Raw genomic sequence first — 50,196 nt, 5'->3', positions numbered from 1 at the left:
GGCGTCGCGTACAATGCAATCACCAACGGCGATAACATCACAACAATTGCAACGCGGACTAATTCGTACGCTTTTCCAAATGAATCCATTTGTGCTCTACCCACACCATAACGCACGGCATCCGAAGTTGTGGCTAAAGACGTTAATCGGAATTGGGCGTCTGTTGATTGACCAACTTCGGTGGATGAATACGCACACTGGCACGTTATAGTTCGTCAAGCTCTAACGCTTCCAGTTCTTCTAGCGAAACATCATTATTCTCAAGGAATTCTTGTAGCTTTTCAAGTGACCCTGATTCTACAGGTCGAGGTTCCTGTGGGACGTATCCAGGCACATCAGACCAGTCACTGCCACCGACAAGAACAGCTTTGTACATGACCCACGCCTTGACCTTGGGAACTCCTGATTCAATCATTCCTTCCAAAAACAACCGATGAACATAATCGGACGTCGATATGCGCTCGCAAGCGAGGTAGTCATGGATGACGGTAGCGTTTCGAAATTTGCCCGACCAAGGTCCACCGATGATACTCCAGGCCGCTTGCGGGATAGATCCACCATTGACCACGTATCCGGCAGGGACAGTCCAGACCTTACCATCTTTGCCCTTGTACCAGTAAGGAGCCAGTAACTTAAAATCGGTGTGACCGGGATCTGCGCAACCGTGATTTACATGTGTTGATGCAACATCCTCAAGCAGTAGGCGCTGTGCATATTCTGCTTGAGAAGGGCTAGCAAGTGATAGTAGAAATATAATGTAGGAAAACCGCATTATTTTTGAGTTCCTCATGAAGTTCATTGAATTAGTCCAGCGAACGACGCTTGTAATATCCATCTATGCTACCTTGCTAGCCAACTTCGCACAAGCTGAGCCAACAGGATTTGAAACACTCTCTGTGGACGTTGGAGCTGACGGCACACCTAAAGCCTGCGGCTTCGTAAAAGTAGTTGATCAAGTTTATATTTCCGAAAAAGCCACACCTGAAATTCAAGCTATTGTAGATCGTGTGAAGGGACCCTTCCCGCCAAATTTGGTCGCAACAAGAACAGTTCATGTGTTCCAAGGGGACGTACAGGTCGCCGCAGCGTTTATTCACAACAACGACGCATTCTTGGTATACAATCCGGTGCAGATACAGGACCTGATTAACAAGCGAGGAGAAGCCGCAGTTTGGGCGGTTTTCGCTCATGAATTGTCGCATATATATTTCGATGATTGGGAAAATACTTCCCCCCGAAAGGATCGTGAACGTATTGCAGACCGAAATGCTGGGCGCTTCATCCAATTTCTCGGAGTTGGTCGCACATCCGCAACATCAGCGATAGAAGAGTTTGCAGATGAGAAAGAGACTCCAGAGTATGAAAGTAAAGACAAACGTAAACTGGATGTTCTGCTCGGGTGGGACGAGTATTGCCGAATACGGCAGTGTGACAATCAATCAGAACTGACAGAAGAACAACGACGGCAAGCGCGGAACAATATTGTTATCAACCCGTATGATGTTTACCCCTCCACAAAGAATGGAGAATTTGCGAGACCGATGCAAAAAATGGGGCAAGCCTTGCGATTACTGACCCAACAATATACGTCACAGGCCAATCTGCCCAGTATCGATAATGATTTAAGAAATGTGGGATTTGTCACCGCCCCACTGGGTTCTTCTGTCGACCGTGCCAATCCACAAACCGTATTCGACAAGGGAGCTGAATTGGAAGCCCTTGGGATTGTTTTGGGGTCAGCGCATTTTGAGGATGGCAAAGATACGGTATCTTTGCAGTCATCGTTCTTTGTCCAGGGTAACGCAGATCACCTATCGCACGAACAAGTTGTTTCTTCCGAGTTTCCCAAGAGGGACATCCCACCTTTCGTGATTGCGAACAAGCATCTTGAGCAGAGCTGGCCGAAGCTTGTGGTGATTTCTCGCATCGCTCAGTTGCTGGCAGAAAATGAAACCAATCCGGACGTCATAAAAAAAGATGTTGCGCTACGCCTAGCGACGCAACTTAAGACAAATTTGACCGTTGACGATCCATTCATACCGCTCGTCCAACGCTACATCGAAGAAGCGCGGAGGTGAATGGAATTTAGAATGACGTACAAGGCTCTTCTATCCTCTCTCCTCTTCGCGTTGAGTTCGCCTGTGGCATCGCAGAACCTTACGGAGGTCGCAATGCGTTGCCTGCAAGAATTTGGTGTGGATGCCTGTGTTCAGCCGGTTCGGCCGGATCGCGGGTTTAAGACTTTGGTATTGGAATACATTGATACAGAGGCTACCACTATCGGCCACACTCTTGGCAGATTTACGTATCGTGAAATTCGTGAATTCACGACAGATGTAAAAGACTCGGTAGTAATCATTGCGCACAATCAAACCAACAATGAGGTATCAAAAAGCGGGAATCCAATCCTCACGCCGGATTTTCAACAGTTTTTCGCTGAAGCTTTGACTTCTGAGATGTTGAGGCAGGAGGGCCACCATGCAGCTGCTGAAATAGGCAGAGCCATGACGGCAGAGGTCGTTTCCTGGGGAACAGCGATTGATCTAAATGAAACAGTCTACGTTCAGCCATCTTTGACTCTCGTAGACACAAACAGCGCATGGAAGATAATCAAATATTCCGGCCAATCGGCTCGATTTGAGTATTTCCTACGTCCGATGCGCATCAACTTCGGTGCGACCGAGGTACCCAAGTCCTCACTTTTTGAGCGAGAGTTTCTTATTCGTTGCAACCGGAGCAATCAATGCCCGGATGGGATACCAGCCTACGACAAGCCTTCGCGTAGAGCCGAGCCATCTTTTTTCCTTCAGCGAGGAGATAGTGTTGTAGCAAACGGAGCAGTTAACCAGTTCATTCGCTTCTCTCGTGATGGTCAGGAAGCGTACCTGAACATTTACCATCTAGAGCTAAACCCTCCCACCGTGTTCGTAGATGAAAATCGCTTCGTTTTGCGTGAACGGCCTAGCGACAATGCTCCGACAGTCTACACAGGAGAACTTTCGGGTGAATATTCGGTCATTTCTGTTGCAAAGGATCAGAAGCATATCGATGATGAACATATTCGCCACAATTGGTACCAAATAGATACTTCTTCCACGAGCGGTTGGTTTCAAAGTGGGCGTAATTTCTACGGCGCGGCTCAGCCTAAGAATCTAGTTAATGCAAGCCTGTATCGTCTTTTCTCAAAGGAAGCGCGAATGGCCGAGGATCTATTGGAGCGATATTTGGCTTTAGTGGATGCAACCGCGCCAGCATCGACCTTGTCACAGATCCGTCAACTTTATGCTTTTACTAATCTTGCGGTCGCAAGCAATGAAGGGCGCGAATTTGATAGCGCGGGAGAGAGAGCGCTGGTCAATCTCGAGGCAGCCTCAAAGATGACGCCCTTTAGTCCAGAGCCTTTGATTTTGAAGGCATTGGTTCTGCTTGCCAATGGTAATAACGAAGACGGTTTGCGCGCGCTAGAACAAGCGAAAGACTTGGGTTATGGCACATCTATCCCGATATATGCCGATGGCAGGCAAATCTGCTTTTACGAACCACTCATCTTAGAAAATAGTACTATCACTGGCTGTGTTGGGTTAGGCGAACTGGTCAAAGCTACCAAGCAGTAAGGTCAGCTGGGTATACCCCCCAAAATTTGGCTTGGGTATCAGTGGGCAACCGAAGGGCGACTTTCAATTTTGCGCGTCTCGTATTTCCAAGAAACTTCCTTGGCCAGCTTGACCACACAAATTGACGTCCATCTGAAAAATTTAGTCAGCGCCTTCGCAGGCTTCAGTCGCAACGAAACAAGTTCCCAAATCCGTAAGCAGCCATTGGCGCAGGTGCAGCGAATTGGTGCTTTGTCCGCAAAGCGACACTACCGCTAAAATGAACTCGGATTGTTCCGCGCGTAGGAATGAATGGTGCGGATGCTCCATTCCACCGAATCCTTCATCGCGTTCCCCAGCGCTGTGTCGAAGGCGGTGACCAGGGTCAGCGCGTCGTCATCAGCCGAGATCGCCACCTCTTCAAACGACCGCGAGGCGAGGATCGTGTCTTCGACCGCATCGACCAGCTTGATGTTGAGCCGCACCACCACGCGCAGCCTGTCATCGCCCTGCGCATCCGAGACCTGAAAGGCCTGGAACTCGCGCAGGTCGGTGATGACATTGAAATCCGAGCGCAACCCCACCGCCGAACGGCCCACGGCGGCGACCTTGCCGGTATTTTCGTAGCTTTCGATCATCAGCGCCTGGATGATCAGCGGCGCCCGGTCGACCCAGCGCGATCGGGGCAGGTATTGCACCTCGAACACGTTGGGCTGCACGGCGATGCGGTCGGTATTGACCGCCGCCGTGGCTGTGGGTTCCTCGACCACGATCTGCTGGCTCAGCCGCGGCAGGTTCTTGTTGAAGGTGCTCTTGGGCGTCAGCGCATAGAGGTTGCTGGGCTTGGTGGCCTGGCTCAGACCGCTGAGACCGGCGCAGCCGCTCAGCGCGGTTGCAAGCACAATGATAAGGGCAAATCCGGGCCGTGTCATCGACGATACTCCGAGCCTTGGGTTCCAAAAAAGAAGCGGGCGGGGTCGCTTTCGAGCTTGTCGCTCAGCCGTTCGAGATTAACCACCAGGCGGCGCGCTTCTTCGATGAAACGCTGGAACTGGGGCAGGCCGACCCGCAGAAAGGCCGAGACCTGCACGCGGTTCTCCTGAATGATGCCATCGACGGTGCCGATCAGCTCCGAGGCAGATTTCGACGCGCTCAGCAATTCCTGCGAGATCTGGTCGACATTTTGCGTTACCGTCTGCACGGTGGTGCTGATCTCGCCCACCGCCTTGCGGACATCGCTGACCACCGCATCGACATCCTCGTCGATCACCTTGTTGACCTTGGTAAACGTCTGATCGGCGGTATCGAGCGTGGTTTTGGCCGCATCCATCGCGCCAGAGATGTCAGAGAGCGTCTTGTTGGCGTTTTCGATGGTCACCGTGGCCGCCGATAGCGCGGTACTGCCTTCGCTGGACAATACGTCGATCCGGTCGGCCACGCGCGAGATGTCGAGGCCGACGGTTTCGATCGCGGTATTGGCGTTCTTCACCACACCGCGTACATCCTCGACCAGCGCGGGCAGCTCGTTCTGGACGGTGCTGTTGATGGTGGCGATGGTGTCACGCGCCTCACTCACCAGCGCCTTGCCGTCTTCCTTGATGATGGTGTTGATATTGTTCGACGTATCCGTGATCGAGGTCAGCGTGCCCTGCGCGGTCTTCAGCGTCGTGTCGGCGGTATCGGACAGCTCGCCCAGCTTGCCCGAGAACCTGGAGACCTCGCTCGCCGTCTTGCGGATGTCCCCCGACAGCCCCTCGACATCCGAGAGCACATCGTTGAGCCGCCCCGAGGCGCTTTCCAGATTGGCCAGCGTCTTGGTGACCGCCTCGCGGTTCTTCTGATCGACCATCTTGTCGAGGTCTTCCAGCAGGGTGACGGCCTTGGTCATCAGTTCGGGGGCGCCCTTGAAGATGCTCTGTAGCGCGCTGCGCTTGCTTTTGATCACCCCGTCCTGCTGCATCGGTTTTGCCGTGGTCGAGCCGCCACTCAGGTCGATATAGCTGACGCCGGTGACACCTTGGGATTCCAGAGTGGCGGTGGTGTCGGTCTTGACCGGCGTATCGGCATCGACCTGGATCTTGACCCGCACTTTCGAGGGATCATCCTTGTCCAGGTTGAGCGCGGTGACCTGTCCCACGGGCAGCCCGTTATAACGCACATCGCCAGCGGTGCTCAGCCCCGAGACATCGTCGAAGAGGATGTCATAATAGGCATATTGCTTGTCCACATTCACCTTGGCCAGCCACAGCACGAACAGGAACGCGCCCAGAATGCCGGCCAGCGTGAAGGCCCCGATCAGCAGATAGTTCGCTTTGGTTTCCATCTGACGCCTAACTTTCCAAGCTTGCGGTGTCGGTTTTGGTCTCTGTTTTAGTCTGCGCCGCACGGGCGCGGGGACCGGTGAAATATTCCTGTATCCAAGGGTGATCGACCTCGGGCATCATCTCAATCGGACCTTCGGCATAGACGCGCTTTTCCGCAAGCACCGCCACCCGGTCGCAGATCGCATAGAGGCTGTCGAGATCATGGGTGACCATGAAGACGGTCAGCCCAAGCGCGTGCTGCAGCTCGCCGATCAGCTCGTCATAAGCTGCCGCGCCAATCGGGTCGAGCCCGGCGGTGGGCTCGTCCAGAAACACGATTTCCGGGTCCAGCGCCAGGGCACGGGCCAGGGCGGCGCGTTTGCGCATGCCGCCCGAAAGCTCGGACGGCATCTTGCCACAGGCCAGCGGCTGCAGGCCCACAAGGCTGATCTTGAGCTGCCCCAGCGCGCTCATCAGGTTTTCGCTGAGCTTGAGATGCTCGCGCATCGGCGCTTCGACATTCTGCAGCACCGAGAGCGAGGAAAACAGCGCCCCGTCCTGAAACGCCACGCCCCAGCGCCGCTCGACGCTCTGGCGGTCTTCCTCGCTGCCGTTGACCACATCGACGCCCAGTACCTTGATACTGCCCGCAGCAGGGGAGTTGAGGCCCACAATGGTGCGCAGCAGAACCGATTTGCCGGTGCCCGAGCCGCCGACGATGCCCAGCACCTCGCCGCGCCAGACATCGAGGTTCAGATCGTCATGAACCACCTGGGGGCCGAACTGATTGCGCAGGCCCCGGACCTCAATCACTGCTTCGCGGGGGGGCGTGCTCTGCATCGTCACACCCCCAACTCGGAAAAGAAGATCGAGAACATCGCGTCGATGGCGATCACCATGAAGATCGACTGCACCACCGAGGCGGTTGTGTGTTGCCCCACGCTTTCGGCCGATCCGCGCACCTGCATGGCCTGCCAGCAGGCCACAACGCCGATCATCAGGGCAAAGAAGGGCGCCTTGATCATGCCGATCAGCAGGTTCCAGACATCGGTGGTTTCCTTGAGCCTTGTGATGAACATGCCCGGCGTCACGCCCAGGTCGATCCAGCTCATCAGCGCGCCGCCGAACAGCCCGGCGATATTGGCGATGAAGCCCAGGATCGGCATCATGATGATCAGCGCCAGCACCCGTGGCACCACCAGCGCCTCGATCGGGCTCAACCCGATGGTGCGCATGGCGTCGATTTCCTCCTGCACTTTCATTGAGCCCACCGAGGCGGTGAAGGCCGAGCCGGATCGACCCGCGACGATGATGGCGGTCAGCAGGATGCCCAACTCGCGCAGGACCGAGATGGCGATCAGTTCGACCACAAACACTTCGGCCCCGAACTGTTTCAGCTGTGCGGCCCCCTGAAAGGCCAGCACCACGCCGATCAGGAAGCCCATGAGCGCCACGATCGGCACCGCCTTCAGGCCCGCGCTTTCCATCTGGCTGAACAGCGCCGCCCGGCGCAGGCGCCAGGGCTGCAGCAGCGTCAGAACCAGCGCGGCAAGGGTTTCGCCAAAAAACGCCAGCGCCGACAGAAAGCTCTGCCAGCCCGATACGGTCATCTTTCCCAAGGAGATCAGCACGGCAGACAGGCCACGCGGGCCGTCCTCTTCCTCCAGAGGGTCAGGCAGGTGATGGGTCACTGTCTCCAGCAGGGCGGCATGGGCCGGGGCGGCACTGGTGATGCGCACTGCGGCCCCGCCTGTTTCCAGCCTCCGCTTCATCTCGGCAATCAGCCAGGCACCGCCGGTATCAATACTGTCCAGCCCCGCAAGGTCCAGCTGCACGTCGGATAATCCGGTGGGAACCTTGTCAAACTCCGCCTGCACGCCGCCCACATATCGGGTAAGCAGCTCACCCAATATCCGGATCGTTGCGCTGTTCGACGACTGCTCGATCGTCAATGACGGTTCTGCCATGGCCAAGTCATAGCGGCGGACATCGCCCGCGCAAAGAGGCAGTCGCGCAATGCGGGAAAAATCGTGTTCTTTGCGCCCCTTGGATCGGGCCTCGCGGAGAAGCCGGTTGCACGCGGTTTCGAACTTGTTTAGCAGGGGCGTCTTTTTCGAACGGAGGACCCCATGCAGAGCGATATTCTGGCCATAGATTTCGGCACCTCCAACTCTGCCGCCGCCATCGTGTCAGAGCGGGGCGTTGTGCGGATTCCGGTGGAACAGGGGGGTGAAACCCTGCCCACGGCGGTGTTTTTTCCTGCCGACGAGGGACCGATGCAGATTGGCGCGCGGGCGGGTGAGGCGCTGATCGCGGGCGAGGAGGGGCGTTACATGCGCGCGCTGAAAAGCGTGCTGGGTCTGCCTTTGTTGCAGGAAAGGCGTCTGATCGGCGGGCGGCGGCGCACGCTGTCGGGGATCATCACCGCGTTCCTGTCCGAGATGCGCCAGCGTTCCGAGGCGGCGACGGGATTGACGTTCCGCCGGGCGCTGTCGGGGCGTCCGGTGCAGTTTCATTCCGACGACCCGGCACTGGATGCGCAGGCCGAGGATGACCTGCGCGCCTGTTACCTGGCAGCGGGGTTCGACGCGGTGACATTTCTTGCCGAACCCGAGGCGGCGGCCATCGCAAGCCATGGGATGGGAGATACCGGTGAGATCGGGCTTGTTGTTGATATCGGCGGCGGCACCTCGGATTTCTCGGTCTTTCGCAGCACGGGCGCGAGGCCCGAGATCCTTGCCAGCCATGGCATCAGGCTGGGCGGCACCGATTTCGATCATGCAGTGTCGATGGGTCATGCCATGCCGCAGCTTGGACTGGGTGGACAGTTGCGGCGGCAGATGGGACCGGGTCTGCTGCCGGTGCCGCGTGCGCCTTATGTCGATCTGGCCACCTGGGCGAAAATCCCGTTCCTCTATACCGGCGAAACCCGCCGCGCGGTGGCCGGGATGGCCCGGCTGGCCGTGGATCCGGTTCGGATCGGGCGCTTTGCCACCGTGCTGGAGATGGAGCTTGGCCACGAACTGGCCTTTGCGGTCGAGCAGGGCAAGATCGCGGCCAATTCCGATGCTGGTCGGATCGAGATGGGGTTCATCGAACCGGGGTTGGCGGCAACGCTCACGCGGGACGCGCTGGACGCGGCGCTGGCAGAGAACCGGGCGCTGCTGCGCCAGGCCATGTCCGAGACGCTGGCACGCGCGGAGGTCACCCCCGAGCGGATCGGGCGGGTCATCCTTGTGGGCGGATCGAGTCTGATGCGGTTTGTGGCCGACGAGATCACGGCGCTGTGCCCGGTGGCAGAGCTGCTTTATTCTGACGCGTTCACGGCGGTGGTCGATGGTCTTGCGCTGGCCGCATATCGGGATGCCGGACCGTTTCCATGACGGCGAATGAATTGGTCTGGTGAATACCCGGCAGCCGGTTGATCCGGTCGCCCAGAACATCGCGGAAATGCGCGATGTCGCGGGTGCGCACGGTCAGCAGATAATCAAAGGACCCCGCGACCATCAGGCAGGTCTCGATTTCGGGAATGTCGCGAACCGCGCGGTTGAAATCCTCAAGCGAGGTGTCGGCGGTCGCCGCGAGCGAGACCTGCACCACCGTCAGGTGGCCCAACCCCAGACGTTCCTTGTCCAGCAGGGCCCGGTAGCCGCTGATATAGCCGCTGCGTTCCAGCCGTTTGACACGCTCGGAACAGGGCGTATTGGTCAGGTTGACGCGCGCGGCAAGCTCGACAATCGACAGGCGGCCATTCGCCGCCAGCTCGGCCAGAATGCGTTGATCGATGCGATCCAATTCCCTGCCCATCAGGTTTTTTCCCTTTGAAATGCGCTCTTGAGAAGAATTTTTACCGTAAATTCCCCAAGAATAAACCCATTTCCTAGTGATTATTACTGATACTGCATGCAGGCTGGTCTTAACGTGACACCTTGTCGCAACAGCCTTTTTGGGGCCTGATGGTCCGACCAAAGAAAAGAAAAGACAAAACGGAGGACAGAAATGACCGTCAAGATAGTCATTGGACTGGACGGGACGGAAACCGGAGGGCGCGCAATTGAATTTGCCAAGGATCTGGCCGCGCGGCTGGATGCGTGCGAATTGCTTTGCGCCTATGTGATCGAATGGTCACCCTTCACGTTCCAGACACCCGAGGAAAACGCGACGCGGCACAAGCGGCGTGAAGAAGAAATCGAAACCGCAACCAGCCGCGTGGTGGACCCTGCGGTCAGCGCTCTGAAAGAGGCCGGTTTCACTGCCAGCGGCATCGTGCGCCATGGCGACGTTGCCGAGACGCTCAACACCATCGCGGTGAATAACGGGGGCGCGCAGATCATCGTGGGCCGCGCCTCGGAGCACGGCTTTACCAAGCGCATTTTCGGCAGCTCGACCCAGAATCTGGTCATGCATGCCGACGTGCCGGTCACGGTCATCGGATAAGGAGAGCGCCATGAAATATCTGTCCAAATTCGGGTTGGCCGGCGTGATGCTGCCGCTGCTGACCACTGCCGCCGCCGCGCAAGAGGCGATGGGGCTGGATGAGAAGATCAACCAGAAATTTGCCGAACTGACGGGACCTTTCGTCAGCTTCATCTTTGCGCCGATTCCGGGGACAAGTTTTCCCTGGATCGTGATGTGGCTGGTTGTGGCCGCCTCTGTTTTCACCATCTACTTTGCGCTGGTGCAGGCACGGTTTTTCGGCCACGCCATCAGCTTGGTCAAAGGCGATTATTCCGATCCCAATGACGCGGGCGAGGTCAGCCACTTTCAGGCCCTTGCCACGGCGCTGTCGGGGACCGTGGGTCTTGGCAACATCGCCGGTGTGGCGGTGGCCGTTGGCATCGGCGGTCCGGGGGCGACCTTCTGGATGATCCTTGCCGGCCTGTTGGGCATGGCGTCGAAATTCACCGAATGTACGCTGGGTGTGAAGTATCGGAACGAGTATGAAGACGGCACCGTGTCGGGTGGTCCGATGTACTATATGTCCAAGGGCTTCAAGGAACTGGGCCTGCCGGGTGGCGGGTTTCTGGCGATCCTGTTCTCGATCTTCTGTATCCTTGGAGCGCTGGGCGGGGGCAACATGTTCCAGGCCAATCAGGCGCATCAGCAGATCGCGGGCATTACCGGAGACTATCCCGGCTGGATCACAGGGCTGGTTTTCGCGATCATCGTGTTCCTTGTGATCGTGGGCGGGTTGAAATCCATCGCACGGGTGACCGAAAAAGTCGTGCCGTTCATGGGTGTTCTCTATGTGCTGACCGCTCTGGTCATTCTCATCATGAATGCGGATATGATCGGTTGGGCGTTCGGTCAGATTTTTGCCGGTGCCTTCACCGGTCTGGGTGTTGCAGGTGGCATGGTCGGAGCGTTGATCCAGGGCTTCAAGCGGGCGGCCTTCTCGAATGAGGCGGGCGTTGGCTCGGCGGCGATTGCCCACTCGGCGGTGCGAACCAAGGAACCGATCACCGAAGGGTTCGTCTCGCTGCTGGAGCCGTTCATTGATACGGTCGTGATCTGTACGATGACGGCGCTGGTGATCATCATCACCCAACAGCTGATCATCGATCCGGAAACCGGCAACTACATGCTGAACGAGGCGGGTACTGCGATCGCAACCGTGGATGGCAACTCGGGCGTCAGCCTGACCTCTGCCGCCTTTGGCAGCGCCTTCAGCTTCTTCCCGTATATCCTTGCGGTTGCGGTGATCCTGTTTGCCTTCTCGACCATGATCAGCTGGTCCTATTACGGACTCAAGGCCTGGACCTATCTGTTCGGTGAAGGCCACGCCAAGGAGCTGGCGTTCAAGGTCATCTTCTGCATCTTCGTGGTCATCGGTGCGGCGGCGAATCTGGGTCCGGTCATCGACTTCTCGGATGCGGCAATCTTTGCGATGGCGGTTGTGAACGTCTTTGCGCTCTACTTCCTGATGAAGAAAGTGCGCGAAGAGCTTGCCTCCTACTCGGCCCGCCTCAAGAGCGGCGAGATTCGCAAGTTCGAGCACTAAAGACATCGGACCGGGGCGCTGAATGCGCCCCGGTCCCCCCTGATCTTCCCACATATCTCAGTGAAAATCCCGGCTGGGAAACAGCCGCTTGGCCTGTTCGCGCGGATGCATGGCGCGGGGTGGCTGGCGTTGCGGGCGTGGAGCGTCATCGGCTTGCGGCTGGGTGATGCCGATGGCCTCGTCCATCGGGTGGCCCAGTTCGGTCAGTTTATGGGACAGATCCTCGATCTGTTGCGCGATCAGATGCACCACGATACCCTCGCGTTGCAGATAGCCGGTCACCCGCAGCAACCGCCCGCCCATCACCACGCGCCGGAAGCGTTCATAGACCTTGGGCCAGACCACCACATTGCTGACCCCGGTTTCATCCTCCAGCGTCAGAAAGATCACGCCTGAGGCAGTACCCGGACGCTGTCGGGTGATGACCAGACCACAGACTTGCGTGCGGCTCAGCGGCGCGGCGGGCAGTTGGTCATGCGGGGTCAGACCGGGCAGCGAGGGGCGCAGCAGCTCCATCGGGTGGGCGCGCAGGGTCAGCCGGAGCGAGACGTAATCCTCCACCACCTCCTCGCCCAGATGCATGGGGGGCAGGTCGACCTGCGGCTCGTTTATGCTTTCACCATCAATGGGATCGTTGAACAGCGGCAGCGGTTGCTGGCCACGGATCGCCTTGACCTGCCAGAGCGCGTCGCGGCGGGTCAGGCCCATGTCGCAGAAGGCATCCGCCTCGGCCAGCCGCTCCAGCACCGCCGGTCTGATCCCGGCGCGCAGCCACAGTGCCTCGGGGTCGCGGTAGCCATTGCCGCGCGCGGCCACGATCCAGCCCGCATCCTCTTCCTTGAAGCCCTTGATCTGGCGGAACCCCAGCCGCAGCGCCAAGGCCCCGTCGGCGCGGCGTTCCAACCGGTTGTCCCAGGTCGAGGCGTTGACGCAGACCGGGCGGGTTTCGACGCTGTGTTCGCGGGCATCGCGCACGATCTGGGCGGGGGCGTAAAAGCCCATGGGCTGCGAATTGAGCAGCGCGCAGGCAAACACCGCCGGGTGGTGGCATTTCAGCCAGGCCGAGACATAGACCAGCATGGCAAAGGCGGCGGCATGGCTTTCGGGAAAGCCATATTCGCCGAACCCTTCGATCTGGGAAAAGCAGCGTTCGGCAAAGGGCAGCTCATAACCGCGTTCCAGCATGCCGCCGATGAACCGGTCGCGGAAACTGCCGATCGTGCCCATCTTGCGGAAGGTGGCGAGCGAGCGGCGCAGGCGGTCGGCCTCTTCGGGGGTGAAACCGGCGGCGACCACCGCGATCTGCATCGCCTGTTCTTGAAACAGCGGCACGCCCAGCGTCTTGCCCAGCACCTCCTGCAGTTCGAGCGAGGGGAAGGCGATCGGCTCGCGCCCTTGTCGGCGGTTGATATAGGGGTGCACCATGCCGCCCTGAATGGGGCCGGGGCGCACGATGGCGACCTCGATCACCAGATCATAAAACTTGCGCGGCAACATCCGGGGCAGAAAGTTCATCTGCGCCCGGCTTTCCACCTGAAACACCCCCACCGCATCCGCCTTGCAGAGCATGTCATAGACCGCGCTGTCCTCTTGCGGGACCGTGGCGATGCTGAGGTTTTCACGTTCGTGCAGGTGCAGCAGGTCAAAGGCCTTGCGGATACAGCTGAGCATGCCCAGCCCCAGCACATCGACCTTGAGGATCCCCAGCGCGTCGATATCGTCCTTGTCCCATTCGATGACAGTGCGGTCCTCCATCGCGGCGTTCTCGATGGGGCAAAGCTCATCAAGCCGCCCCTTGGTGATGACAAAGCCACCCACATGCTGGCTGAGGTGGCGGGGGAAGCCGATGATTTCGCCAATCAGGCGGATGGTCTGAGCCAGCCGCCGGTCGTTCAGATCCAGGCCCAACTCCTTGATCCGCTCGGGATCGGCCCCGCCATTGGACATGCCCCAGATCTGGCCCGAGAGGCTGGCGGTGATGTCTTGGGACAGGCCCATCACCTTGCCCACCTCGCGGATCGCGGCGCGCGAGCGGAAATGGATCACCGTGGCGCAGAGCCCGGCGCGGTGGCGGCCATAGGTCTTGTAGATGTGCTGGATCACTTCTTCGCGGCGTTCATGTTCGAAATCCACGTCGATATCGGGCGGCTCGCCCCGGTATTTCGACACGAAGCGTTCGAACACCATGGTGATCTGGTCGGGCCCCACATCGGTGATCCCCAGCGCATAACACAGGATCGAATTGGCCGCCGAGCCGCGCCCCTGACACAGGATACCGATCGAGCGTGCATGGCACACGATGCCATGCACGGTCAGGAAATAGGCAGCAAAGCCCAGATCGCCGACCAGGCGCAGCTCTTTTGCGGCCATCTCCAGATAGCGTTGCGGCACGCCATCGGGGCAGCGGCGGCGCAGCCCCTCGCGGGTCAGCCGTTCCAGCCGGTCCTGCGGGGCTTCGCCACCCGAGATCTCGTCGGGGTATTCATAGCTGAGCTCGCTCAGGTCAAAGCTGCAGCGCGCGGCGATTTCACCGGTGCGGCGCAGGGCGGCGGGGTGGTGGCGGAACAGCCGCGCCATGTCAGCGGCGCCCTTCAGGCGGCGTTCCGCATTGGGCAGGGCGCGGGTGCCGATCCTGTCGATGGTGATATGCGCGCGCATGCAGGTCAGCACATCGGCCAGTTGTCGGCGGCTGGCCCGGTGCATCAGCACATCGCCCACCGCCACCATCGGGGTCGCGCAACGCTGCGCCAGCGCCGCGCAGGCGGTGAAATGCGCCTGATCCGAGCCGTCATAGCGCGGCGCGGCCCCCAGAAAGACATGGCCCGGGAAGCGGCGCTGCACCTGCCGGATCGCTTGGGTGCTGGCGGTGAGCGGACCTTGCGGCAGGGCGATCAGGATCAGGCCGTGCCCGGCCTCCAGCAGGTCGCGCAGGTCGAGATGGCAGTCGCCCTTTTCGGCACGCCGTTTGCCCAGCGTCAGCAGCCGGGCCAGCCGCTGATAGGCGGCGCGGTCGCGGGGCAGGGCGAGCCAATGGGCGGGGCTGTCGCGCAGCACCAGACGGCAGCCCACGATCAGCTTGGGCAGATGCACGGTTTCGGGCCGTGGAATGTCGCTCGGGGTGCCGATTTCCTGCCGCGAGCAGCTATCGGTGCGGTGTTGCGAGGGAATGCGGATCGTCTCTTCAACGCCACGCTTCAGCTCTTTCAGCGCCCGGAAGGCCCGTACCACACCGGCCAGCGAGTTGCGGTCGGTGAGAGCGATGGCGCTCAGCCCCAGCTCGGCGGCGCGGGTGACCAGTTCCTCGGGGTGCGAGGCCCCGGTGAGGAAAGTGAAATTGGTCGTCACGCACAGCTCGGCATAAGGCGGAGTGAGGTCGGTGTCGGGGGGGCTCATGCGAACTCTCCCTGCACGAACCAGCCGGGGGATTGCGGCGTGTGGAACAGCCACAGCCTGCGGCCCTGCCGGGTTTCCACATGCCAGTAGTCGCGCAGGCCCGAGCGCCAGTTCTCATCGCTCAGCCACCATTCCGGGGCGATGCGTTCCGGCCCGGTGGCGCGCCCGGTGGTCAGCGACATGCGCCGCCAGCGGAACTGGCGCGGCGGTTGCGCCCCGGTGCCCGCGATGGGTTCGGGCGCAAACAGGATCAGCGGGCGCGGGCGCGGCGTACCCCAGCCCGGTTCGGGGCGCGAATGGGCGGCGGGGGCGATCAGGAAGCTGCGCTCGGGGATGTGGCTGTCGGCGGGCAGGAAACGCTGCACATTCTCCAACCCGATCCTTGTGCCGATCCGGGTGATGAGGTCATCCAGCTTATCCTGCCGCCCGGTCGCGACATGGCTGAGCTGTTGCACCGGCAGCGGTTCGACCTGCGTGGCCTCAAGCCGCAGCTGGTCGATGCCAAAGCCCGCATCCACCGCGTCCACGCCGCGCTGGAACAGCGGCAGGATGCGGTGTGGATCGCGCAGGGGGCGGGCCAGCCGCAGCTCGACCTGCTGGCTGTCCTGATCGACCCGGCGCAGGGTCAGGGTCAGTACCCGCGCGCCGGTCTCCTGCGCCTTCAGCTTGGCGCAGAGCTGGTCCAGCAGGCGCGACGTGCCTGCCATCACATCCGATGTCAGGCCGATGGGTTCGGGCAGGGTCATGCGGGTGCCGTAATGGGGCGGTTCGGCCAGCGGAGAGAGCTCTTCGGGCTGGGTGCCCAGCGCCTGATCCAGCCGCAGCATCAGGGAAGCCCCGAACCGGCGTGCCAGCGACGCGCGTGGCGCGCGGGACAGGTCAGAGATGGTGCGCAGACCCAGCCGCTGCAGGGCGAGCGAGGTCGCGTCCTCGATTCGCAGCGCGGCCACGGGGAGGTTCCCGATGGCCTCCAGCATCTGGCCCGGCGCGGCCACGCCACCGCCATGACGGGCCAGTGCCCAGGCGGCCCCGCGGGTGTCCCCCATGCCGACCCGAACCGTGATCCCCGCCCGTGCGAAACGCTGGTGGATATCTTTGATCAGGGCCGCCTCGCCGCCCAGCAGATGGGTCGCGCCAGTGACATCCAGCACCAGCCCGTCGCGCCCCTCCAGCCCGACCCAGGGGCAATATCGCGTGGCCCAGCGGCGCAAGGTGACGAGGAACCGTTCATCGGCTTGCGGATGGGCCGGTTGGCTGATCAGGGAGGGCGCAAAGGCGCGGGCATCGGAATAGGACATGCCCCGGTTCAGGCCCTGATCCTCGGCCGCCTGGTTCAGGCAATAAAGCCGGTTGGCGTTGCTTTCAATCAGCGTCAGGGCAAAGGGCCCCTCAGCCGGGCGCGCCCGTAGAACCCGGTCGCTGGCCAACCGGGGGAACCACAGCGATACGACGCGCCGAGTGATCCCATCGAACATCCCAGACCCCCAATGTTCCTGATTTGTTCTTAATAAGCTCCCACCGCTGGTGAGTCGAGTCCTGCGGATCGAATACCGGCGCGCAGGACCAGCGCGTCTCGACCGCGTTGCTGCCCATGCCCTCGGGGATCAGCGCCAGCGCGGTGGCCTTGCCGTCGCGCGCGGCCAGTTGCAGCCGCCGTCCGGCGGTCAGGTCGAGCGGCTTGCTCAACTCGGTCACCACCAGCGACACCGCGCCCGCGCGCAGCGCCTCTTCGGTCACTGCCAGAGCGTCGGTCTGGTCCTTGGCCGAGGCGATCAGAAGATGGGCCGGGTCGAGGATCGGGTGAAACCCGGAGGGCGTAAGCTGCGTTCCCTGCCAGGCCTCGCGCACCCAGATCACCGGCCCGTCCAGCCGCGCGGCCAGCACGAGGGCAAAAAACACCGCCCCCGCGCCGCAGACCTCATGGGTGCGGTGCTTTTTGGGCGGATAATACGGGATCGGAGTGTCAGTCATCAGCGCTGAGTATAGGCGATCAGGGCAGAGATGCGAGAGCGTCTCTGCCACAGGATGCCACGTTCACGTCGGGTCAGTGGGTCACTTTCGGCGCCACTGGCTCAAGCGTCCTTTCGGGATTGGTCGCCTGCGCCCAGTCTTCCGCTTTCCAGCCTTTGTCCCACATGAACATGAAGGGGCGTTCGGACAGGATGCAATAGGGGTTGTCGTCCAGCGTCAATCCTTTCAGGCGGGCATCCTGCCCGGCCTTCACGATATCCAGCAGGTCATGCGTCCGCTTCTGCACGGCGTCCGCAACTTTGTTATTCCACAGCATCCATTGGTCCTTTCACGGGTTGGGTCATCTTCACGGGAGGCTGGGGTCACCGGGTCGCGAACCCTCGCCCAGCCTTGTTCCGTGAAGAACAATCCGCAGGTAAGCAGCAGAAAAGGCCCATCAATAGCGTGGCCGGAATGCGGTATCCATTGGCCGGAATCCGAACAGGGCGACCGCAACAGAACGCATCCCGGCAGAGTTTCAGGACCGATGCAGAGGGCGCCACAGGCCCCCGATCTCGTGCCGGGCCACATGTGTTGTCATGAGCAGGGCAATCATCAATCCGGTGGCAACAGCGGTTGCGGTTCCGAACCAGACCCCGATTTCGTCAAAGCCCCAGACGCCGACAAACAGCCACACAAAAAACGCCACGCCAAATGCCTGCCGATACAGGCTGATCCAGACGGTCCAGATCGGCCTTTTCAACGCCTGCAGCAAAGAGTTGATCGAGAACAGCATCATATAAACCGGCAGGATCACGCTATCGACACGCAGATAGCTGAGGCCGACGCGGATGACCTCTGGGTCGTCGGTGAACAGCCCCAACAGAGACCGGCCGAAGATCCAAAGAGCCGGTCCGGCGATGGCAGTCATGACAAACCCCACTTTCCAGCACTGAAAAACCGCCATGCGAACGCGGTCGAAATTCTGCGCGCCGAAATTCTGAGAGGCGATCGGCAGCAGCGCACCGGTGACGCCCAGAACCGGCAGCAACAGGATCTGTTCCAGCCGGATGGCGACCCCAAAGCCTGCGATGGCGTGCTCACCAAAGGTTTTCAGGGCAAATTGCAGCACAAACCCCGATAGCAGCATCACCATGAACGACACGGCGGTGGGCAGGGCCTGCACCGAAATTTCGGCGAATCTTGGCAGGCGCGGGACAAGATTTGCCAGCCTGAGTCGGCGCATGCGCCGCCGCCTGAGAACCTGCCGGATCATGAACACCATCACCCCGGTCTGGCTCAGCACGGTCGAGACCGCCAGACCGTCAAAGCCGATGCCCGGGATCAGGCCGGGTATGCCGTAGATCAGCAGCGGATTGAGCCCGATATTGGCAAAGAACGCGACCATGAGCGCGCGCTGCATCGACACGGCGTCGCCATGCGCCTGCAATATGCCATTGCACCCGAAGGCCAGCAGAAACCCCGGAAGCGCCAGCAGCAGCCAGTGAAAATACCGCAGCCCCGCCTCGCGATAGTCACCGGGTTCCGAGACCATCCGGATCAAAGCCGGGCCATACCAGAGCCCGGCCAGAGCCAGCAGGGCCGCCGCGACCAGCCCATAGCTCAGCCCCTGTGCCGCCAGCCGACGGGCCGTGCGGTTCTCACCCGCGCCCAGGGCATTGCCGACCAGCGCGCTCATGGCCGCACCAAGGCCGACGCCAACCGAGATGGCCACGAAGAAGGCCTGAAACCCCAGCGCCAGCCCGGCCTGGGCGCTGGTTGACAAAAGCCCGGCAAAGAACATGTCCACGACGTTGTAGAGTGTGTTGAACAGCATCCCGATCGCGGCGGGTATGGCCAAAGCGCGAAAATGCCCCGAGATCGGCCCGCGCGTCAGGTCAAGCTCAATGGGACCGGCCATGTCAGCCACCCGTCACGGGCGTTCGGCCTGAACGGTGAGGAAGACAAACTCGGGCGTCAGCACCTCGACGAAACCGTGGTTCAACTCGGCGTCGACGCTGATGCTGTCCCCGGCCACCAGCGTGAAGCGGGCCTCGCCGTAGCGGTAGATCGCCTCGCCCTCCAGCGCCTGCACGAAGACGACGCCGTGACCGACATAGGTGGGGGGCTGTCCACCTTCGCGCAACAGCGTCACCCGGCGGGCCTGAAACCGCAGGTCGGTGCGGGAATGCAGCGCCAGATTGACATATTTGTGGCTGTGATCGCCAGCGATCCGGGTCGATTTCAACCCTTCACCATGGCGCACCAGCGTGTAATCGGTGTGATCGGTGCGGGCTTCGCGGAACAGCGAGACGATGGGAACCTGAAGCGCCTCGGCCAGCGCGGCCAGCGTGTCGATCGACGGCGAGACCAGCCCGTTTTCGATGCGGCTGACCATGGCCGCCGATATGCCCGACTGTTCGGCCAGGCGGCGGGCCGATTGCTTGCGGCTCTGGCGCAACTCCTTCAGCGAGGCGCCGATGGCGCGGTCGATCTGTCTTCCCGGTGCGTCACCCTGCATGATCCGTCCTGTCACTCGCTGGCGTAATATCCCACGACATCGCCCTCGGTGGTCACGCCCAGCCCGTTCAGCAACCGGTTGGCGTAATTGAAATATCCCACGATCTGATTGATTTCGAGAATCTCTCCATCCTGCCAGCCCGATGCCTTCAGCGCGGCCGCATCCGCCTCGGCCATGGTGCCCGGCGACAGGGTCAGTTTCTCGGCATAGCGCAGCGCGGCAAGCTCTGCCCCGTCAAAGGCATCCTGCGGGCTGCGGGCCTTCAGTGCCGCCTCGATCCGGTCGGCGCGGGTGTCGTCTCCGATCAGGTGGCGGGCGTTTGACCAGTGATTGGCATAGGAATAGGGGCAGGTGTTCAGCGTGGACACGTAGGAACTGATCACCTCCTGAAACCACATCGGTACGGTATTGGCGGGGTCGTGCAGGCAGGCGCGATACAGGATGACATGCCCGTTCATCGTGTTGGGCCGCAGCGAGTGCACCCGCATCACGTTGTCCACCGTCCCGTGCGGCGTGCGCGCCAGATCCAAAGCGGCGCTTAACTGGTCGTCGGCATCTTCGTCGGATATCATCCTGATCCAGGCAGACATTCACGGCTCCTCTCTTGATCGGCGGTTCAACTCTGGGGCAGCCTGAGGCGAGACCCTGAGTTTTTTATTGACGAGTATTGCATATTAAGCAACCATATTGAACAGAGTGCAACAAGTTTGGGGATTCTGAGGCCTTGCCTGATTGCTCCACCCAGTCGCATCGCCAGCCCGGTGCCCGCTGTGCGAACGGTTCCTGTCTGGACGGGGGCCAGTGCGCCGCGCCGTGCAAAACCCGCAGCGGTCCAGACATTGAAGGCATGGCATGACCCAGGCTGATCCGATGATCGAAGTGACCAACCTGGACAAGTTCTATGGTACGTTTCAGGCGCTGAAGAATATCGATCTGACCGTTCATCAGGGCGAGAAGGTTGTGATCTGCGGCCCTTCGGGCTCGGGTAAATCCACGTTGATCCGCTGTTTCAACGGGTTGGAATGGCACAATTCCGGGCGTCTGGTGATCGACGGGATCGAGGTCTATGAGGGCGCCAGTGACATCCGTGAACTGCGTCAGGAAGTGGGCATGGTGTTCCAGCAGTTCAATCTGTTTCCGCATCTGACCGTGCTGGAAAACCTGATGATCGGCCCGATGAAAGTGCGCAAGGTCCCCAAGGCGCAGGCCGAAGAAACCGCGCGCAACTATCTGGACCGGGTGCATATCCCGGAACAGGCCGACAAATACCCCGCCCAGCTGTCCGGCGGACAGCAGCAACGCGTGGCCATCGCGCGGTCGCTGTGCATGGAAACTCGGATCATGCTATTCGACGAGCCGACATCCGCACTTGATCCCGAGATGATCAACGAGGTGCTGGACGTGATGGTCGAACTGGCCGAGACCGGCATGACCATGGTTGTCGTCACTCACGAGATGGGATTTGCCCGCAAGGTCGCCGATACGATGGTCTTCATGGAGGCGGGCCAGATCGTCGAGATCTCGCCGCCCGAGCAGTTCTTCACCAACCCCTCCAGCGAACGCTGCCGACTGTTCCTGGATCAGATTCTGGCCCATTGAGGTGAGTGATCTGGGCATAACACGGCCACGCGGTCAGGCGTTGCCTAAACCTCCGTTTTACAAGCGGTTCTTCGGATCGGTTCCGGTCTCGGTCGTCATCTACGCGATCATCGTGGGGCTCATCGCCTATGGCGCCTATACCGGGGCGCAGGGCATGGGATATAACTGGCAATGGTACCGGGTGCCGCAATTCCTGTACCGTAACACCGAGGTTGGCTTCGAATGGGGAGAAATCCCGATCGGGCTGGTTGCCACGGTCAAATTGTCGGTCACCGCCTTTCTGCTGGCCACGGCGATCGGCCTGTTGGTGGCGTTGCTGCGGCTGTCCGGTCTGGTGATCGGGTCAGCGGTTGCGGTGGGGTTTCTGGAACTGATCCGCAACATCCCGCTGCTGGTTCTGCTGTATCTATTCTATTACGTGCTGGGGCCGATCTTTGGCTTTGATCGCTATACGGCCAGCATCCTGACCCTTGCCGTGTTCCATTCGGCACTGATCTCGGAAATCCTGCGCGCCGGGATCAACGCCATCCCCGCAGGCCAGTGGGAGGCCGCCAAATCGATCGGGATGAGCCCCTATCAGACCTATCGCTATATCATCCTGCCGCAATCGGTCCGGTTCATGCTGCCGCCGATGACCGGCGAGGTCGTGCACCTGATCAAATCCTCGGCGATTGTCAGCGTGATCGCGGTGGCCGAACTGACCACCTTCGGGCGCAACATCATTTCCGATACCTACATGAGTTTCGAAATCTGGTTCACTATCGCGCTGGTCTATCTGGTGGTAACCCTGATCCTGTCGATAGGCGTATCGCATCTGGAGAAGAAATATGCCGTCGACCAATAAATCTGAAAAAATTACCGGACAACAAGGAGAACCAAGATGAAGCTTTCTCGCAGAATGCTCGGGGTTGCACTGGGCGCGGTCGTGGCGACTGGCATGGCGACCTCGGCCTGGGCGCAGAGAGCGACCCAGGAACTATCCAGCGAAAGTGTGATCGAAACCATCAAGCAGGACGGCGTGATCCGGATCGGTCTGACCCTGTTCGTGCCGTGGTCGATGCGCGACAAGAACGGCGATCTGATCGGGTTCGAACTGGATGTCGGGCGCAAACTGGCCGAGGACATGGAGGTCGAGGTCGAATTCGTGCCAACCGCCTGGGACGGCATCATCCCGGCGCTGGTGTCGAGCAATTTCGACGTGATCATCTCGGGCATGTCGGTGACAGCGCAGCGCAACCTGACCATCAATTTCACCGATCCCTACGCCTATTCCGGGCTGGCGATCCTAGTGAATAAAGAACTGACAGACGGGATGTCGCGCGACGACCTGAACTCGCCGGACGTAACCTTCACAGCGCGACGTGGGGCAACCCCGGCAAGTGTGATCGCCAAGGCATTCCCGGATGCCAATCTGTTGCTTTTTGATGAGGACGGCGCGTCAACACAGGAAGTGCTGAACGGCAACGCCCACGCAACCATGGCGTCGCAACCGACCCCGAACCGTGAGGCTGGCCGCAACCCCGAGACACTGATGGTGATGGAAGGTGAACTCTTTGATCCACGCGGCGAGGCTTTCGGGCTGCGCAAGGGGGATGCGGACGCCATGAACTTCTTCAATAACTGGATCGCACAGAATTGGCGGTCTGGCTGGCTGAAAGAGCGCCACAATTATTGGTTCGCCACCGAAGAGTGGGCCGATCAGGTTGCGCAGTAACTGAAACGACCCGGGGGCGGCTGCATTGCCCCCGGAACCCGAAACGGAGCCTGCCCGGTGCAATCCTTCCTGAAAAAACTCAGATGGCCCGACTATGTGATCGTGGCGGTTCTGGTCGTGTTTTTCGGGTATATCTGGCTCTCGATCGAAGGCGCGCTCAACTACAAATGGCGATGGGAGCTGATCCCCGGCTATATCGTCGGCTGGCATTCTGGCCGCGAGGAGTATTTCGCCAACCTGCTGTTGCAGGGATTGGCCGCCACGGTCCGCATCAGTATCTATTCCGGCATTCTGGCCTTGATTCTGGGCACAATTCTGGGGGTCGCGCGCTGCTCGGCCAACCTGACCGTCCGGATGCTGGCGCGCACCTATCTTGAGTTTCTGCGCAACGTGCCGCCGGTTGTTGTTGTCTTCATCTTCTTTTTCTTCCTGTCGCAACAACTGATCGACGCGCTGAATCTGGAGCGCTGGGCACGCGGGATCGCGCGGCAGGAGGACAACCAGATCTGGACCTTCTTCTTTGGCGAGATGCGGCGGTTCCCCTCGCTGGTGTCCGGCGTGATCGTTCTGGCTCTGTTCGAAAGCGCCTTTGTGGGCGAGATTGTCCGGGCCGGTATCCAATCGATCCCCAAAGGCCAGCACGAGGCGGCGCGTTCGATCGGCATGAGCCGCCTGCAGGAGCTACGCTATGTGGTGCTGCCACAGGCGATGAAGAAAGTGGTGCCGCCGCTGGCCAACCAGTTCATCTCGCTGATCAAGGACAGCTCGATCCTGTCGCTGATCTCGGTACAGGAACTGACCTACAAGACGGTCGAGCTTGTGGCCTCCTCCCGGATGATTTTCGAAGCGTGGATCACCACGGCAGCGTTTTATTTCATCGTCTGTTTTGGCCTCAGCCGCATCTTCGCGCGGCTTGAGAAGAAGTCGGAAAAGCGCTAGCCATCATATCCTGACCTGCACCATGCCGTTTTCCACCCGCGTCTCGAAGACCCGCATCACGCGCGTCGCAGGGGCCGAGACCGGCGTGCCGTCGCGCACATCGAACGCCCCCTGATGCAGCGGACATTCGATCACATGCCCGTCGAAATAGCCGTCGCACAGATCCGCGCCGCCATGGTTGCACAGCGCCAGCGAGGCATAGATCCCGCTGGGCGTATCATAAAGCGCTATCAGTCGCGGCCCGATTTCGACCCGCGTGACCCAGTTTTTCTCAAGCCGGGTGGCCTTGATCACGTCCCGCCAGGGTTTTTCCGTCGCCATGGCTCAGACCCCGGCATCTTGTTGACGCCTGTCTTGCAGGATCTGCCGCAGGATATCGCGATGCGCCGCAAAGTAGCCGCCAGGTTCGACAAAGATGTGATCCTTGAGCTTCTCGTGCAGGTGCGGCAGCGCGTGGAAGGGGACCGAGGCGACATAATGGTGCTCGGCGTGATAGTTCATGTTCCAGCACAGAAAGCGCCACGGTGCCGAGACCAGATTGGTGCGGGTGTTTTCCGACATCTGCGCAACGGTCGGCCGACCGACATGTTCCGTCATCCGTACAAACCGCATCACCGGTTCGCCCAGGAACAGCGGGATGATCCAGTACCAGATCAGACCCCACCAACCGGTCAGCGCCATGGCCAGAAAAAGCGCCGCATAGATCGCCAGCATCCGCCGTGCATCGCGATAGACCGCCCTGTGTTCGACCTTGGGGATGAAGCGCAGCTCCGCCGCGCTGAGGCGACCAGCAGCATGGCGAAACAGCTCGGTGAACTTGCCGCGCCAATAAGGCAGCGCCGACAGGTAGAGCAGATATTGACCGATGGTCCGGGGCAGCGGGATCAGTTCGGGGTCATCGCCGGTGAGCTGGGTATAGGTGTGGTGATCGCAATGCTCGTAGCGGAAAAACCGGTGCGGCAGGATGATGATCAACCCGCAGATCTGACCCATCAGGTCGTTGAGCCATCGGGTCCGGAAAACGGTGTAGTGCACGCATTCATGCTGCAGCGAGAAGTGGTGCACCAGAACGACGCCCTGCGCGAACATGGCGGGCCAGATCAGCCAAGAGTTCCAGGCCAGCGTGATCAGTGTGCTGGTGAAGCCGAGCAGCAGCACCCAGAGCGCCAGATGACGCAGCCCCGGACCATTCGAGCGCTGCATGAAGCCCTTGAGCTCTTCGCGTGTCAGTTTTCCCTCGGCCAAGGCCTGAGTCAGCGGCGTGACAATTGCTTTTGACATGTGAGTTCCACAATTTGCCGGTGCGGGGGCAGGGCCCTCAACGCGTGTACCGGCACCGGAGACGGGAGTGCTCCGCACCATAGGGCCACCTCGAACCGGCCCTATTAACAAACGATTATCCCGACGTCAGGCGATTCGATCAAGCCCGGTGCGTTCAGATCGCCGCGCGCAGGCCGATATCGGGATCGGGATTGGCAAAGAGTGCCGCGGCGCAGGAATGCCGGGCCAGAATCGACGGCCCCTCGGGCAGGCGTTCAGCATGGAAGATGCCGTTGTCCCAATAGGTCACGCCGTCGATCACGATGGTGGGGTCGATCACGTTCCAGCTGATCTCACCGGGCGCGTATGCGCCACAGGTATGGAAATGCAGCAGGCGCGGATTGCCGAATGCGGCGCCGCCCCAACGCTCGAAATTCTCGCGCATGTCCCAGGGGTACCCGCATCCCGGATGGATACCGGCGTGCCAGGAATGCACGAAATCGCGGTCGATGCCGAACTGTTGCGCCACCCGGTCATATTGGGCCTCGGCCCGCGCTGCGTTTTTCGGATCGCCCGCAAACCGCGTCAGGCGGCCATGCTCCATTTGGGCAAAGACCGGACGGTCGAACTCGATGGTGTAATTGTCATAATATCTTGAGCCGGTGCCGGTCAGAAACCCGACCGCCACGCGACCCGAAAAGCTGTGCGCCGGCACCGGGGTAAAGACCGACATTGGAAACCGCAGGATCGAGGTGTCGCCAGCGGGGTTCAGGTTCATCACCGGCCGCCCGCGCACATCAGTGCCAAGCGGGCAGGTCATCCGCACCTCGTCCGCAGCGTCCAGCACCGCGTTGATCCCGGATTTGATCTCCATGAAGGCGTCGTGATGCCCGTTGGAGAACCCCGACCCGAACAGCTCGCGTGTCACGGCAAAGCTGACGATGATCTTCTTGCCCTGCGGCATGTCCGAGAACCTAAGCTGGTCGCCAAGCCGGGCCAGGAACAGAATGATGTCAGCCGCCTCGAACCGCGCCAGCAGGTCTTGGGGCAGGTGCGGGTTGTCGGGGTTGAAGCCCACGTCTACGGCATCGACCGACAGGCCCATCGACCGGGCGGTGCGGGTGACGATACCAACGCTGTCGGCATCGAAATAACCGAATTCGGGCGGTTCATAGGCGATCAGCAGCCGGTCACCGGCGCTGGCGCGGGCGCAGTTCAGCAGCAGATTGCGCGCACCCCGTTCGGGCGTCATGTCGGACATCAACCCCTCCGTCCTTGAACCGGCTTTAAAATACCGCCCCACCCGGGGTTCAATCCATTTGAAAGTGATAATGGCAGGCATTAGGGTGACTAATATGATTGTGAACCTGCCCTATTCTGCCCTGCGCGCGTTTGAGGCGGTTGTGCGCCATTCGGGGTTTTCCTCGGCCGCGGTGGAACTGGGGGTCAGCCAAAGTGCCGTCAGTCAGCATGTGCGCTCGCTGGAAGAGTGGCTGGGCCGCGACCTGCTGGTGCGGGGCGCACGGCAGTCGCGCCCGACCCGCGAGGGCGAGCAACTGGCGCTTGCCATATCCGAGGGGCTGGGGCGGATTTCGGATGTCTGCACGCAACTGCGCGACAAGACCCGTAGCGACCGTACGATCGTGATTTCCTGCCTGCCTGGATTTGCCTTTAACTGGTTGTTTCCGAGGCTTATTCACTTCGATCTGGCGCATCCCGACCTGTCGATCTCGATCGCGACCGATACTGGGCAGCATCCGTTTTCCGGCGCTGATGCGGATATCGGCATTCGCTATGGGCTGGGCGAGTTTCCCGGCTATCAGGTCGATCTTCTGATGGCCGAGCGACTGTTTCCCGTCTGTGCTCCGGCCCTGTTGCCAGAGCTGCGCGGGATCGAAGACCTGTCTCGTCACAGCCTGTTGGTGGACGAGAACCTGCATCACGGTGCCGCCAGTCCGACATGGGAATTCTGGGCGAGGCAATGCGGCCTGATCCTGCCAGCCCCCTTGCGTACGCGGCGGTTGGGGCAGTCGAACATGGTCGTGCAGGCCGCGATCGAGGGGCTGGGCGTTGCGCTGGGGCGCGAACCTCTGGTCATCGACGCGCTTTGCGACGGGCGGCTGGTCCGACCCTTTGCGCAATTGACCCGGTCGCCGCTGTCCTACTGGCTGGTACGGCGGCACGAGAGCAAGGACAGCCAGAAGGTGAACGAGTTTCTCAACTGGATCCGCTCCGAGGCAAGCGCGCAGCCCGATATTCCGCCGCCTGCGGAGCTATGAAATTAGTTTTCCTTATATATGCCATTACCATTCCGGCATGGCGCAGGGGGCTGCCACTGCGCCATACTGGCATCAGCCACCTGACGAAACGGAGAGCGATCCCATGTTCCTGAAAAACTGCTGGTATGTCGCCGCCTGGAGCAAGGACATTGACCGTACGTTGACGGCGGCGACCTATCTGGGTGAAAACGTCGTGCTCTATCGCCAGCAAAACGGCACACCGGTCGCGCTTGAGGATGCCTGCCCGCACCGCAAGCTGCCCTTGTCAAAAGGCAACCTGAAAGGCGATCTGGTGGAATGCGGATATCACGGGCTGACCTTCGATTGTTCCGGCACATGTATCGACAGCCCCACTCAGCGCGGCATGACCCCGCGACGGGCGGTGGTCAGGTCGTATCCGGTGGTGGATCGTTATCGCCTGTTGTGGATCTGGATGGGCGACCCGGCGCTGGCCGACCCCGACAAGATATTCCCGGTCGAGAATTTCGATGATCCCAGCTGGGGCCTGACCGATGGCGGGGTGATGGATATCGACTGTCACTACCTGTGGGTCTGCGACAACCTGCTTGATCCCAGCCATGTGGCCTGGGTTCATGTCTCGTCCTTTGCCGGGGCCGGTACTGACGAGGAGGCGCTGAATGTCGAAAAGACCGATCGCGGTGTCATCGTCTCGCGCTGGATCGAGAACAAGCCACCATCGCCCTATTACGCCAATCTTGTGGCGTTCGAAGGCGATTGCGACCGCTTGCAACATTATGAGATGTGCCTTCCTGCAATCGGGCTGAACAAGTCGATCTATACGCCGGTCGGAACGGGGGGCTACGACAAACCGCCGGTTGCGGATACGTTCATCAACATCTCGTACAATTTCATGACCCCGATTGACGAAGATCGGACCCGGTATTTCTGGTTCCAGCATCGCAATTCCGACCCCGACAATGCCGAGGTGTCGACCTTCATGAATGACGGTGCACGGATGGCGTTTCTGGAGGATAAAGACGTGCTGGAAAAGGTGCATCTGGGCATGAAACATGCCAAAACGCCCCATATCGACCTGGGGCTGGATGCCGGGGCCAAGCTGTTCCGCCGGGTGCTGGACCGCGCCATGGAAGCCGAGACCGCCAATCCGGAAGATGCCCTGAAACAGGCCTGATGCAGAGGGCCGGACAGCCCGGCCCGCTGGTGTCAGGCGCTCTGGTAGATCACCGGAAACCGCCCCCCGGCAAATGGTGCACCGGGTTGCAGGCTTGCGTCATGCAGCCATTCGGTGACCGCATCGCGCGGCTCATAGGTGGCGCCCTGCACCGCGAACCGGATCGCATATCCGCGTCTGCGCCGGGTCGATGTCCGGTTTCCCATCGCCGAATGCACCGTCATCCCGTCAAATGCCAACGCGTCGCCGGGCGCCATGTAATCATGGTGGAAGATGTCGTAATCGCTGCGCTGCGCCTCGAAATCGGGCATGTCGACATAATCGGGATTGCCTTCTTCGAGGTAGTGCAGGAACCCGCCCAACTGATCGGTTTTGAAGGGGCGGTACTTTGCGCCCCAGGCATGCGAGCCACGCACGAATTCCAGCGCGCCATTGTCAGGGTCCACCGGGTCCAGCGCGATCCACATGGTCATGATCGGCCCCGAGACCGGCCAGTAGGGCTGATCGGTGTGCCAGCCGGTCTGGGTGGCGGTTCCCGGCTCTTTCGCAAATATCTGGTCGTAGATCAACGAGGTCCAGGGGCTGTCCGCCACTTCGGCCACGCGCTGACCGATATCGGATGTCAGGCAATAATCCTGAAACACGCCCGGTTTTTCGCGCATGTTCTTATAGGCAAAATACCGGTCGCCCTTTGCGACTTCGGCGTCTACCGCGTGGCGCAACCTGTTCAGCCATTCATTCGACAGGATATCCCTCAGCAGCACGACCCCGTCGCGCGCATAGGTGTCCTGAACCTTTTTGAGATCGGGTGTTTTTGTCATGTGTCTTCCCTCCGCTTGATCCGCCATTCCGGCAATGCGGGTTTCGAGACGGGCGCATTATGCCCGGGCAATTACGGCTGTCTGGAGGGCGGTGAACTGCGGCAATTGATGATGAAGCAGGGCCATGCCGATCGCGCCGACCATGTGCCGGCGAGGTTTCGGTAAAACTGTCGGATGCGGGAACCCATGCTGGCGCCTTTCACCCTGATAGCATAGCCGCTTTTGCCCGTTTGGCCCAGAGGGTTCGGGGGCGCCGTAGCCTCCTGGAGCGTTCAAAATCATTGACGTGATGTGAATGATGGTAAATATTATAACCATCATGCAAAAATACTCCGCCTTCTCGCTTGCCCGGAACGCGCTATCGGGACACCGGAACTGGCCCTTGGCCTGGCGCAGCCCGCCCCTTAAGGACCGCTATGACGTGGTGGTGATCGGGGCAGGGGGGCACGGGCTGGCGACGGCCTATTACTTGGCGAAAGAGTTCGGCATCACCGATGTCGCCGTGCTGGAGCGTGGCTGGTTGGGCGGCGGCAATATCGCGCGCAATACGGTGACGATCCGGTCGAATTATATGCGCGACGAATCGATCCCGTTCTATGTCAAATCCGTCGCCATGTACGAAGGGCTAACCCGCGAGCTGAACTTCAACATGATGCACTCCAAGCGCACCATGGTGGATGTGGTCCAGACCTGGCCCAAGCTGCGCGAGCTGCGGCGGCGGCAACTGGTGATGGATATCTACGGCTCGACCTATGAACAGATCACGACCGAAGAGATGCGCCGCCGCATTCCGGCGCTGACCGGGGGCGGACCGGAGGCGCGCCTGCCGATAATCTGCGGCATGGTGCACACCGATGCGGGCGTGAACCGGCATGATGCGGTGGCCTGGGGTTATGCCCGTGCGGCGGATGCGATGGGGGTGGAAATCCACCAGCAGATAGTCGTGCAATCGCTGGTGCGCGGTGCGGATGGTGCGATCGACGGGGTCGAGACCAGTCGCGGAACGGTGCGAGCGGGCAAGGTCGTGGTGGCGGTTTCGGGCCATACCACGACGCTGACCGAGACGGCGGGTTTGCGGCTGCCATTGCGCACGATGAACCTGACGGCGTTTGTGTCCGAGCCGGTGCAGCCGCTGGTCGATGTGATCGTGAACTGCCCCGATAGCGGGTTCTATTTCAGCCAGTCCGACAAAGGCGAAATGGTGATCGGCGGCGCGCCCGACATGGGGCAGAGCTTTCGCCGCGACATCAAGCAGCACGTGTTCGAGGATACGGTCACCGCAATGTTGTCGCTGTTCCCGAGTTTCAAGAAGCTCAAGTTGATGCGGCAATGGGGCGGGCATCTGGACATCGCCCATGACGCCTCGCCGATCATGGATCAGACCGAGGTGCCGGGCCTCTTTGTCACTGCCGGGTGGTGGGGCGGTTATAAGGCGATCCCGGCGGGCGGCCTGACGCTGGCGCATCTGGTGGCCAAGGGTGAACCGCATCCGCTGATGGATTCCTTCACGCTGGACCGGTTCCGGCATCTGGATTTCGTGATGGAAGCCGGTACCACCACGGCGCGATAGGAAAGGACCCGGTCATGTTGCTCATTCCCTGCCCGTTGTGCGGCAAGCGCAGCGAAAGCGAGTTCATTCATGGCGGCCCGGTGGGGGCGGACCGACCCGACCCAAATGCAGTCAGTGATGCGGAATGGGTGGATTACCTGACCGTGGCACCAAACCCGCTGGGACCGGTGCAGGAAAAGTGGTGGCACGCGCGCGGTTGCGGCGAATGGCTGACGATCTGGCGCGACACGCGCACCCATGACATCGTGGAGGCACCCGATGGGATCAAGTAGCCGCCTTGCCTCGGGAGGGCGCATCAACCGCGACCGGCCGCTTCGGTTCCGTTTCAATGGCAAGGACTACCAGGGCTTTGAGGGCGATACGCTGGCCTCGGCGCTGTTGGCGAACGGGGTGCGCGTGACCGCCCGCAGTTTCAAATATCACCGCCCGCGCGGTATCGTCGGGCACGGCCCCGAGGAACCGGCAACGCTGGTGGAACTGGAGGGCGAGGATGCCTCGGGCAACCGCCCGGCGACCACGGTGGTGCTGTGCGAGGGGCTCAGAGCGCATTCGGTCAATTGCTGGCCGTCACCTGATTTCGATCTGGGCGGGATCAGCCAGCTGTTCGCGCGGTTCATCCCAGCGGGGTTCTATTACAAGACATTCAAATGGCCGGGCTGGCATCTGTTCGAGCCTTCGATCCGCAAGGCGGCTGGATTGGCTGCGGCTCCTGCCACCCCTCCGGCATCGGGGCATTTCGAAGCGCGACATGCCCATGCGGATGTTCTGGTGGCCGGAGCCGGACCTGCTGGCCTGAAAGCTGCGCTTGAGGCCGGGCGGGCAGGCAAACGCGTGTTTCTGGCCGATGAGGGAACCGAGGCAGGCGGCAGCCTGTTGAACCGGGCCCTGACCATCAGCGCGCGCCCCGCGATGGACTGGGTGGCCGAGGCGGTTGCCGAACTGCATGGGATGAAGAACGTCACCCATTTGCAGAATGCGACGGTGTGGGCCTATCGCGAGCATAACCTGCTGATCGTGAATGAACGCTCCCCTGAACAGGACAACATTCTGGAACGCAGCTGGCGGGTGCGCGCGGGTGAGGTGGTGATCGCCACCGGGGCCACCGAACGCGCCATGGTATTTAGTGGCAACGACCGGCCCGGTGTGATGCTGGCCGCCTCTGTGCAAGCTTATGTCAACCGCTGGGGGGTCGCGCCCGGAAAACGGGTGGCGCTGTTTACAAACAACAACAGCGCTTATGCGGTTGCTGCTGATCTGGCAGCGGCGGGGGTCATCGTGACCGCCATCCTCGACAGCCGCAAAAATGTACCGCCAGAGGCGCTGGAACTGGTGCCCGATCTGCCGGTGCATACCGCGACCGTGGCGGCGGGTATATTCGGTCACAAACGGGTGCGCGCGGTTCTGGCCGCTCCTGTCTCAGGCGGCACGCCCAAATGGATCAGATGCGACGTGCTGGCCCATTCCGGCGGTTGGAATCCAACTGTGCATCTGTGGTCGCAGTCGCGCAGTTCGCTGCGCTATGACGAGGGGATTGCTGCCTTCTTGCCCGACAGGGCGGCTCAGACCTGCCGCGCCGTGGGGGCTGCGGCGGGCGATCTGACGCTGGACCGGATCGTCGACGGCGGCGCGGACCTGCCCTATGCGATCGAGCCGCTCTGGCGGGTGGATGTGCCGGTGCAGCGTGGCAGGGCGTTTTTGGACATACAGAACGACGTCTCGGTCAGTGACGCGCAACTGGCCCTGCGCGAGGGTTATTCCAATGTTGAACATGTCAAACGCTACACCACTGGCGGCATGGGGATAGATCAGGGAAAGACCGGAAATATCAACATCATCGGCACCGTTGCAATGCAGCAGGGCGTGCCATTGCCGCAGGTCGGCACGACCACGTTCCGCGCGCCCTATACGCCGGTTTCTTTCGGGGCGATCGGCGGGCTGCGCGAGGACAGCGTGCTGTTTCCCTATCGGCACACGCCGGTGACGCAATGGAACAAGGACAACGGCGCGGTGATGTACGAGGCGGGGGCCCGCTGGCGGCGACCCGGCTACTTCCCGAACCCCGGCGAGAACCTGCAAGAGGCGGTGAACCGCGAATGCCGCGCCGTGCGCGAGGGTGTCGGCGTCTATGACGGCTCTCCCCTTGGCACGTTCGAGTTGAAGGGGCGCGATGTCCCAAAGTTCCTCGATTTCATCTATTCCAACGTGATGTCCAGCCTGCAACCCGGTGACGGACGTTATGGGCTGATGCTGTCGGATGACGGGCTGATCCTGGATGACGGGGTGGCGTTCCGGCTGGACGATCACCGCTGGATGATCTCGACCTCGACCGGGCACGCGGATGCGGTCAACCAACATATGGAAAAGCTGCTGCAGACCGAGTTTCCCGGCTGGCAAGTGATGATCACCACCGTCACCAGCCAGTGGAACAACGCAACCATCTGTGGCCCCCGTGCGCGCGAAGTAATGCAGGCGCTGGGCACCGATATCGACCTTTCGCCGCAGGCCTTTCCGTTCATGTCCTTGCGCGACGGCACCGTTGCCGGGTTTCCGGCGCGGGTCGTGCGGGTCAGCTTTACCGGAGAACTGTCCTATGAGGTCAACGTCGCCCCCCGCAACATGGCCGCCCTCTGGGACAAGGTGATGGAGGCCGGCGCGCCGTTCGGCATCCTTCCGGTCGGCTCGGAATCCAGCCATGTTCTGCGGGTCGAAAAGGGGTTCCTGTCGCTGGGCCACGAGGTGGACGGCACCGTGGATGCCTATGATCTGGGCATGGGCTGGGCAATGTCGAAGAAGAAACCCGACTATCTGGGCAAACGCTCGGTGATGCTGCGCCGCGCGGGTGGGGCGACCCGGCGCGAGCTGGTGGGCATCCTGCCCAAAGACCCCGACCAGCAAATCCCCGAAGGCGCGCCGCTCACCCCCGGCGGGCATAAGCAGGCGACCGAAGGGCTGGTCACCGCCTGCGTCTGGAGCGTGGTGAACAGGCGCTGGGTCGGGCTGGCGTTGCTGGAAAACGGACAGGCGCGGCATGGCGAAACCGCCCATGTCCGGTTGCGGGACGCGGTGATCCCGGTGACGGTCACAGAACCGGTCTTTCACGATCCCGATGGCACGCGGTTGAGGTCCTGACATGAGCTATGACGTCACATTTCAGCGCCGCGGCCTCGACGCGCTCTTTGACCTCAAGGGCAGGGCCGGGGCAATTCGGGGCTGGGCTGGGGACACCTTGCCGCAATTGCCCGACCGCCCCAACACCCGCAGCTCGGGCGGTGAGGTGGAGGTATATTATGTCGGGTGCGACCACTGGCTCGCCCGCGCCCCGCTGGATCAGGAAGAGATGCTGGAGGCGCAGTTGCAGCCCGCCACCTGCCCGGTAGAGATCAGCATCGTGCGCGTCTCGGACACGTTGAGCTTCTTTCGTGTCACCGGGCCGGACGCACCCGAGGTGATGGCCATCGCCTGCCCGCTGGACCTGCATGAAGCCGCGTTTGCCGTGGATGCGGTCACCTATACCGAAATGTTTGGCCTCAAGGCTCTGGTTCTGCGCTGCACGGGCGGGTTCGAATTTGCCGTCGAGCAGAGCTTTGGTGATATGGTTGAGGATTACCTGACCCGCGCCACTGTCTGAAAACAGAGAGAGATCATGACCCGCACCCATATCCACAAGTACCAGACCCGCTATCACGCGCAAGCGACCTATTCCAAGGCGATCCGGGCGCGGGGCGATTTCGTGTTCATGCAGGGGCAGGTCGGCACGTTGCTGGACGGGACGGTGGTGGGCGAGGGTGATCCGGGGACACAGGCGGATCAGGCCTGCCGGAACATCAAGCGCTGGATGGAAGAGGCGGGCGGCGGTCTGTCAGATGTGTGCAAACTGACGGTCTATGTCACCGATATCTCTTACCGCCCGGCGGTTTATGAGGCGATCAACCGCTGGTTCGAGGGGGTGCATCACTGTTCGACGGGGGTGGTCGTGCAGGGGCTGGCCGACCCGGCCCTGCTGGTCGAAATAGATGCGATGGGCGTCATCAGCGACGAGGCAGATGCCGGGATCTGAGCGGTCAACAGGTTGCGGTCCGGATACGGGACTACCACCGAGGGGCCGGGGCCGACCACCGAACTCCGCCGCGCCGGTTTGAGCGGGCAAGGACATCTACGTTCTGTTAGGTCTCCAACGCATTCAATGCCGCCACAAATGGCGTGACCGGCATGTCATAGATGCCCGCGCCCAACCGTCCGGCCTGACCCAGCCGGTCGAGGATACCCAGTCCGATCACCGGCCCCGCGCCTTGCGCCACCGCACCGCGCGCGGTGCTGCCCAGCCGAACGTCCAGTGCCCGGAAATAGGGATGCGCCCCGACCGACAGGCCGGACATGCGGGCGGTTGCATCCTCGGGCAGAAAGCCGCCCAGGGTCCGTTTCTGCACCGGGCTCAGATCGATGGCCATGGCACCCAGCCCGAACGCATCGATCACGGCACTGTCGCCAATGGCACCCAGTGCGCGATCCTGCGGCAGGTCGGTATCGAAGGTGCCTGTCGGTGGGCTGGCGGGGACCGTGAACCACTGACCGGGCAGACCCGAGACCTGAATGCCCACCACGCGCCCATTGCCGCCCGCCGCAGTAACAAAGCTGGATCCTTCGATCCCTTCGGCCCGTTTCATCATGCATTTGGTGGCCGCCATCCAGAGGTTGAGAAACAGCGAGGGAGAGTCCGCCATGAACACCAGCGCCGCATCGTCGGCAATGCCGCCGGGCGTCCGATCCTTGAGCTCCGCGACCAGAGCTTCGGTCGCCGCTGGCGTCCGCCCGTGGCAATCATCGCCCGCCATCAGCCCGGTCACCGCCAGCGGCACCAGCGCGATCCCTTCGGCCAGCCCCTTGTCCAGCACATCCAGAAACCGCGTGTTGAGCCAGCGGATATGCTCCAGCACCGCCTCGGAGCGCAGCCCCAGCCGCATGGCCGGGCGGTTGCCTGCATTGATCGGCGCAAAGACCCGCTGCTGCCCGTACCAGGCATCATAGATTGCGTGCAGCGGCATGTCCGCCGACACCACGGCGGCCAGCGGCGTGACCACGTCATGATCCTGCGCCGGTTTCAGCACGATCTCACCGGCGACAATCATCGCCTCGGCCTGATCGAAATCCCGCGCCAGGCCCTGCCAGACGGCGGCGACGCAAGCGGAATTGAGGATCGGCGCGGTGATCTGGTCGGAGCTGTCAAAGCCAGGGCCCGCGTGCAGCAGCACATTTGCGGCCAGACCCAGCGCCTCGGCAGCGGTGTCGAACCGGTTCCAGACCGGTTGCGTCACCATCGCCCGGTCAAAGGCAAGCTGGTCGGCAGGGTGCACCATCACGCGGGCTCCGGCGGGATGATCCAGGTTTCCGAGAAATAGAGGAACGCGGTGGTCGTCTCGTAGCCTGCCTGAACCCGCGTGCCCAGCGTGCCGGGCAGCGCCCGTCCGTTGACGATGATCTGCGCCGAACGCGCGGGCACCAGCAGCGAGAACATGTTCTGCTCGCCCGAGGCGACTTCATGCGGGGACAGCTCCAGCGCGCGGGGTTTCTCGAACCCTTCCCAGACCAGTTCCACGGTCAGACCCGGACCGGCGATGGTCTCGGTATAGCGGTGGCTCATCGGATCGCCGCTGGTTCGCACTGCCTGCGCGCCGATCTCGGGCAGGGTGGCAAAGCCCGGTGCGCCCGCAAAAGCCGCCAGTTTGCTGATGAAGTTGGTCTTCAGGAACGCTGTCAGATCGGGATTGTCGCTGAGGATCACATTGGGTGCTTCAGATGGTCCCGCGACCTGATCCGGGCTGCCGTAAAGCAGCAGCACCTGACCCTGGCCAACCGGCGACCAGGCAACGCGAAAAAACAGCGCCATGGCGCTGAAATTGCCCGCGTCATCCTTCAGCAGGATGCCGGGGTTTTCGCCGGTCCAGTCGACGGTGCCGGGCGTGATCGGTTCGTTCAATGGCATCACACATCCTCCTGCGGGGTCACCCAGGTCTCGGAGAAAGCCAGAAAGGCGGTGGACATGGTGCGGCCAAAGAATTCGCGGCTGGCGACCTGACCGGGCAGGGGCGTGCCATTGATGACCACCTGCGCCGTCCCGGCCTCCAGAAACACCGCATACATCTCATGCGCCTTGGTGGCCGAGTTTTCCTTTGTCACCTCGACCGGCAGGGGCGGGCCCATATCCTGCCAGATCATCTCGACCGAAACGCCCGAGCCGCGCAAGGTTTCGGAATAGCGCGCCTTCAGGTCGCCGGGTCGCTTTTCGACGCTGTCGCAATCCAGCCAGCTCATCGCCTCCAGCCCTTGTTTGCCAATGAAGGTGGGCATCCTGGACACCCAGCCATCGACGATCCAGCGCATCATGCGCTGGTTGTCGGTCATCAGCAGGTTCGGTACCTCCGGCCAGCCCTGCGCCCGCTCCGGCGCGCCCAGGATCAGCGCCGCGTGGCCCCGCCCGTAAGGCGATAGAACCACGCGAAAGAACAGCGCCAGCGTGTCATAATGGTCCTGCGCGGGGTTTTGTTTCAGGTAGATACCGGGGTTTTCCCCCGACCACTCGACCCGGCCCGGATTGTGGGGAATACGTGTGGTCATGACCAGCTAGCCTCGTAAGCCTTCAGCGCATCGGTGATGAATTCCTTGCGGGCAGCGCCCTGCAAATGGTCGCCCGAACGATAGATATCGGCCACCCGATGCGAGATGTCCTTGAGCACCGCGCCGTCGTCGCGCCCCTCCTGCGCAGGGATGCGCAGCATGGTGTCGCCCGCATAGGTCGGGATCACCTTGCCGGGGACATTGTCGGTGGGTTGGGCCGGGCGCGCACCGTTCTGCAAAGCGCGGATGGCATTGCGCAAGAGACGCCGCGCCTTGGCCACGCCCCGGTCGGTAAACCCGAGGTTTTCCCGCGCATGGATGTTTCTGGGTCCCTGGCTGACCCAGGCGTCATAATCGCCGGGATCGCGCTGGCGCATCTCATACGAACGGTCGGGGTCCTGACCGTAGAAATCGGTCATGCCATAGCCCACCTTGGTTCTGTCGGTCAGCCCTTTGGGGTCATCGTTGGCGGCTGCGTCGCGGAAGTGTCGCCAGGCGATGACCATCGTGTTTGTGTCGTCAATCGGCGTGATCCAGCGCGACAACCCGCAGCGCCCGAAATAGCGCGGCCCGTCCGGCACCGGGAAATGACCGCCATTCTGGGTGAACGAGGGCAGCATGTGGTCATGGATGCGGATCCAGACGATATCGTCCACACGCCGTACATTGGTATAGAAATCACCCGTCCGGCTTTCGTGAAACTCGATCATCGGCATCTCGGCAAAGGCGTCGATGAACTGGCTGCGCACCGCCAATGTGTGCAGATAGACCACATGAAACGGGTCCCAGGCGTTTTCCATCACCTGTAGCCAGTTACAGGGCGATTTGATGACATAGGGCACCAGCTCGTCGCCTTCTTCATCAAATGTGTCCATCACCGGGAACGGGGGCTGTTCACCTGCCGGACCCATATAGGCAAAGGCCAGCCCCTTGTACTCGATCACCGGATAGGCTCCCAGACAGGCTCTGGTCCGGACTTGAGAAGCGGGCGGTTCGCAGGGGGTTTCCAGAATGGAACCATCGAGGCCGTATTTCCAGCCGTGATACGAACATCGGATGCCGCCCTCTTCGACGATGCCAAACTCAAGGCTCATGTTGCGGTGGCAGCAATGCAGATGGGTGAGGCCCAGCTTGCCCTCTTTCCTTTCACGGAACAGGATCAGATCCTCGCCCAGGACGCGCAGGCGGTAGGGCAGATCGCCGATCTGGTCCGTCATCGCCACCGGCATCCAGAATCGGCGCAGGTATTCGCCACAGGGCGTGCCGGGGCCGACCTCGGTCAGTTCCGGGTCGGGCTGCTGGTGCCAGACACTCTGCTGGTCGTGGCCCCGGAAATTGCCCTCGGGGGCTGTGAAACGGTCGTTCATGGCATCCTCCGTATGTTTGGGCCGCTGCGGGTCATGGGAATGGGTCCGGTACCGGTGCGGTGCCGGTCCAGACTGATTTGACCTGACAGAATTCCTTGATGGCGTCGGGGCCAAGCTCGCGCCCATAGCCCGAGTGCTTGACGCCGCCGATCGGGCTGGCGGGATCGACGCTGCGGTAGTGGTTGATATAGACCGTGCCGGCGTCGATGGCGCCTGCCACCCGCGCGCCCTTGTCGGGATCGCTGGTCCAGACGCCTGCGGCCAGCCCGTAGTCGCTGTCATTGGCCTGTGCGACGGCCTCATCTTCGGTTCTGAAGGTGGCGACGGCCAGCACCGGGCCGAACACCTCTTCCCGCCACAGCCGCATGTCGGGGGTGACGCGGTCGAAAACCGTCGGGCCGAGGTAGAACCCGCTGTGCCCCGCTGCGGTCTCTCTCCCGTCCAGCAGGCAGATCGCGCCGTCGGCCTTGGCGTGTTCGATCATCGCGGCCACCTTGCGCAGATGTGGCTCGTTGGCCAGCGGGCCCAGCTGGGTGTCCGGCATCATCGGGTCGCCAAAGCGCAAGTTGCGCGCCCGCGCGATCAGGCGAGACACGAAGGTCTCTTTCAGGCTGTCCTCGACGATCAGCCGCGATCCCGCCACGCAGGTCTGGCCGTTGGACAGAAAGATGCCCGACATCACGCCGTTGACGGCGTTCTCGATGTCACAATCGGCAAATACCACCTGCGCAGATTTGCCGCCCAGCTCCAGCACCGCCGGGATCACGCCATTTGACGCGGCTTCCGCCACCTTGCGCCCGCCCGCATCGGACCCGGTAAAGCTGACCTTGCGGGTCAGCGGGTGACGGACCAACGCCTCGCCCACCTCATGACCCAGGCCGGTGACCACGTTCAGGACGCCGGGTGGCAGACCAGTCTGCGAGACCAGCCGCGCGAATTCCAGTGTCGAGGCCGAGGCCAGTTCCGAGGGTTTGACCACCACGGTATTGCCTGCCGCCAATGCCGGGGCCAGTTTCCACGCAAGGATCATCAACGGGGAATTCCACGGCGTGATCGCCACCACCACCCCAAAGGGCATCAGGTGGCTGGTGCTGTGGACGCCGGGGACCGAATTGGCTTGGGGCGCGGGCCCCAGTTTGCGCACCTCAGTTGCAAAATGCCGGAACCAGCCATGCAGCCCGGCGAATTGCGCGCGCGCTTCGGTGATCCGTTTGCCATTGTCGCGGATTTCGGATTCGACCAGTTCGGGCCAGCGGGTTTCCAGAGTTTCGGCGATCCGGTCCAGATAGTCGGCCCTCTCTTCAGGGCTGGCAATGGCCCAGGGGCCGGTGTGAAAGGCGCGGTCGGCGTCCCGGATGGCGCGGTCGGCGGTTGACGCATCACAGCGTGCGATCCGGCTCCACTCCGCCCCGGTCGTGGGGTCGATGCCGGGCAGGGTCTCTCCGGTCCAGGGCATAAACGATCCCGCGATGAAGGGGGCGTAGGTTTGCACTCAGCGCTCCTCGGGCAGCGATTGCGCGACCAGCGCCAGCAGGTCCCCTCGGCGCACCAAGCCGCGATTGCCATGGGCGAGGATATGGCCGGTGGCGGGAAAACCCAGCTCGATCGGTGCCCGCTCGGGTTCTTCGGGGAAATACAGCGTGCCTGCGCAGCGGCCCGCTTCGGCGTGCTGCCCGGCGGAGCAGCGCCGGTCAAAGAGACCATCGGCAGGGGCATAGACCGAATGCAGTGGATCGGCGATTTCAACATGGCGTGCGGGAACCGGGGCCGGAGCGCCGCCGGGCAACACACCCAGATGGCGCAGGCAGCGCATCAATCCGGTTTCGGCCAGATCGGTGATCTCGGGGTCTACGCCGCCGCCGCCACCCAGTTCGGCAGCGATCATCGGCACCTTGACCCGCGCCGCCGCAGCGTTGACCGAGCGGTTGTCGTTATGGCCGCCCAGCACCCAGATCAATGGCAAGCCAAAAGCCCGCGCCAGGTCCATATTGGCGGTGGCCAGATCCGCATCCTCGACCCGCGTGGCCAGGGCGCAGGGGTCGAACACCGACGCCTTGCCGCCCGAATGCAGATCGATGACCGCATCCGCGCGGGGCAAAAGCCGGGTTTCGACAAAATGCGCCAGCATTGCGGTGGGACCGCCATCCGCATCGCCGGGAAAGGCCCGGTTCAGGTTCTGGCCATCCAGTGGCGACACCCGCGCCGACGCGTGCAATGCGGGCGCGTTCAGGGCCGGGACCAGGATCACCTGACCAGCCAGCGCCGAAGGCTCCAACCGTGCCGCCAGTCGCAGGATCGCTGTGGGCCCTTCGAATTCGTCACCATGGGTGCCGCCCAGGATCACAACACAGGGCCCCGGCTGTCCGCGCAGGCTGATCACGGGGATCGGGTGATAGCCCAAGGGAACCGTATTGTCGGACCATCTGAGCATCAGATCGCCCACGTTCCGGCCGGGCGCGTCCAGATCAAGGGTCAACTGTATCCTGCTGGGACGGGTTGGAACTGTATCGGACATGGGGTTTCATAGCATAAGTTTTTTGAAAGTGAATTGAAAAAAACGTAACTTCATGTGATATGAAGGATAACTACGGGAGGCGCCGTTTGTGGTGCCGGAGGATTTGAATGACCATTGCCCGGGCAAAAACCGGCATAGAACGGATCAAGCCGCATATGATGGCCGGGGCCGACATGTCCGCCCCTCCGCCTGCGATCTTGCTCAATTCAAACGAAAGCGCCTTTGGGCCAAGCCCCGCTGCGCGGCAGGCGGCGCGGGCCGCAGTCAGCGCGATCGAACGGTATCTTGAGAGCCCCGACCGCCTTCTTGCCCCGGCGATTGCCGCCCATCACGGTCTGGACGCCGCGCGTATCACCACCGGGCAGGGCTCGGACGATCTGCTGGCGCGGTTGGCGCGGGCCTATCTGGGACCGGACACCGAGTTGATCCGCAGCGCGAATGGGTATCTCAAGGTTCCCAACTATGCCTATGCCAATGATGCCGAGGTGGTGTCGGTGCCCGATGACCGTTTCAAGCCCTCGGTCGACCGGATGATCGCGGCACTCAGCGCGCGCACGCGAATGGTCTATCTCGCCAATCCCGAGAATCCGGCAGGCACCTATCTGAGCGGCGGCGAGATCCGGCGCCTGCACGCGGCCCTGCCTGAAAATGTGCTGCTGGTGGTCGATGCGGCCTATGAGGAATATGTCGATGCCGAAGACTACGAACCAGCGCATATGCTGGTGGAAGAGGCCGACAACGTGGTCATGTGCCGGACATTCTCGAAGGCCTACGGTCTGGCGGGCGCCCGGCTGGGGTGGGTCTATGGGCCAGAGGACGTCGTGGATACCCTGCGCAGGATCGGAGTGACCTTTCCGGTGTCTTCGCCCTCGGTCGCAGCCGCTTTGGCGGCGCTGGAGGATACCGCCCACATGCGCCTTGTTCAGGAGGCAAACCGCAGCGGTCGCAACTGGATCAGCAGTCAGATGCGGGCCCAGGGTCTGGGCGTGGTCCCCAGCCAGGGCAATTTCGTGCTGGTTCATTTCCCCGACCCGGAGAAATCTGCAGAAGCGGCGGACCGCTGGTTGCGGCAGGCCGGGATCGCCGTGCGCCGCTTTGCCTCCGAGGCCTATCGCGACCACATCCGCATCACCATCGGCCATCCGCAGGACCTGAAGGCAGCCCGCGACGGGATTGCCGAATTTCTGAATGGCGGCGTTTGATGGCAGGCATTTCGCACAGCGCCGGTGACGTGGCCAAGGTCAGGCCTCCCTCGGGTGCGGCGATCATCGCGGCGCTCAAGGCGGCAGACCTGCGCGAGGTTGTGGCCGTGCCGGATATCGTCACCAGCGACGGGTTGCTCTGGCCGATCTCTCGCGACCCGGAATTTCGCCTGACCCGGATCTGCAAGGAAGACGAAGGCGTCAGCATCTGCGGGGCGATGTCTTACAACGGCACGCGCGCGATCCTGCTGATGCAGCAGACCGGTCTGATGGATTCGCTGAACGCGATCCGGGCCATCGGCGTGGAATATGAGCTGCCGGTGGTGATGATGGTCGGTCTGCAGGGCAAGGAGCCGCACCTGCACCCGGATCAGTCAGCCTCTTACGGTGTGCGGATCATCCGGCCGGTGCTGGACGCGATGAGCCTGTCGCATTCCCTGATCGAAGCGCCGGGGGATGAAGCCCATATCCCGCAGGCCGTCGCGGCGGCCTATGCCGCATCCAGACCGCATGTCTTTCTGATCGGTCGCCCCCCGGAGGCGCCATGACCCTGTATCGTGATGCGGCGCTCAAGGCCCTGATCCCTCATATACGTGACGACGATATCGTGGTCGCCGTCTATCAGAGCTGTTTCGACTGGCTGGCATTGAATCCGCGTGCATTGAACTATGTCGCGGTGGGGGCGATGGGGCAGGCCTCGTCGCATGGGCTGGGTCTGGCGCTGGCCAATCCGGATCGGCGGGTGATCGTGCTGGATGGCGATGGCAGCCTGCTGATGAACCTTGGCTCGCTGGTCACGATTGCACATGCGGGTGTGGCGAACCTCTATCATTTCCTGTCGGTCAACCGGGTTTACGAAGTGAACGGCGCACATCCACTGCCCGGAGCGGACAAGGTCGATTTCACGGGTTTTGCCCGCGCCAGCGGATATGCCGGGGTGCATGGGTTTGGGGAGCTTGCCCCTTTCGCCTCGGTGTTGCCGCAATTGTTGTCAACAGCAGGACCACAATTCATCGCGATGGAGGTTCGGCCCGGCAAGCCCTATCCCCGCGACTATGCCTATATCCACAGCGCACAGGCACGCGCGCAATTCCGACAAGCGCTTAACCGTCGCTGAGACCGGCCCGGGCGAGGTCGAGAAAGGTCTGCCCCACCGCCGAGACCGGCTTGTTCCTGGACCAGAACAGAACCGCACGGAAATTCAGCGGCGCGGCGAAAGGCAACGCCACGCAACCGGGTATCGTGTCAAGAAAGTCCCGGCCAGAGCCGACGACGGAAACCCCCAATCCGCGCGAGACAAGACGGCAGATCGCATCCGTGGTGCGGGTTTCATACTGCATCTGCCGCGCGATTTCCTTGGCCTCGAAGAATTGATCGATCTCGAAGCGGAACCGTGAGGACGGCATGTAAGAGATGAAACTCTCGCCCGCCAGATCGCGGGCTTGAACCATGGGTTTTTGTGACAGGGCATGGCCCGTTGGCACGACGCAGAAAACGTCGCTGTCCTGAATGACGATGCTGTCGAAGGACGGGTTCGCAGGCTCGGCCGTGGTGATCCCGAAATCGTAGTTCTGCGACACCATCCATTCAACCGCGTCATCGCTCGAGGCGATCTCCATCCGGGTCATGGCGCGGGGGCAGGCGGCGGCGAAGCTGCCGATCAGATCGGGTGCCAGCTGTGACGCGCCGGCCGGGGTGACCACCAGGCTCAACCGGGCATGGCCGAAGGTGCTGATGGCTGCGGCGGTTTCCTTGATATGTTCCATACCGCTGACGGCCTGGCGCACCTCTTCGACCAGCAGGCGGGCCTCCTCCGTCGGCACCAGAACCCGGCCCGCGCGCTGAAACAGCTTAAAGCCGACCTCGGCCTCGAAATCGGAAATCAGGCGGCTGACGGCTGGTTGCGAGATGCCCAGCATCGCGGCGGCCTCGGTCACGGTCCCGGTCGAAACCACGGTGCGGAACGCATCAACCTGTCGGAAGGTGATTTTCATGATTGTCCTGTTGCTCTGCTCGGATCGGGTCCGCCCACACATAGCATCAGATTATGAATAGGCCATAGAATTTGCTATATCTCTATAGTGGGGTGCGGCTATTGCGGGCGTGTCGAGACGGTGATGAATTCGATCCTGTCGGTCAGGATTTCTCGGAACCCATGCTGCAGCTTGGCGTCAAAACTCAGCGTGTCGCCCGCCGACATGGCGAAATCTTCGGTGCCGCAGCGATAGGTCGCGCGCCCCTCGATCATGTAGATAAAGACATGCCCTTCGTGCTGGTAACTGGGCAGGATCCCCGAATCCTCACGGGAAATGCCAACCCGCGCGGACTGGAACGTACCACCGGGGCCGCCATGCCTGCCCAGGAGAAGGTAGTCATGGGCATGCCCCGGCGTGATGCGTCTGGCCCGAAGCCCATCCCCGGCCCGGGTGTGATGCACATCCGCTGCCAGATCCGAATGCGCGAACAACGCCATAAGCGAAACGTCCAGCGCGTCCGCCAGCGATTGCAGCGTGCCAAGCGAGGGGGAAACGTGGCCGTTTTCGATCCGGCTGATCATCGCGGTCGAAATCTGCGCCCGTCCGGCCAGTTCGGTCAGCGTCAGGTCACGCTCGAGCCGCAGTCGTTGCAGCGACTGGCCGACCTCGCTTTCGGTGTCCGTCTTTTTAGCCACTGCCTGTGTTGCCGATCATGAAATCAGGGGCGTTTGTGCTGCGGGATCGACCTGCAGCCATGCAGGTTCAATCAGTGCCAGCTTCAGAAAAATCGTCAAGGGCCATTTGTCATGGGGAAGTTTGGTTGATCCCGGTCGCCGCCAATTTCCCGGATCGCGCGGCCGAAGAGGACATGGATCGGTATTTCGTCCCAGATTGGAATTACGCAGGCGCGTGGTGCAAGCGTTATCCGTGGGCGTTGCCGTTCGAGGCCATGGACAAGCAAATATGCAGGTCCAGCGCCAGTTCGTCGTCGCGCACGAGCCTCTCTACGGTCTCGGACAGCCATTCAGCCACGTCCCGTGGGATATGGGATTCTGACAATAGATGCACGGCGTCGGCACATCGGGCCTGGTCGTCCAGTGCGTTCAGAGATTTGGTTAAGATTTGTGGAAAAGGTGTCTGCATGAATATCCGGGTTCTCTCTCGTGGGTCCTTGTTGGACACATGTTTTTCAGCTTCGTCAATCTCATTTCCGTATTTTGGCCGGTTTCTACCAATTTTCACCACTTCGACGATCAATCGCGCCAGATAGTGCTCATTGTTGCTGCGACTGGTCGGGCTGGGACCTTGGACAGTGACCGAGGCAAGGTCATACTGCGGACATCAGAGCGTTTGCAGCCCCAACGAAGCCCGAGGCGGCTATGCCGCTCGCCAAAAACATGCAGAAAACTTCCAAAGCACTGAGTTTCATGGTGACCTCACTGAGCAGATTAACAATGGTTAACGAGCTAGCAGGGACATCGGGGCGGATGCAGTGAACAATTTCACATAAGCCAAACTTTCGTGGAACGCAGATGCGCCCTTTTTCGCTGATCAGGCTGCGCTTCGATCGTAGGCAGGCCACCGGGTGCAGGCGTAAATTCAGCAATGGCGATGCGCATCCCCGGCCCAGGGGCTCCAAAGCCGCAGACGGTTTTTTCGCCAAACCCAAGGCAAGATTGCGCAATCGGCATGTATGGGTGGCACTCAGGGTAGGGGCCAATTACCAGTTGATGACAAAAACGACGATGATCGCAACTTCAGCCAACACAAACCAATCGACGCTCAGACGGTCTTCACCGTGGATTTACACCGGTTCACCGCGCATGACCTATTGTTGACGGCATTGCAGTCGCGATACATGGTCCAGCCACATTTCGCACACTGCCCTACCAGGCCGCTCACAATAGATTTCCACGCGGCCCGATGTCGTTCCTATCATCCACCGACATAAACGCCGTCTCTGGGCCGATAGAAGATTTTCTGGTTGTGCAATCGTCCCAAGAGATCGTGAACTTGGCGTTCTGTTTCCTCTGCCCCTTCTGACGGCAAAGCCTCGGTAAGGGTCCGCAACGACCTTTCGATCAGGTCCATATCGTCTACCGAAAGTTCGAACATATCGTTGTATCGGGGCATTCTGCACTCCTTGGCTCGCCTGAAGCCATGATATTGGATTTGACGGCTCGCCTCAAAATTTGCTCCTTAGTTGTTCAGTCCCGGCATCTGGTGGATCGGATTTAGGATGAATCGCTCTGGCTCTGAAGTCCAGATCTTGCAGATGTATTCGTCAGGTGTGGGACCGCTCAGGGTCTTCAATCTGCGGGCAAAATTATAGGTATCCAGGAAGTCGGCGAGATGACTGCGCAACTGCGCGTGGCTGTCGTAGTGATACCGCTTCACTGTTGCGTCCTTGATCGTGCGGTTCATCCGTTCGACTTGGCCGTTTGTCCAAGGATGATTTGGTTTGGTCAGCCGGTGTTCGATCCCATTGGCCTCGCAGATCATGTCGAAGCGCATGGGCCGCGAATATACTGTGTTCCGGTTTCGGGGCTGCTCTGCAAACTGGATGCCGTTGTCCACTGCCCGGCAGGGCATTGCGCAGCAATGTCCCGAGAGGGGTCAGGATCGTGTGAATTTGATAGGGCACGCTCTCCAGCAAATGCTCAAGGAACTCCCATGCTGTCTTGCGGTTTGCTTTGTCGACCAGTTGCGCAACAGCGAACTTGCTCGTGCGGTCAATGGCCACAAAGAGATGCAGTTTGCCTTCCTCGGTTCTCACCTCAGCAATGTCGATGTGGAAATAGCCAATCGGGTAGCGCTTGAACTTCTGCCGCTTCGGCTTGTCACCCGCGACATCCGGCAGACGCGACATCCAGTGCCGCTGCAGACATCGATGCAAGGAAGAGCGCGTCAAGTGCGGGATCGTCGGCTGTAACGCATACAAACAATCGTCCAGTGGCAACAGCGTATGCCGCCGGAATGCAACCACCCTTGCCTCTTCATCTTCGCTGAGCACCGTTGAACGTGGTTCCTTCGGGCCCGTCTTCTGATCTTCGACGGTTTGTTGTTTGCGCCACTTTGCGACCGTCTTAGGGTTGATCCCCAACTCCCGGCTCTTTGCTCCACCGTGGGGCATATATGCCCGTCAGGCACATTTCAGCGCAGCCAATAATGGCTTGGCCCAAATCTGGGCTTAGCGGTCAGTGCGGGGATTACCGCTTTGGTGCCCCCAACTCTGGGGATACCTGCGCGGCGGGCTGAGATTTCAGCCGGTCGGCACTGGGCTTTCATCTGGTCGAGGTGTGCGCAATTTTGCACAGGCCCCCATGCCGATATCCCGGCATCGGACTAGCTACTAGGCAAAACTAGTATCGCAGCGGCGCTCCCAACCGGCGGCACCTGACGGAAAGCCAGCGTGCAATGGTGGCTGCGAAGTTGGCGAAAATGCCTGCGCACCGCCCGGAAAAGGGTGCAAATTTGCACCCTTCCGCGTCAGAGGCCGCCGACATGCTGAACGTGTCGTTGCGTGTCGTGAATTGACGACACCGGCCATAGTTCCTATATTTGTCGTGCAAAGTCGCCCCGTCTGTCCGAACTGTCACCGTAGGGTGTGCGTTCCAGCCAGTCGAGTTGGATAGGAAGGCGGGGCGCAACTATCTGAATTCCCATACATCGTGAACCTGACCAGACCGGGCCAGCATGTTGCGCCAGCGTGTTGCGTTCGGTTTGTTGCTGTATGACCGGGCGATTGCCCCTGCACACATGTCGGCAAGCTGCACCAGCGGGTCTTTCAGCGAGTCCTTGAACCCCATTTTGCGGATCGTGCCCGGTGGCAGTTCCCGGCGCAGATAGGATTGCAGTTCTTTCCTGAACCGGCGATCCCCGGAGCCATCAATCACGACGGCAGCCCCTTTCAGCATCCCCCCGTCATGTTGAAACATCATGCGGGTAAAGAAGTTGTAGAACTGGCGGGGCTTGGTCTTGAGATTGCGTGAGTGGATCAGGTGCTTTTGCACGACCACTGCCCTGCATGTGAACTTGCATCCTGAGACGGCCTGAAAGAACGCATCGCGCTTGGCGTCCTTCACTTTGGAGAACTTCCATTCTGGGCTAACACGCTCTGCCGACCGGACCGCCTTTATAGTCCGCTGTGCATGCTGCGCATCCTCTGGTGACTGGAATAGCACCATGGCCAACGCGAAGTTGGGAGACGATCCCCGGTCCAGCTTAAAGCCAGGGTCGCCGGATTCGTCTATGAACACCAGCAAGGCTTAGTTGCCCTCTTCCAGCCATTCGAGAAAGGCCATGCGCTCACCGTTCGGAGTGATTGTTCAAAGCACTCTCAACTTTTCTGACCTCGGATCGATAATCTGCATAGACAGCCCAACACATGAGCGCTGGCGATACATAGATTACAAATGGAGCGGCTCGTTCCGACATGCCCTGCAAATAGGTTGAATCGATAAAGTACAGATAGCAAAAGATTGCATAAGCGCCGCAATACACCGCCGCCGCCTTGATGAGCCTAGTTTTGTTTTTTCGCGCATAGGTCTTGAATGAACTCTTACCTGTTTCCATCGCTCACCGCCCGGTTCTGACCATCAAATAGCACTGACGGCGCATGAATGCGACAGCGTGACCGGCCTCATGAATGGCGGTGCGGTATAGTTCCGGGTCAGTCATTGGACTTATGCGCAAGCGCCACCCCCGGTCCCGCAGCAACCTCGCCGCTGTCTAGGAACTGGATGCCTTGGGCTTCAAGGGCTTTGCGTATGGCCTCTGCGTTGGCATGCTGCATGCCACCTTTCTCAGTTTCGAAACGATTGATCGTGGTGAACGAAACACCTGCCAATTCAGCAAGTTCTCGCGTTCCTATCCTGAGTGCGTTTCGCGCCATTCTTAACTGCTCGGGCGTCATTGTGCAAACCTCGTATGCAAAAATGCTAACAGAGTATTGACATTGCGCCTACCCTGTACATATTCTTAATACACGGTAAGCAAAACAGCAACATGAGGATGCCATGACTGCACAACGCGCCAGCGCGACCAATACCGTCATGCTCGACAGCCAGAAAGGCACTGGCCCGTCCGATAAGACCCAGGCAATCAAAGACGAGAAGCTCAAAATCGAAGTGGACGCTATGACCCTGAACGGTCTCACCAAAGCCCTTGATGCACTGACATGGGATGACAACAGCATGGAGAACCCCGAGGCGGTCAGCGCACTTATTCGCACCATCAACACGCGTTCTGAGGCGTTAATGGAACGCATTGAACAACTGGACGTCTGAAGGAGGAAAACACAATGAACGATGAAACCTTTTGCGCAAGAGAACTGACGAACAACAGGCTCTACGGCGTCGAGGATCTGCTGACCATCGAGCATCGCATTGACGCTTTCTGCGATTGGAACGACTGCGAGCCACCTGAC

At 61.0% G+C, this 50,196-nt stretch carries 48 protein-coding genes and 1 pseudogene; 20 read left to right on the top strand and 29 right to left on the bottom strand.

Annotated elements, in window-relative coordinates; translation table 11 throughout:
• Positions 1-205 precede the first annotated feature (205 nt).
• Positions 206-772, bottom strand: a complete 567-nt coding sequence (locus M3P21_RS18155; protein WP_249712263.1) for a DUF1353 domain-containing protein — start codon at positions 770-772, stop codon at positions 206-208.
• A gap of 16 nt (positions 773-788) precedes the next feature.
• On the opposite strand from M3P21_RS18155, the gene M3P21_RS18150 reads away from it, so the two are divergent.
• Complete coding sequence (locus tag M3P21_RS18150) at positions 789-2,078, top strand: hypothetical protein (protein ID WP_249712261.1); 1,290 nt, start codon at positions 789-791, stop codon at positions 2,076-2,078.
• Between the two features lie 12 nt (positions 2,079-2,090).
• Positions 2,091-3,614, top strand: coding sequence for a tetratricopeptide repeat protein (locus tag M3P21_RS18145; protein ID WP_249712259.1), 1,524 nt, complete (start codon positions 2,091-2,093; stop codon positions 3,612-3,614).
• A gap of 254 nt (positions 3,615-3,868) precedes the next feature.
• On the opposite strand, the gene M3P21_RS18140 is transcribed toward M3P21_RS18145, so the two are convergent.
• The 4 genes from M3P21_RS18140 to M3P21_RS18125 are packed head-to-tail and all read right to left on the bottom strand — an operon-like array spanning position 3,869 to position 7,863.
• Complete coding sequence (locus M3P21_RS18140; protein WP_249712257.1) at positions 3,869-4,525, bottom strand: ABC-type transport auxiliary lipoprotein family protein; 657 nt, start codon at positions 4,523-4,525, stop codon at positions 3,869-3,871.
• Positions 4,522-5,916: an MlaD family protein gene (locus M3P21_RS18135; protein ID WP_249712255.1), complete on the bottom strand. Its 1,395-nt coding sequence runs from the start codon at positions 5,914-5,916 to the stop codon at positions 4,522-4,524. The genes M3P21_RS18140 and M3P21_RS18135 overlap by 4 nt, the downstream gene beginning before the upstream one ends.
• 7 nt (positions 5,917-5,923) lie before the next feature.
• Positions 5,924-6,736, bottom strand: coding sequence for an ABC transporter ATP-binding protein (locus M3P21_RS18130; protein WP_249712253.1), 813 nt, complete (start codon positions 6,734-6,736; stop codon positions 5,924-5,926).
• A 2-nt stretch (positions 6,737-6,738) separates the two neighbouring features.
• On the bottom strand, positions 6,739-7,863 hold the full coding sequence (locus M3P21_RS18125) for an ABC transporter permease (RefSeq protein ID WP_249712251.1): 1,125 nt from the start codon (positions 7,861-7,863) through the stop codon (positions 6,739-6,741).
• A gap of 162 nt (positions 7,864-8,025) precedes the next feature.
• Here M3P21_RS18125 and M3P21_RS18120 point away from each other — a divergent pair, with 162 nt between their 5' ends.
• Positions 8,026-9,279 carry an Hsp70 family protein gene (locus M3P21_RS18120; RefSeq protein ID WP_249712249.1) on the top strand — a complete coding sequence of 418 codons (1,254 nt, stop codon included), beginning with the start codon at positions 8,026-8,028 and terminating at the stop codon, positions 9,277-9,279.
• Here M3P21_RS18120 and M3P21_RS18115 read toward each other — a convergent pair.
• Positions 9,218-9,703, bottom strand: a complete 486-nt coding sequence (locus tag M3P21_RS18115) for an Lrp/AsnC ligand binding domain-containing protein (protein WP_249712247.1) — start codon at positions 9,701-9,703, stop codon at positions 9,218-9,220. The two genes, M3P21_RS18120 and M3P21_RS18115, sit on opposite strands and share 62 nt — an antisense overlap.
• A 192-nt stretch (positions 9,704-9,895) precedes the next feature.
• Between M3P21_RS18115 and M3P21_RS18110 the strand changes: the two genes are divergently transcribed.
• Positions 9,896-10,333, top strand: coding sequence for a universal stress protein (locus M3P21_RS18110; protein ID WP_249712244.1), 438 nt, complete (start codon positions 9,896-9,898; stop codon positions 10,331-10,333).
• A 10-nt stretch (positions 10,334-10,343) separates the two neighbouring features.
• Positions 10,344-11,897: an alanine/glycine:cation symporter family protein gene (locus M3P21_RS18105; protein WP_373320074.1), complete on the top strand. Its 1,554-nt coding sequence runs from the start codon at positions 10,344-10,346 to the stop codon at positions 11,895-11,897.
• Positions 11,898-11,954: 57 nt separating this feature from the next.
• On the opposite strand, the gene M3P21_RS18100 is transcribed toward M3P21_RS18105, so the two are convergent.
• The 7 genes from M3P21_RS18100 to M3P21_RS18070 all read right to left on the bottom strand — a co-directional run bounded on the left by M3P21_RS18100 (position 11,955) and on the right by M3P21_RS18070 (position 20,351).
• Positions 11,955-15,290: an error-prone DNA polymerase gene (locus M3P21_RS18100; RefSeq protein ID WP_249712242.1), complete on the bottom strand. Its 3,336-nt coding sequence runs from the start codon at positions 15,288-15,290 to the stop codon at positions 11,955-11,957.
• Positions 15,287-16,765, bottom strand: a complete 1,479-nt coding sequence (locus M3P21_RS18095; RefSeq protein WP_249712240.1) for a Y-family DNA polymerase — start codon at positions 16,763-16,765, stop codon at positions 15,287-15,289. Before M3P21_RS18095 ends, M3P21_RS18100 begins: the two co-directional genes overlap by 4 nt.
• Positions 16,680-17,261: an ImuA family protein gene (locus M3P21_RS18090; RefSeq protein ID WP_249712238.1), complete on the bottom strand. Its 582-nt coding sequence runs from the start codon at positions 17,259-17,261 to the stop codon at positions 16,680-16,682. Before M3P21_RS18090 ends, M3P21_RS18095 begins: the two co-directional genes overlap by 86 nt.
• A 73-nt stretch (positions 17,262-17,334) precedes the next feature.
• Positions 17,335-17,577, bottom strand: a complete 243-nt coding sequence (locus tag M3P21_RS18085; RefSeq protein ID WP_249712236.1) for a hypothetical protein — start codon at positions 17,575-17,577, stop codon at positions 17,335-17,337.
• Between the two features lie 201 nt (positions 17,578-17,778).
• The gene (locus M3P21_RS18080; RefSeq protein ID WP_249712234.1) at positions 17,779-19,161 is read right to left on the bottom strand and encodes an MATE family efflux transporter; all 1,383 of its coding nucleotides are present in this window, start codon (positions 19,159-19,161) and stop codon (positions 17,779-17,781) included.
• 12 nt (positions 19,162-19,173) lie between these two features.
• Complete coding sequence (locus tag M3P21_RS18075; protein WP_249712232.1) at positions 19,174-19,761, bottom strand: helix-turn-helix domain-containing protein; 588 nt, start codon at positions 19,759-19,761, stop codon at positions 19,174-19,176.
• An 11-nt stretch (positions 19,762-19,772) separates the two neighbouring features.
• Positions 19,773-20,351, bottom strand: a complete 579-nt coding sequence (locus M3P21_RS18070) for a carboxymuconolactone decarboxylase family protein (protein ID WP_249712231.1) — start codon at positions 20,349-20,351, stop codon at positions 19,773-19,775.
• Between the two features lie 262 nt (positions 20,352-20,613).
• Here M3P21_RS18070 and M3P21_RS18065 point away from each other — a divergent pair, with 262 nt between their 5' ends.
• The 4 genes from M3P21_RS18065 to M3P21_RS18050 are packed head-to-tail and all read left to right on the top strand — an operon-like array spanning position 20,614 to position 24,013.
• Positions 20,614-21,360 (top strand): amino acid ABC transporter ATP-binding protein, encoded by a 747-nt coding sequence (locus tag M3P21_RS18065; RefSeq protein ID WP_283781041.1) that lies wholly within the window; start codon positions 20,614-20,616, stop codon positions 21,358-21,360.
• A gap of 1 nt (position 21,361) precedes the next feature.
• Positions 21,362-22,204, top strand: a complete 843-nt coding sequence (locus tag M3P21_RS18060) for an amino acid ABC transporter permease (protein ID WP_249712228.1) — start codon at positions 21,362-21,364, stop codon at positions 22,202-22,204.
• Between the two features lie 36 nt (positions 22,205-22,240).
• Positions 22,241-23,074, top strand: coding sequence for a transporter substrate-binding domain-containing protein (locus tag M3P21_RS18055; protein WP_249712226.1), 834 nt, complete (start codon positions 22,241-22,243; stop codon positions 23,072-23,074).
• A 57-nt stretch (positions 23,075-23,131) separates the two neighbouring features.
• On the top strand, positions 23,132-24,013 hold the full coding sequence (locus M3P21_RS18050; RefSeq protein ID WP_249712224.1) for an amino acid ABC transporter permease: 882 nt from the start codon (positions 23,132-23,134) through the stop codon (positions 24,011-24,013).
• Positions 24,014-24,016: 3 nt separating this feature from the next.
• On the opposite strand, the gene M3P21_RS18045 is transcribed toward M3P21_RS18050, so the two are convergent.
• The 3 genes from M3P21_RS18045 to M3P21_RS18035 all read right to left on the bottom strand — a co-directional run bounded on the left by M3P21_RS18045 (position 24,017) and on the right by M3P21_RS18035 (position 26,534).
• On the bottom strand, positions 24,017-24,334 hold the full coding sequence (locus M3P21_RS18045) for a non-heme iron oxygenase ferredoxin subunit (RefSeq protein ID WP_249712222.1): 318 nt from the start codon (positions 24,332-24,334) through the stop codon (positions 24,017-24,019).
• A 3-nt stretch (positions 24,335-24,337) separates the two neighbouring features.
• On the bottom strand, positions 24,338-25,294 hold the full coding sequence (locus M3P21_RS18040; RefSeq protein ID WP_249712220.1) for a fatty acid desaturase family protein: 957 nt from the start codon (positions 25,292-25,294) through the stop codon (positions 24,338-24,340).
• A gap of 154 nt (positions 25,295-25,448) precedes the next feature.
• The gene (locus M3P21_RS18035) at positions 25,449-26,534 is read right to left on the bottom strand and encodes a hypothetical protein (protein WP_249712218.1); all 1,086 of its coding nucleotides are present in this window, start codon (positions 26,532-26,534) and stop codon (positions 25,449-25,451) included.
• Between the two features lie 94 nt (positions 26,535-26,628).
• Here M3P21_RS18035 and M3P21_RS18030 point away from each other — a divergent pair, with 94 nt between their 5' ends.
• Positions 26,629-27,552, top strand: coding sequence for a LysR substrate-binding domain-containing protein (locus tag M3P21_RS18030; RefSeq protein WP_249712267.1), 924 nt, complete (start codon positions 26,629-26,631; stop codon positions 27,550-27,552).
• A 103-nt stretch (positions 27,553-27,655) separates the two neighbouring features.
• On the top strand, positions 27,656-28,705 hold the full coding sequence (locus M3P21_RS18025) for an aromatic ring-hydroxylating dioxygenase subunit alpha (RefSeq protein ID WP_249712216.1): 1,050 nt from the start codon (positions 27,656-27,658) through the stop codon (positions 28,703-28,705).
• A gap of 32 nt (positions 28,706-28,737) precedes the next feature.
• Here the strand turns inward: M3P21_RS18025 and M3P21_RS18020 are convergent, their stop codons facing one another.
• Positions 28,738-29,526: a phytanoyl-CoA dioxygenase family protein gene (locus M3P21_RS18020; protein WP_249712214.1), complete on the bottom strand. Its 789-nt coding sequence runs from the start codon at positions 29,524-29,526 to the stop codon at positions 28,738-28,740.
• Positions 29,527-29,908: 382 nt separating this feature from the next.
• Here M3P21_RS18020 and M3P21_RS18015 point away from each other — a divergent pair, with 382 nt between their 5' ends.
• From M3P21_RS18015 to M3P21_RS17995, 5 genes are read left to right on the top strand one after another with little or no spacing between them, the layout of a single operon-like run.
• Complete coding sequence (locus M3P21_RS18015) at positions 29,909-31,096, top strand: FAD-dependent oxidoreductase (RefSeq protein WP_249712212.1); 1,188 nt, start codon at positions 29,909-29,911, stop codon at positions 31,094-31,096.
• 14 nt (positions 31,097-31,110) lie between these two features.
• Positions 31,111-31,368, top strand: a complete 258-nt coding sequence (locus M3P21_RS18010; RefSeq protein ID WP_249712210.1) for a sarcosine oxidase subunit delta — start codon at positions 31,111-31,113, stop codon at positions 31,366-31,368.
• Positions 31,355-34,225, top strand: coding sequence for a 2Fe-2S iron-sulfur cluster-binding protein (locus M3P21_RS18005; RefSeq protein WP_249712208.1), 2,871 nt, complete (start codon positions 31,355-31,357; stop codon positions 34,223-34,225). Before M3P21_RS18010 ends, M3P21_RS18005 begins: the two co-directional genes overlap by 14 nt.
• 1 nt (position 34,226) lies before the next feature.
• Positions 34,227-34,724: a sarcosine oxidase subunit gamma gene (locus tag M3P21_RS18000; RefSeq protein WP_249712206.1), complete on the top strand. Its 498-nt coding sequence runs from the start codon at positions 34,227-34,229 to the stop codon at positions 34,722-34,724.
• A gap of 15 nt (positions 34,725-34,739) precedes the next feature.
• Positions 34,740-35,153, top strand: a complete 414-nt coding sequence (locus M3P21_RS17995) for a RidA family protein (protein WP_249712204.1) — start codon at positions 34,740-34,742, stop codon at positions 35,151-35,153.
• A 106-nt stretch (positions 35,154-35,259) separates the two neighbouring features.
• On the opposite strand, the gene M3P21_RS17990 is transcribed toward M3P21_RS17995, so the two are convergent.
• Genes M3P21_RS17990 through M3P21_RS17965 form a run of 6 tightly spaced genes read right to left on the bottom strand, consistent with a single transcriptional unit; the run spans position 35,260 to position 41,590 of the window.
• A complete protein-coding gene (locus M3P21_RS17990; RefSeq protein ID WP_249712202.1) occupies positions 35,260-36,450 on the bottom strand; it encodes a YlbE family protein in 1,191 nt (396 codons plus the stop codon).
• The gene (locus M3P21_RS17985) at positions 36,450-37,076 is read right to left on the bottom strand and encodes a hypothetical protein (RefSeq protein ID WP_249712200.1); all 627 of its coding nucleotides are present in this window, start codon (positions 37,074-37,076) and stop codon (positions 36,450-36,452) included. The genes M3P21_RS17990 and M3P21_RS17985 overlap by 1 nt, the downstream gene beginning before the upstream one ends.
• Entirely contained in the window at positions 37,076-37,708 is a 633-nt protein-coding gene (locus tag M3P21_RS17980; protein ID WP_249712198.1) for a hypothetical protein, read from the bottom strand. The genes M3P21_RS17985 and M3P21_RS17980 overlap by 1 nt, the downstream gene beginning before the upstream one ends.
• Complete coding sequence (locus M3P21_RS17975; RefSeq protein WP_249712196.1) at positions 37,705-39,075, bottom strand: Rieske 2Fe-2S domain-containing protein; 1,371 nt, start codon at positions 39,073-39,075, stop codon at positions 37,705-37,707. Before M3P21_RS17975 ends, M3P21_RS17980 begins: the two co-directional genes overlap by 4 nt.
• A gap of 31 nt (positions 39,076-39,106) precedes the next feature.
• Complete coding sequence (locus M3P21_RS17970; protein ID WP_249712193.1) at positions 39,107-40,567, bottom strand: aldehyde dehydrogenase; 1,461 nt, start codon at positions 40,565-40,567, stop codon at positions 39,107-39,109.
• Positions 40,568-41,590 carry a succinylglutamate desuccinylase/aspartoacylase family protein gene (locus tag M3P21_RS17965; RefSeq protein WP_249712192.1) on the bottom strand — a complete coding sequence of 341 codons (1,023 nt, stop codon included), beginning with the start codon at positions 41,588-41,590 and terminating at the stop codon, positions 40,568-40,570. It lies immediately after the preceding gene.
• Positions 41,591-41,697: 107 nt separating this feature from the next.
• Here M3P21_RS17965 and M3P21_RS17960 point away from each other — a divergent pair, with 107 nt between their 5' ends.
• Genes M3P21_RS17960 through M3P21_RS17950 form a run of 3 tightly spaced genes read left to right on the top strand, consistent with a single transcriptional unit; the run spans position 41,698 to position 43,909 of the window.
• Entirely contained in the window at positions 41,698-42,792 is a 1,095-nt protein-coding gene (locus tag M3P21_RS17960) for a pyridoxal phosphate-dependent aminotransferase (protein WP_249712190.1), read from the top strand.
• Positions 42,792-43,340, top strand: coding sequence for a decarboxylase (locus M3P21_RS17955; RefSeq protein WP_249712188.1), 549 nt, complete (start codon positions 42,792-42,794; stop codon positions 43,338-43,340). The genes M3P21_RS17960 and M3P21_RS17955 overlap by 1 nt, the downstream gene beginning before the upstream one ends.
• A complete protein-coding gene (locus M3P21_RS17950) occupies positions 43,337-43,909 on the top strand; it encodes a thiamine pyrophosphate-dependent enzyme (protein WP_249712186.1) in 573 nt (190 codons plus the stop codon). The genes M3P21_RS17955 and M3P21_RS17950 overlap by 4 nt, the downstream gene beginning before the upstream one ends.
• On the opposite strand, the gene M3P21_RS17945 is transcribed toward M3P21_RS17950, so the two are convergent.
• The 6 genes and pseudogenes from M3P21_RS17945 to M3P21_RS17920 all read right to left on the bottom strand — a co-directional run bounded on the left by M3P21_RS17945 (position 43,896) and on the right by M3P21_RS17920 (position 49,683).
• On the bottom strand, positions 43,896-44,786 hold the full coding sequence (locus M3P21_RS17945) for a LysR substrate-binding domain-containing protein (protein WP_249712185.1): 891 nt from the start codon (positions 44,784-44,786) through the stop codon (positions 43,896-43,898). The two genes, M3P21_RS17950 and M3P21_RS17945, sit on opposite strands and share 14 nt — an antisense overlap.
• 98 nt (positions 44,787-44,884) lie before the next feature.
• A complete protein-coding gene (locus M3P21_RS17940; RefSeq protein ID WP_249712184.1) occupies positions 44,885-45,463 on the bottom strand; it encodes a helix-turn-helix domain-containing protein in 579 nt (192 codons plus the stop codon).
• A 1,240-nt stretch (positions 45,464-46,703) separates the two neighbouring features.
• On the bottom strand, positions 46,704-46,901 hold the full coding sequence (locus M3P21_RS17935) for a hypothetical protein (RefSeq protein WP_249712182.1): 198 nt from the start codon (positions 46,899-46,901) through the stop codon (positions 46,704-46,706).
• Positions 46,902-46,967: 66 nt separating this feature from the next.
• A pseudogene (locus M3P21_RS17930) lies at positions 46,968-47,880 on the bottom strand (IS481 family transposase); the annotation flags it as partial.
• A 538-nt stretch (positions 47,881-48,418) separates the two neighbouring features.
• Positions 48,419-49,027 carry a DUF3800 domain-containing protein gene (locus M3P21_RS17925; RefSeq protein ID WP_249712265.1) on the bottom strand — a complete coding sequence of 203 codons (609 nt, stop codon included), beginning with the start codon at positions 49,025-49,027 and terminating at the stop codon, positions 48,419-48,421.
• Between the two features lie 413 nt (positions 49,028-49,440).
• Positions 49,441-49,683 (bottom strand): helix-turn-helix domain-containing protein, encoded by a 243-nt coding sequence (locus M3P21_RS17920; RefSeq protein ID WP_249712180.1) that lies wholly within the window; start codon positions 49,681-49,683, stop codon positions 49,441-49,443.
• A 103-nt stretch (positions 49,684-49,786) separates the two neighbouring features.
• Between M3P21_RS17920 and M3P21_RS17915 the strand changes: the two genes are divergently transcribed.
• Positions 49,787-50,056, top strand: coding sequence for a hypothetical protein (locus M3P21_RS17915; protein WP_249712178.1), 270 nt, complete (start codon positions 49,787-49,789; stop codon positions 50,054-50,056).
• Positions 50,057-50,196: the final 140 nt, after the last annotated feature.

The organism is Ruegeria spongiae, assembly GCF_023502395.1.
Classification (GTDB): Bacteria; Pseudomonadota; Alphaproteobacteria; order Rhodobacterales; family Rhodobacteraceae; genus Ruegeria_C; species Ruegeria_C spongiae.
This window is presented reverse-complemented; position numbering and strand designations above follow the sequence as displayed.

Excerpts from the sequence above, each read along its gene's own strand:
- M3P21_RS18155 (WP_249712263.1), bottom strand. The coding sequence starts at position 772 with ATGCGGTTTTCCTACATTATATTTCTACTATCACTTGCTAGCCCTTCT.
- M3P21_RS18150 (WP_249712261.1), top strand. The coding sequence starts at position 789 with ATGAAGTTCATTGAATTAGTCCAGCGAACGACGCTTGTAATATCCATC.
- M3P21_RS18145 (WP_249712259.1), top strand. The coding sequence starts at position 2,091 with ATGACGTACAAGGCTCTTCTATCCTCTCTCCTCTTCGCGTTGAGTTCG.
- M3P21_RS18140 (WP_249712257.1), bottom strand. The coding sequence starts at position 4,525 with ATGACACGGCCCGGATTTGCCCTTATCATTGTGCTTGCAACCGCGCTG.
- M3P21_RS18135 (WP_249712255.1), bottom strand. The coding sequence starts at position 5,916 with ATGGAAACCAAAGCGAACTATCTGCTGATCGGGGCCTTCACGCTGGCC.
- M3P21_RS18130 (WP_249712253.1), bottom strand. The coding sequence starts at position 6,736 with ATGCAGAGCACGCCCCCCCGCGAAGCAGTGATTGAGGTCCGGGGCCTG.
- M3P21_RS18125 (WP_249712251.1), bottom strand. The coding sequence starts at position 7,863 with ATGGCAGAACCGTCATTGACGATCGAGCAGTCGTCGAACAGCGCAACG.
- M3P21_RS18120 (WP_249712249.1), top strand. The coding sequence starts at position 8,026 with ATGCAGAGCGATATTCTGGCCATAGATTTCGGCACCTCCAACTCTGCC.
- M3P21_RS18115 (WP_249712247.1), bottom strand. The coding sequence starts at position 9,703 with ATGGGCAGGGAATTGGATCGCATCGATCAACGCATTCTGGCCGAGCTG.
- M3P21_RS18110 (WP_249712244.1), top strand. The coding sequence starts at position 9,896 with ATGACCGTCAAGATAGTCATTGGACTGGACGGGACGGAAACCGGAGGG.
- M3P21_RS18105 (WP_373320074.1), top strand. The coding sequence starts at position 10,344 with ATGAAATATCTGTCCAAATTCGGGTTGGCCGGCGTGATGCTGCCGCTG.
- M3P21_RS18100 (WP_249712242.1), bottom strand. The coding sequence starts at position 15,290 with ATGAGCCCCCCCGACACCGACCTCACTCCGCCTTATGCCGAGCTGTGC.
- M3P21_RS18095 (WP_249712240.1), bottom strand. The coding sequence starts at position 16,765 with ATGTTCGATGGGATCACTCGGCGCGTCGTATCGCTGTGGTTCCCCCGG.
- M3P21_RS18090 (WP_249712238.1), bottom strand. The coding sequence starts at position 17,261 with ATGACTGACACTCCGATCCCGTATTATCCGCCCAAAAAGCACCGCACC.
- M3P21_RS18085 (WP_249712236.1), bottom strand. The coding sequence starts at position 17,577 with ATGCTGTGGAATAACAAAGTTGCGGACGCCGTGCAGAAGCGGACGCAT.
- M3P21_RS18080 (WP_249712234.1), bottom strand. The coding sequence starts at position 19,161 with ATGGCCGGTCCCATTGAGCTTGACCTGACGCGCGGGCCGATCTCGGGG.
- M3P21_RS18075 (WP_249712232.1), bottom strand. The coding sequence starts at position 19,761 with ATGCAGGGTGACGCACCGGGAAGACAGATCGACCGCGCCATCGGCGCC.
- M3P21_RS18070 (WP_249712231.1), bottom strand. The coding sequence starts at position 20,351 with ATGTCTGCCTGGATCAGGATGATATCCGACGAAGATGCCGACGACCAG.
- M3P21_RS18065 (WP_283781041.1), top strand. The coding sequence starts at position 20,614 with ATGACCCAGGCTGATCCGATGATCGAAGTGACCAACCTGGACAAGTTC.
- M3P21_RS18055 (WP_249712226.1), top strand. The coding sequence starts at position 22,241 with ATGAAGCTTTCTCGCAGAATGCTCGGGGTTGCACTGGGCGCGGTCGTG.
- M3P21_RS18045 (WP_249712222.1), bottom strand. The coding sequence starts at position 24,334 with ATGGCGACGGAAAAACCCTGGCGGGACGTGATCAAGGCCACCCGGCTT.
- M3P21_RS18040 (WP_249712220.1), bottom strand. The coding sequence starts at position 25,294 with ATGTCAAAAGCAATTGTCACGCCGCTGACTCAGGCCTTGGCCGAGGGA.
- M3P21_RS18035 (WP_249712218.1), bottom strand. The coding sequence starts at position 26,534 with ATGTCCGACATGACGCCCGAACGGGGTGCGCGCAATCTGCTGCTGAAC.
- M3P21_RS18030 (WP_249712267.1), top strand. The coding sequence starts at position 26,629 with ATGATTGTGAACCTGCCCTATTCTGCCCTGCGCGCGTTTGAGGCGGTT.
- M3P21_RS18025 (WP_249712216.1), top strand. The coding sequence starts at position 27,656 with ATGTTCCTGAAAAACTGCTGGTATGTCGCCGCCTGGAGCAAGGACATT.
- M3P21_RS18020 (WP_249712214.1), bottom strand. The coding sequence starts at position 29,526 with ATGACAAAAACACCCGATCTCAAAAAGGTTCAGGACACCTATGCGCGC.
- M3P21_RS18010 (WP_249712210.1), top strand. The coding sequence starts at position 31,111 with ATGTTGCTCATTCCCTGCCCGTTGTGCGGCAAGCGCAGCGAAAGCGAG.
- M3P21_RS18005 (WP_249712208.1), top strand. The coding sequence starts at position 31,355 with ATGGGATCAAGTAGCCGCCTTGCCTCGGGAGGGCGCATCAACCGCGAC.
- M3P21_RS18000 (WP_249712206.1), top strand. The coding sequence starts at position 34,227 with ATGAGCTATGACGTCACATTTCAGCGCCGCGGCCTCGACGCGCTCTTT.
- M3P21_RS17995 (WP_249712204.1), top strand. The coding sequence starts at position 34,740 with ATGACCCGCACCCATATCCACAAGTACCAGACCCGCTATCACGCGCAA.
- M3P21_RS17990 (WP_249712202.1), bottom strand. The coding sequence starts at position 36,450 with ATGGTGCACCCTGCCGACCAGCTTGCCTTTGACCGGGCGATGGTGACG.
- M3P21_RS17985 (WP_249712200.1), bottom strand. The coding sequence starts at position 37,076 with ATGCCATTGAACGAACCGATCACGCCCGGCACCGTCGACTGGACCGGC.
- M3P21_RS17980 (WP_249712198.1), bottom strand. The coding sequence starts at position 37,708 with ATGACCACACGTATTCCCCACAATCCGGGCCGGGTCGAGTGGTCGGGG.
- M3P21_RS17975 (WP_249712196.1), bottom strand. The coding sequence starts at position 39,075 with ATGAACGACCGTTTCACAGCCCCCGAGGGCAATTTCCGGGGCCACGAC.
- M3P21_RS17965 (WP_249712192.1), bottom strand. The coding sequence starts at position 41,590 with ATGTCCGATACAGTTCCAACCCGTCCCAGCAGGATACAGTTGACCCTT.
- M3P21_RS17960 (WP_249712190.1), top strand. The coding sequence starts at position 41,698 with ATGACCATTGCCCGGGCAAAAACCGGCATAGAACGGATCAAGCCGCAT.
- M3P21_RS17955 (WP_249712188.1), top strand. The coding sequence starts at position 42,792 with ATGGCAGGCATTTCGCACAGCGCCGGTGACGTGGCCAAGGTCAGGCCT.
- M3P21_RS17950 (WP_249712186.1), top strand. The coding sequence starts at position 43,337 with ATGACCCTGTATCGTGATGCGGCGCTCAAGGCCCTGATCCCTCATATA.
- M3P21_RS17945 (WP_249712185.1), bottom strand. The coding sequence starts at position 44,786 with ATGAAAATCACCTTCCGACAGGTTGATGCGTTCCGCACCGTGGTTTCG.
- M3P21_RS17935 (WP_249712182.1), bottom strand. The coding sequence starts at position 46,901 with ATGCCCCGATACAACGATATGTTCGAACTTTCGGTAGACGATATGGAC.
- M3P21_RS17920 (WP_249712180.1), bottom strand. The coding sequence starts at position 49,683 with ATGACGCCCGAGCAGTTAAGAATGGCGCGAAACGCACTCAGGATAGGA.
- M3P21_RS17915 (WP_249712178.1), top strand. The coding sequence starts at position 49,787 with ATGACTGCACAACGCGCCAGCGCGACCAATACCGTCATGCTCGACAGC.